This is a genomic window from Salegentibacter sediminis, from assembly GCF_002078605.1.
Taxonomy (GTDB): domain Bacteria; phylum Bacteroidota; class Bacteroidia; order Flavobacteriales; family Flavobacteriaceae; genus Salegentibacter; species Salegentibacter sediminis.
This window is the reverse complement of sequence record NZ_MSJR01000004.1, coordinates 1-57671: the sequence shown is the minus strand read 5'-3', so window position 1 is coordinate 57671 and position 57671 is coordinate 1. Positions and strand designations below refer to the sequence as shown.

53 protein-coding genes (1 of these 53 running past the window's edge) are annotated in these 57671 nt (G+C 40.8%); 29 read left to right on the top strand and 24 right to left on the bottom strand.

Going from position 1 to position 57671, the window contains the following annotated elements:
* On the bottom strand, window positions 1-916 hold the 5' portion of the coding sequence (locus BUW93_RS07930) for an HD domain-containing protein (RefSeq protein WP_081210889.1). The gene continues 314 nt to the left of window position 1, outside the view; only the first 916 of its 1230 coding nucleotides appear in the window; its start codon is at window positions 914-916; the stop codon falls past the left edge of the window.
* A gap of 36 nt (window positions 917-952) precedes the next feature.
* Here BUW93_RS07930 and porX point away from each other — a divergent pair, with 36 nt between their 5' ends.
* The 5 genes from porX to BUW93_RS07905 all read left to right on the top strand — a co-directional run bounded on the left by porX (window position 953) and on the right by BUW93_RS07905 (window position 5647).
* Window positions 953-2503 carry a T9SS response regulator signal transducer PorX gene (porX, locus tag BUW93_RS07925; RefSeq protein WP_081210887.1) on the top strand — a complete coding sequence of 517 codons (1551 nt, stop codon included), beginning with the start codon at window positions 953-955 and terminating at the stop codon, window positions 2501-2503.
* An 83-nt stretch (window positions 2504-2586) separates the two neighbouring features.
* Window positions 2587-2991, top strand: coding sequence for a tRNA (adenosine(37)-N6)-threonylcarbamoyltransferase complex ATPase subunit type 1 TsaE (gene tsaE / locus BUW93_RS07920; RefSeq protein WP_081210885.1), 405 nt, complete (start codon window positions 2587-2589; stop codon window positions 2989-2991).
* A 370-nt stretch (window positions 2992-3361) separates the two neighbouring features.
* A complete protein-coding gene (locus BUW93_RS07915) occupies window positions 3362-3952 on the top strand; it encodes a hypothetical protein (RefSeq protein WP_081210883.1) in 591 nt (196 codons plus the stop codon).
* Window positions 3953-4011: 59 nt separating this feature from the next.
* Entirely contained in the window at window positions 4012-5211 is a 1200-nt protein-coding gene (locus tag BUW93_RS07910) for an alanine dehydrogenase (protein ID WP_081210881.1), read from the top strand.
* 58 nt (window positions 5212-5269) lie between these two features.
* On the top strand, window positions 5270-5647 hold the full coding sequence (locus BUW93_RS07905) for a DUF4258 domain-containing protein (RefSeq protein ID WP_081210879.1): 378 nt from the start codon (window positions 5270-5272) through the stop codon (window positions 5645-5647).
* A 60-nt stretch (window positions 5648-5707) separates the two neighbouring features.
* Here BUW93_RS07905 and bcp read toward each other — a convergent pair whose 3' ends face one another.
* Window positions 5708-6157 (bottom strand): thioredoxin-dependent thiol peroxidase, encoded by a 450-nt coding sequence (bcp, locus tag BUW93_RS07900; protein ID WP_081210877.1) that lies wholly within the window; start codon window positions 6155-6157, stop codon window positions 5708-5710.
* A gap of 30 nt (window positions 6158-6187) precedes the next feature.
* On the opposite strand from bcp, the gene BUW93_RS07895 reads away from it, so the two are divergent.
* Window positions 6188-6844: an endonuclease III domain-containing protein gene (locus tag BUW93_RS07895; RefSeq protein ID WP_081210875.1), complete on the top strand. Its 657-nt coding sequence runs from the start codon at window positions 6188-6190 to the stop codon at window positions 6842-6844.
* Window positions 6845-7118: 274 nt separating this feature from the next.
* On the opposite strand, the gene BUW93_RS07890 is transcribed toward BUW93_RS07895, so the two are convergent.
* Window positions 7119-7703: an RNA polymerase sigma factor gene (locus BUW93_RS07890; RefSeq protein WP_081210873.1), complete on the bottom strand. Its 585-nt coding sequence runs from the start codon at window positions 7701-7703 to the stop codon at window positions 7119-7121.
* Between the two features lie 240 nt (window positions 7704-7943).
* On the opposite strand from BUW93_RS07890, the gene uvrA reads away from it, so the two are divergent.
* Together uvrA and BUW93_RS07880 are read left to right on the top strand one after the other, a co-directional pair.
* Window positions 7944-10730: an excinuclease ABC subunit UvrA gene (uvrA, locus tag BUW93_RS07885; protein ID WP_081210871.1), complete on the top strand. Its 2787-nt coding sequence runs from the start codon at window positions 7944-7946 to the stop codon at window positions 10728-10730.
* Between the two features lie 164 nt (window positions 10731-10894).
* Window positions 10895-12145 (top strand): hypothetical protein, encoded by a 1251-nt coding sequence (locus BUW93_RS07880; RefSeq protein WP_081210869.1) that lies wholly within the window; start codon window positions 10895-10897, stop codon window positions 12143-12145.
* A gap of 78 nt (window positions 12146-12223) precedes the next feature.
* On the opposite strand, the gene BUW93_RS15150 is transcribed toward BUW93_RS07880, so the two are convergent.
* The 5 genes from BUW93_RS15150 to BUW93_RS07860 are packed head-to-tail and all read right to left on the bottom strand — an operon-like array spanning window position 12224 to window position 17700.
* Entirely contained in the window at window positions 12224-13108 is an 885-nt protein-coding gene (locus tag BUW93_RS15150; protein ID WP_317042190.1) for a polysaccharide biosynthesis C-terminal domain-containing protein, read from the bottom strand.
* Window positions 13109-13164: 56 nt separating this feature from the next.
* Window positions 13165-13686, bottom strand: coding sequence for a polysaccharide biosynthesis protein (locus tag BUW93_RS15145; protein ID WP_317042189.1), 522 nt, complete (start codon window positions 13684-13686; stop codon window positions 13165-13167).
* A 9-nt stretch (window positions 13687-13695) separates the two neighbouring features.
* Window positions 13696-14976 carry a glycosyltransferase family 4 protein gene (locus BUW93_RS07870; protein ID WP_081210867.1) on the bottom strand — a complete coding sequence of 427 codons (1281 nt, stop codon included), beginning with the start codon at window positions 14974-14976 and terminating at the stop codon, window positions 13696-13698.
* 4 nt (window positions 14977-14980) lie between these two features.
* A complete protein-coding gene (locus BUW93_RS07865; protein WP_081210865.1) occupies window positions 14981-17398 on the bottom strand; it encodes a YfhO family protein in 2418 nt (805 codons plus the stop codon).
* Window positions 17399-17424: 26 nt separating this feature from the next.
* Window positions 17425-17700, bottom strand: a complete 276-nt coding sequence (locus BUW93_RS07860) for a DUF4834 family protein (RefSeq protein WP_081210863.1) — start codon at window positions 17698-17700, stop codon at window positions 17425-17427.
* 106 nt (window positions 17701-17806) lie between these two features.
* On the opposite strand from BUW93_RS07860, the gene BUW93_RS07855 reads away from it, so the two are divergent.
* Window positions 17807-18760 carry a transporter gene (locus BUW93_RS07855; RefSeq protein WP_081210861.1) on the top strand — a complete coding sequence of 318 codons (954 nt, stop codon included), beginning with the start codon at window positions 17807-17809 and terminating at the stop codon, window positions 18758-18760.
* Window positions 18761-18833: 73 nt separating this feature from the next.
* Here BUW93_RS07855 and BUW93_RS07850 read toward each other — a convergent pair whose 3' ends face one another.
* The 3 genes from BUW93_RS07850 to BUW93_RS07840 form a co-directional block, all read right to left on the bottom strand.
* Window positions 18834-20096 carry an aminotransferase class I/II-fold pyridoxal phosphate-dependent enzyme gene (locus tag BUW93_RS07850; protein ID WP_081210859.1) on the bottom strand — a complete coding sequence of 421 codons (1263 nt, stop codon included), beginning with the start codon at window positions 20094-20096 and terminating at the stop codon, window positions 18834-18836.
* A 143-nt stretch (window positions 20097-20239) separates the two neighbouring features.
* On the bottom strand, window positions 20240-21280 hold the full coding sequence (locus tag BUW93_RS07845; RefSeq protein WP_081210857.1) for a PLP-dependent cysteine synthase family protein: 1041 nt from the start codon (window positions 21278-21280) through the stop codon (window positions 20240-20242).
* Window positions 21281-21372: 92 nt separating this feature from the next.
* The gene (locus BUW93_RS07840; protein WP_081210855.1) at window positions 21373-23499 is read right to left on the bottom strand and encodes a S9 family peptidase; all 2127 of its coding nucleotides are present in this window, start codon (window positions 23497-23499) and stop codon (window positions 21373-21375) included.
* A gap of 61 nt (window positions 23500-23560) precedes the next feature.
* Here BUW93_RS07840 and BUW93_RS07835 point away from each other — a divergent pair, with 61 nt between their 5' ends.
* Window positions 23561-23884, top strand: a complete 324-nt coding sequence (locus BUW93_RS07835; RefSeq protein WP_081210853.1) for a YbaB/EbfC family nucleoid-associated protein — start codon at window positions 23561-23563, stop codon at window positions 23882-23884.
* A gap of 54 nt (window positions 23885-23938) precedes the next feature.
* Here the strand turns inward: BUW93_RS07835 and BUW93_RS07830 are convergent, their stop codons facing one another.
* Both BUW93_RS07830 and BUW93_RS07825 read right to left on the bottom strand, forming a co-directional pair.
* Complete coding sequence (locus tag BUW93_RS07830; RefSeq protein ID WP_081210851.1) at window positions 23939-24967, bottom strand: threonine aldolase family protein; 1029 nt, start codon at window positions 24965-24967, stop codon at window positions 23939-23941.
* Window positions 24968-25041: 74 nt separating this feature from the next.
* A complete protein-coding gene (locus BUW93_RS07825) occupies window positions 25042-27432 on the bottom strand; it encodes a zinc-dependent metalloprotease (RefSeq protein WP_081210849.1) in 2391 nt (796 codons plus the stop codon).
* Window positions 27433-27530: 98 nt separating this feature from the next.
* On the opposite strand from BUW93_RS07825, the gene prfB reads away from it, so the two are divergent.
* The 4 genes from prfB (at window position 27531) to BUW93_RS07805 (ending at window position 32066) form a co-directional block, all read left to right on the top strand.
* Window positions 27531-28629 (top strand): peptide chain release factor 2 gene (prfB, locus tag BUW93_RS07820; protein WP_110688282.1). Its coding sequence is split into 2 segments (ribosomal slippage): window positions 27531-27593 and window positions 27595-28629, totalling 1098 coding nucleotides; the frame shifts between segments, so codons are not numbered across the junction.
* Between the two features lie 68 nt (window positions 28630-28697).
* Window positions 28698-29039, top strand: a complete 342-nt coding sequence (arsC, locus tag BUW93_RS07815) for an arsenate reductase (glutaredoxin) (RefSeq protein WP_081210845.1) — start codon at window positions 28698-28700, stop codon at window positions 29037-29039.
* Window positions 29040-29069: 30 nt separating this feature from the next.
* The gene (locus BUW93_RS07810) at window positions 29070-29438 is read left to right on the top strand and encodes a hypothetical protein (RefSeq protein ID WP_081210843.1); all 369 of its coding nucleotides are present in this window, start codon (window positions 29070-29072) and stop codon (window positions 29436-29438) included.
* Between the two features lie 129 nt (window positions 29439-29567).
* A complete protein-coding gene (locus BUW93_RS07805) occupies window positions 29568-32066 on the top strand; it encodes a TonB-dependent receptor domain-containing protein (protein ID WP_081210841.1) in 2499 nt (832 codons plus the stop codon).
* 48 nt (window positions 32067-32114) lie between these two features.
* Here BUW93_RS07805 and BUW93_RS15030 read toward each other — a convergent pair whose 3' ends face one another.
* Entirely contained in the window at window positions 32115-32291 is a 177-nt protein-coding gene (locus BUW93_RS15030) for a hypothetical protein (RefSeq protein ID WP_198536999.1), read from the bottom strand.
* A gap of 183 nt (window positions 32292-32474) precedes the next feature.
* Between BUW93_RS15030 and fumC the strand changes: the two genes are divergently transcribed.
* Window positions 32475-33872, top strand: coding sequence for a class II fumarate hydratase (gene fumC / locus BUW93_RS07800; protein ID WP_081210839.1), 1398 nt, complete (start codon window positions 32475-32477; stop codon window positions 33870-33872).
* A gap of 66 nt (window positions 33873-33938) precedes the next feature.
* Here fumC and ccsA read toward each other — a convergent pair whose 3' ends face one another.
* On the bottom strand, window positions 33939-37106 hold the full coding sequence (ccsA, locus tag BUW93_RS07795) for a cytochrome c biogenesis protein (RefSeq protein ID WP_081210837.1): 3168 nt from the start codon (window positions 37104-37106) through the stop codon (window positions 33939-33941).
* Window positions 37107-37219: 113 nt separating this feature from the next.
* On the opposite strand from ccsA, the gene BUW93_RS07790 reads away from it, so the two are divergent.
* From BUW93_RS07790 to BUW93_RS07750, 9 genes are all read left to right on the top strand, one after another.
* Complete coding sequence (locus BUW93_RS07790) at window positions 37220-37981, top strand: Rossmann-like and DUF2520 domain-containing protein (protein WP_081210835.1); 762 nt, start codon at window positions 37220-37222, stop codon at window positions 37979-37981.
* Window positions 37965-38474: a KdsC family phosphatase gene (locus tag BUW93_RS07785; RefSeq protein ID WP_081210833.1), complete on the top strand. Its 510-nt coding sequence runs from the start codon at window positions 37965-37967 to the stop codon at window positions 38472-38474. The genes BUW93_RS07790 and BUW93_RS07785 overlap by 17 nt, the downstream gene beginning before the upstream one ends.
* Complete coding sequence (locus tag BUW93_RS07780) at window positions 38475-38801, top strand: DMT family transporter (protein WP_081210831.1); 327 nt, start codon at window positions 38475-38477, stop codon at window positions 38799-38801. It abuts the gene before it with no gap.
* Window positions 38801-39721: a geranylgeranylglycerol-phosphate geranylgeranyltransferase gene (locus tag BUW93_RS07775; RefSeq protein WP_081210829.1), complete on the top strand. Its 921-nt coding sequence runs from the start codon at window positions 38801-38803 to the stop codon at window positions 39719-39721. Before BUW93_RS07780 ends, BUW93_RS07775 begins: the two co-directional genes overlap by 1 nt.
* A gap of 3 nt (window positions 39722-39724) precedes the next feature.
* A complete protein-coding gene (locus tag BUW93_RS07770; protein ID WP_081210827.1) occupies window positions 39725-40318 on the top strand; it encodes a Maf-like protein in 594 nt (197 codons plus the stop codon).
* Window positions 40319-40378: 60 nt separating this feature from the next.
* Complete coding sequence (locus BUW93_RS07765; protein ID WP_081210825.1) at window positions 40379-40918, top strand: mechanosensitive ion channel domain-containing protein; 540 nt, start codon at window positions 40379-40381, stop codon at window positions 40916-40918.
* Between the two features lie 75 nt (window positions 40919-40993).
* Entirely contained in the window at window positions 40994-43480 is a 2487-nt protein-coding gene (locus tag BUW93_RS07760) for a PIG-L family deacetylase (protein WP_081210823.1), read from the top strand.
* Window positions 43481-43585: 105 nt separating this feature from the next.
* On the top strand, window positions 43586-45292 hold the full coding sequence (locus BUW93_RS07755; protein ID WP_081210821.1) for a sodium:solute symporter: 1707 nt from the start codon (window positions 43586-43588) through the stop codon (window positions 45290-45292).
* Window positions 45285-46253: a Gfo/Idh/MocA family protein gene (locus tag BUW93_RS07750; protein WP_198536998.1), complete on the top strand. Its 969-nt coding sequence runs from the start codon at window positions 45285-45287 to the stop codon at window positions 46251-46253. Before BUW93_RS07755 ends, BUW93_RS07750 begins: the two co-directional genes overlap by 8 nt.
* A gap of 70 nt (window positions 46254-46323) precedes the next feature.
* Here the strand turns inward: BUW93_RS07750 and trxB are convergent, their stop codons facing one another.
* Window positions 46324-47316 (bottom strand): thioredoxin-disulfide reductase, encoded by a 993-nt coding sequence (trxB, locus tag BUW93_RS07745; protein ID WP_081210817.1) that lies wholly within the window; start codon window positions 47314-47316, stop codon window positions 46324-46326.
* A 172-nt stretch (window positions 47317-47488) separates the two neighbouring features.
* Here trxB and BUW93_RS07740 point away from each other — a divergent pair, with 172 nt between their 5' ends.
* Window positions 47489-48112, top strand: coding sequence for a trimeric intracellular cation channel family protein (locus BUW93_RS07740; protein ID WP_081210815.1), 624 nt, complete (start codon window positions 47489-47491; stop codon window positions 48110-48112).
* Between the two features lie 58 nt (window positions 48113-48170).
* On the opposite strand, the gene BUW93_RS07735 is transcribed toward BUW93_RS07740, so the two are convergent.
* The 6 genes from BUW93_RS07735 to BUW93_RS07715 all read right to left on the bottom strand — a co-directional run bounded on the left by BUW93_RS07735 (window position 48171) and on the right by BUW93_RS07715 (window position 53205).
* The gene (locus BUW93_RS07735) at window positions 48171-48584 is read right to left on the bottom strand and encodes a YeeE/YedE family protein (protein ID WP_081210813.1); all 414 of its coding nucleotides are present in this window, start codon (window positions 48582-48584) and stop codon (window positions 48171-48173) included.
* Window positions 48585-48593: 9 nt separating this feature from the next.
* Window positions 48594-49151, bottom strand: coding sequence for a YeeE/YedE family protein (locus tag BUW93_RS07730; RefSeq protein ID WP_081210811.1), 558 nt, complete (start codon window positions 49149-49151; stop codon window positions 48594-48596).
* Between the two features lie 116 nt (window positions 49152-49267).
* Window positions 49268-50167, bottom strand: a complete 900-nt coding sequence (locus BUW93_RS07725) for an NAD(P)-dependent oxidoreductase (protein WP_081210809.1) — start codon at window positions 50165-50167, stop codon at window positions 49268-49270.
* 11 nt (window positions 50168-50178) lie between these two features.
* On the bottom strand, window positions 50179-50322 hold the full coding sequence (locus BUW93_RS14910; protein WP_157893298.1) for a hypothetical protein: 144 nt from the start codon (window positions 50320-50322) through the stop codon (window positions 50179-50181).
* A 34-nt stretch (window positions 50323-50356) separates the two neighbouring features.
* Window positions 50357-51898, bottom strand: coding sequence for an acyl-CoA carboxylase subunit beta (locus tag BUW93_RS07720; protein ID WP_081210807.1), 1542 nt, complete (start codon window positions 51896-51898; stop codon window positions 50357-50359).
* 158 nt (window positions 51899-52056) lie between these two features.
* A complete protein-coding gene (locus tag BUW93_RS07715; RefSeq protein ID WP_081210805.1) occupies window positions 52057-53205 on the bottom strand; it encodes a cysteine desulfurase family protein in 1149 nt (382 codons plus the stop codon).
* A gap of 90 nt (window positions 53206-53295) precedes the next feature.
* Here BUW93_RS07715 and BUW93_RS07710 point away from each other — a divergent pair, with 90 nt between their 5' ends.
* Complete coding sequence (locus tag BUW93_RS07710; protein WP_081210803.1) at window positions 53296-54276, top strand: hypothetical protein; 981 nt, start codon at window positions 53296-53298, stop codon at window positions 54274-54276.
* 9 nt (window positions 54277-54285) lie between these two features.
* Here BUW93_RS07710 and BUW93_RS07705 read toward each other — a convergent pair whose 3' ends face one another.
* Window positions 54286-54831, bottom strand: a complete 546-nt coding sequence (locus BUW93_RS07705) for a Smr/MutS family protein (protein ID WP_081210801.1) — start codon at window positions 54829-54831, stop codon at window positions 54286-54288.
* Complete coding sequence (locus BUW93_RS07700; protein ID WP_081210799.1) at window positions 54831-55034, bottom strand: hypothetical protein; 204 nt, start codon at window positions 55032-55034, stop codon at window positions 54831-54833. Before BUW93_RS07700 ends, BUW93_RS07705 begins: the two co-directional genes overlap by 1 nt.
* A gap of 83 nt (window positions 55035-55117) precedes the next feature.
* Here BUW93_RS07700 and BUW93_RS07695 point away from each other — a divergent pair, with 83 nt between their 5' ends.
* The 3 genes from BUW93_RS07695 to BUW93_RS07685 are packed head-to-tail and all read left to right on the top strand — an operon-like array spanning window position 55118 to window position 57490.
* On the top strand, window positions 55118-56860 hold the full coding sequence (locus BUW93_RS07695) for a hypothetical protein (protein WP_157893297.1): 1743 nt from the start codon (window positions 55118-55120) through the stop codon (window positions 56858-56860).
* Window positions 56861-57157, top strand: coding sequence for a DUF2752 domain-containing protein (locus tag BUW93_RS07690; protein ID WP_317042188.1), 297 nt, complete (start codon window positions 56861-56863; stop codon window positions 57155-57157). It abuts the gene before it with no gap.
* A gap of 9 nt (window positions 57158-57166) precedes the next feature.
* Window positions 57167-57490, top strand: coding sequence for a CCC motif membrane protein (locus BUW93_RS07685; RefSeq protein WP_081210795.1), 324 nt, complete (start codon window positions 57167-57169; stop codon window positions 57488-57490).
* The last annotated feature ends 181 nt before the right edge of the window (window positions 57491-57671 follow it).

Below are 57671 nucleotides of genomic sequence, written 5' to 3'. Positions count from 1 at the left end.
GGTTACTTAAAACAAAGTCATCACATTCTATCCATGCTTTCATGGCCATTACAATATCATAATCATCAAGGCGGGAGAAAATATCCAGGGTAGCTTTATCAAAATTATCCCGGGTTACTTTATTATTAAGAAAAAACATCAGGGCCTTACTGGCATGTAACTCGGCTCCTTCTTCAATGAGCTCCTTAGCTCTCTTTAAAACCCTAATAAGCAATTGCTCGGCAACCAGGCTGGTTTTATGCAAATAAACCTGCCAGTACATCAGCCGGCGGGCTACCAGAAATTTTTCTACTGAATATATCCCTTTCTCTTCCACTACCAGCTCCCCGTCCACAACATTCAGCATGGTAATAAGACGCTCACTGTTTATATTCCCCTCGGCGGCACCTGTATAGAAACTATCTCTTTTAAGGTAGTCCAGGCGATCCATATCCAGCTGACTCGATACCAACTGGTTCAAAAATTTCCTTTCATAGTCGCCCTTAAAAATCTGAATAGCCAGCGTTAAACTTTGGTTAAATTCCCGGTTGATTTCCTCCATAAAAAGCAATGATATACTTTCGTGATCAATGCCCTCTACGATACTATGCTCCATAGCATGAGAAAATGGACCGTGGCCAATATCATGCAAAAGAATAGCAATTTGCAAGGCTTCCTCTTCGGCTTCGGAAATCACAACTCCCTTATACCGAAGAATTCTCACTGCTTTCTGCATGAGGTGTACACAACCAAGGGCATGATGAAACCTGGTATGATGCGCCCCGGGATAGACCAGATAAGAAAGCCCCATTTGAGAAATACGGCGCAATCTTTGAAAATATGGATGCTCGATAAGGTTAAAGATCTGCTGACTGGGGATGGTAATAAATCCGTAAATTGGGTCGTTTAATATTTTAAGTTTGTGTTGAGATGCCAAGCCTTATTTTCTTTAATTTAAAACAAATATACATATATGAATAATATCAAGATATTGTGGGTAGATGATGAGATCGATTTACTAAAGCCGCACATCCTTTTTTTGGAAAATAAAAATTATGAGGTTACTACCAGCAAGAGTGGTACAGAAGCTTTAGAGCAAATTGAACAGAAGAATTTTGATATTGTTTTTCTTGACGAAAATATGCCCGGGCTCACCGGCCTGGAAACCTTGGCCGAAATCAAGGAGAAAAGGGAGAACCTACCCATCGTGATGATCACTAAGAGTGAAGAGGAATATATTATGGAAGAAGCCATAGGTTCCAAGATCGCCGATTATCTAATAAAACCCGTAAATCCGAACCAGATCCTGCTTAGCATAAAGAAGAATCTGGATCACTCCAGGCTTATTTCAGAAAAGACCACTTCAAATTACCAGCAGGAGTTCAGGAAGATCGCGATGGATATGGCCCAGGTAAATTCTTACGAGGAATGGGCCGAATTATACCAACGCCTGATCTACTGGGAGCTTCAGCTGGAAACTATTGAAGACAGTGGGATGTTCGAGATCCTGGAATCTCAAAAGCAGGAAGCCAACACGCAGTTCTGTAAATTTATAGATAAGAATTACCCGGGCTGGTTCGAGAAAAACGCGGATGCTCCGGTAATGTCCCACACCATTTTCAAGGAAAAGATAGTTCCTGAAATCTCCAAAGACCAACCTACACTTTTAGTAGTAGTAGACAACCTGAGGTATGACCAATGGAAAGCTTTTGAACCTGTAGTAAGCACCTATTATAAAAAGACAGAAGAGTCTCCTTTCTATAGTATACTGCCCACGGCTACACAATATGCCAGAAATGCGATGTTTTCGGGGCTCATGCCCAGTGAAATGGAGAAACTGTTTCCGCAGTATTGGAAAAACGATACCGATGAAGGCGGTAAAAACAATCATGAAGCCGAATTCCTAAGCGAACAGTTAAAACGTCTTGGCTTAAACATTAAGCACGAATATCACAAGATCACCAGCCTAAAGGCCGGGAAGAAACTTGTTGAAAATTTCAAAACTCAAAAGGATAACGATCTCACCGTGGTGGTTTACAATTTTGTAGATATGCTATCCCATTCCAAAACCGAAATGGAAGTGATAAAGGAGTTGGCCTCAAACGATAAATCCTATCGCTCTCTTACTCACAGTTGGTTTAAGAACTCCCCATTACTGGAAATTATCCAACAGGCACAACAATTAGGATTTAAACTTATCCTTACCACTGATCATGGTACTATAAATGTAAAACATCCTTCTAAGGTAATAGGAGACAAAAACACCAGCCTTAATTTAAGGTATAAAACCGGTAAAAGTCTTACCTATGAAGAAAAGGACGTGCTGGCGGCGCCAAACCCCAAGAGCATTCATTTACCTACCTTAAATATGAGTAGTTCCTTTATTTTCGCTAAAGGGGACCTGTTCTTTGCTTACCCAAACAATTTCAATCATTATGTAAGTTATTACCGCAACACCTACCAGCACGGGGGAGTATCCCTGGAAGAAATGGTGATCCCTTTTGTGGTCATGACCCCAAAATAAATCATCAAAACCCTTGTTTATCAGCTGCTTGTATGGCTTTATAAGTTTTTACTTATCTTTGTAAACATAAATGTGCAGGTTTTATGCCCCTAAGCTATAATTTAAATGAAATTGACCAGGCGGTTGATTATATTCTGAAGAATGCTAAAAACAAAACTCTTTTATTTTATGGAGAAATGGGAGCGGGCAAAACTACCCTGATCAGGGCTTTGGTAAAAGCCCTGGGAAGTGAAGATCTGGCGGCGAGCCCTACTTTTTCATTGGTAAATGAGTATAGCAGTACCGAAGGCCCTATTTATCATTTCGATTTTTATCGGATAGAAGATGAAAATGAAGCTCTGGATATGGGAATTGAGGAATATTTTGAAAGTCCAGGTTGGAAATTGATAGAATGGCCTCAAAAAATTGAAAATTTACTGGAGCCTGAATGGCAAAAAATCAAGATGGAAATAAAAGATGAAAATTTAAGAATGTTAAATATTTGTTAATGAATTCTTAAAGCTTCGAATTTTATGCCCGAAAGACGTTGTAAGATTATTATTACAAATCCAAGGGGAATTAAAAGCTGAAATACTTTTTTATTATCCTAAACCGATAAAACAAGGGCTTTCGACTTACTTCTAAAAAATAATTTTTATTCAAAAATACTAGATTTTTCTTCCGAAAAAGGCGGCAAAAGTACAATTAATGTATTAATTTTTAGTGTTTTATAATGTTATAGGTTTGTTTCAGAAATCAAAACGAAATAACAAATACTAAATCTATACATTATGAAACTTAAAGCATTATTATTCGGAGCAGCTATCTTTGGAGCCAGTTTTTTTGTAACTTCCACAACTGATAACGATAACACAGGTAATGAAATTCAAAAACAAGCTGTCGACAAAAGAACAATCAAAATTCCTGCTGCTGGGTAGTTTCATAGCTATTTCTATAGCATTTTCACCCTATTTATTTTATCTCTATGAAATTTTCCCAAGTGGTCGTACTTGGGAAACTTCTTTATTTACCTACGAGAGTTTATATTACGAAAATGTAATGACCGCAGCCTGGACTTATTTAGGTAAGCTTACTCCTTTATTTCTTCTACTTATTTGGTTTTTCACCTGTAAACATTGGTGGTATCATATAATATTGATACCAATGGCCATGTACACCTATCAAATCGTTGTTACATTTTATCAGGATGTCTATTTAGAAACTGCCTATATAATGGATACAGATGGTTTAATATACCTTGCCCCCTTTTTTATTGCTATTCTTTCTATAGTTTACCTTATCAGAATAAAAATTTTCGATAGGGTATACGGTATTGATCTAAGCGAAATTGAGGAAACCGACGTATCTGTGATGTCTCCACTTTCAGAACGGGATCGCAGGGATCTGTATGAATTTCGGAGTGACGGCTACGAAGAAGAACTCCAGGAAGATTACTACCAGAAACTTTAATTGTAGCTATTCTCCAAAATAGTTGTATTTTAATTCTTTAAAGTTTCACAAGTCTTAATATGGGAAAACAGGTCTCCCCTTTTACCAAAGAACAACTCATTCCTCAGGAAGAAACCCTGGAAATTTTCAAGAACAAGGGCAAACTCTTTATTGGGCTACCCAAAGAAACTTCCTACCAGGAAAAACGAATATGTTTAAGCCCCGATGCGGTAGCAGCTATTACAGCCCACGGCCACCGGGTGATGATCGAATCGGGTGCAGGACAATGGGCTCGTTTTAGTGACAAAGATTATTCAGAGGCCGGGGCCGAGATCACCAAAGACACCAGGAAGGTCTTTTCCTGTCCCACTATATTAAAAGTGGAACCACCTTCCATGGACGAATTGGAACTCATCAACCCTCAAACGATATTAATTTCAGCACTTCAGCTAAAGACCCAATCCAAGCAATACTTTCAGAAACTGGCAGAAAAGCGTATCACTGCGCTCGCTTTTGAATTCATACGGGATGACGATGGGAGTTATCCAATAGTAAGAGCCATGAGTGAAATTGCCGGAACAGCCTCGGTCCTGATCGCTTCAGAAATAATGAGCAATCACGTAAAAGGTAATGGCTTGATGTTTGGTAATATTAGCGGGGTGCCCCCTATCGAGGTTGTGGTCCTGGGTGCAGGCACCGTAGGCGAATTTGCCACCCGTTCTTCTTTAGGCCTGGGAGCCAGGGTAAAGGTTTTTGACAGCTCGCTTACAAAACTTAGAAATATTCAGTCTAATCTTGGAAACACCTTTTACACCTCCACCATACAGCCCAAAAATTTAAGCAAGGCCATAAAACGCTGTGATGTTTTAATTGGGGCGGTGAGAGGAAAAAACCGCTCCCCCGTACTTATTACCGACGATATGGTGCAAACGATGAAACGTGGAGCCGTAATTATAGATGTGAGCATAGATATGGGCGGTTGTGTAGAAACCAGCGAAATTACCTCCCATGATCAACCTATTTTCACCAAACACAACATTATACATTATTGCGTGCCCAATATTCCTTCTCGTTACGCCAGAACTTCGTCACTTTCCATAAGCAATATCTTCACCCCGTACCTGTTACATATAGCAGAAGAAGGCGGACTGGAAAACACCCTGAGATTTGACAAAGGTTTAAGAAATGGTTTGTACTTTTACCACGGAATTTTGACCAATAAATCTATAGCAGATTGGTTTGATCTTTCTTACAGAGACATCAATTTGCTCATTTTTTAAGCTGAAGTTCCAAAAATATAAATCATCTTATTATAAGATTTTCAAGCAGACATCTTAAATGAAATTAATTCATCGTATAGCTTACTTCTCGGTAGGATTGTTTTTCGGAATTGTGCTTTTGATATTTTTCCTTGGCGGAAAAAGAGCCTCCTGTGATTACACCCCCACCGACAGAGTCCTGAAAAATATCCGCACAAAATCCAGGGCGTTTTCTCCTGAAGTTTTAAACTATTTTGAAGCTAATAAACTTGATACCGCAAGGGTTTCACAAATGCTGGAAACAGGAGATGTAGATTTTAATAGAAGTAATACCAAAGGAGATCCCTGCAATGTATACCTCGTTTTTGAAGAAATTGACTCCGAAATTCTCGAGCTTCAAATTGAAAATTGCGACAGCCTGGCAACCCTTAAAACCGCTAAACTTATCAAAAAATAAGAAAAGCTGCCTGAAAGGAATTCAGAATAATTCATAACCCTTCAAACAGCCTTTTTTAATTTATAGGATCTGGGCGGTGTGCTCTTTGGTTTTCACTTTTTTGATCACATCTTCAATCTTACCCTCCTCGTCAATAATGAAGGTGGTTCGGTGAATGCCATCATATTCTTTTCCCATAAATTTTTTAGGGCCCCAAACACCATAGGCGTTAATAACCTCTTTATCCTCATCGGCAAGCAGCGGAAAAGGGAAGTCATATTTATTTTTAAAATTTGATTGCCTCTTTTTTGAATCGGCACTCACTCCAAGCACCGCATAGCCCTTTTCCTGAAACTGTTCCCAGTTGTCTCTAAGGTTACAGGCTTCGGCAGTACAGCCGGGAGTGCTGGCCTTTGGATAGAAAAAAAGCACGAGTTTCCTTCCTTTAAAATCTGAAAGTTGCACCGTATTCCCATCCTGATCTTCAGCTTTAAAATCGGGGGCTTTATCGCCCGCTTCCAATGTTGTCATAATTATTACTTTTGTGTAAAATTAAGCAATATGAACAAACAAGAAAAGGTACAGTTTGTTATAGATACCTTAAATGATATTTATCCTGAAGTCCCAATTCCCTTAGATCATAAAGATCCTTACACTTTATTGATTGCAGTTTTGCTATCAGCCCAAAGCACCGATGTCAAGGTAAATCAAATCACTCCCGAACTTTTTAAAATTGCCGACAACCCTTACGATATGATAAAACTTAGCGTAGAAGAAATCAGGGAGATCATTAAACCCGTGGGGCTTTCTCCAATGAAATCCAAAGGAATTCACGGTCTTTCAGAAATACTTATCGAGAAACATAAAGGGCAGGTTCCTGCCGATTTTGACGCCCTGGAAGAACTGCCTGCCGTGGGCCATAAAACGGCCAGTGTGGTAATATCTCAAGCCTTTAATATCCCGGCCTTCCCGGTAGACACGCATATTCAAAGGCTTATGTACCGATGGAATTTAAGCAATGGTAAAAATGTGACCCAAACTGAAAAAGATGCCAAAAGGCTATTCCCAAAAGATCTTTGGAATAAACTTCATCTTCAAATCATATGGTATGGGCGGCAATATTCCCCGGCCCGGGGCTGGAATTTAGAAAAAGATATAATCACCAGGACTATAGGTAGAAAAAGCCTGATAAAGGAGTATTTAAAAAATAAAGGATAAAAAAAAGACCTGCAGGCTAAAAAAGCAGGTCTTTAGTAATCACTTCTTAATACAACATACTACTTAATTAAGAAAAGTCTCGAACTTCATACTTTGATATGTAGTGACATTCAAAGCTCGTGAATAGTTTAAAAGAAAATTTATCGTTTCTCTTTTAGGTTTTAATTCATTCAATTTTTCCTCTTTAGAGGTGTTTTTTGTGTAAAAGTTCCCCATTTTATAATTTTTGCATTGGTTTAAATAGATAACGCAATGAATGGGGGGATAGTATAGATTAGTTTGTTAAAATTAAGTTATGCTTATCGATTATTTTTCTAAGATTTATTAAAGCATAGCGCATTCTTCCCAGAGCAGTGTTTATACTAACCCCGGTACGTTCCGATATTTCTTTGAAACTCATATCCTTATAGATGCGCATAGTTAAAACCTCCAGCTGATCTTCGGGAAGTTCTTTGATGAGCTCCTGCACATCAAATTCTATTTGTTCTTTGATCAACTGCGTTTCTGCATTTAGGTTGGAGTCAGAAAGAACAGAAAAAATATTAAAATCGCCTTTATTTTCAAATTTTGGCATACGCTTATTTTTCCTGAAATGATCGATCACCAGATTATGGGCAATTCGCATAACCCAGGGTAAAAATTTACCTTCTTCGTTATACTTTCCTCTTTTAAGAGTATTGATCACTTTAATAAAGGTGTCCTGAAAAACGTCTTCAGCAACATCTTTATCAAATACTTTAGAATAGATAAAACTGTAAATGCGGTGTTGATGCCTTGAGATTAATTGAGAGAGTGCGTTTTCACTTCCGTCCAGATATTCGCGCACGAGAGAAGCATCGCTTACTTTAAGGTTTTCCATATCAGTTACTTTTGTTCAGGATGGTAGGGGCAACCTGAGGTTTAGGTTATTTAGTTTTAAAAGTAACTTTATGCAATAGGCAAGTTGATTTTTTGGTTAAATCCTGGCTTCAAATATAGCAAGATAAATTTGACAATAACAAATAAAAGCTTAATATTTTAACATTACTATAAGAAATAAGGGGCTTTTTCCCTTGCTGCTTATTGAGTACATTTGCATTTCAAGACCATATAACATAGCATGAATATTGACGTAGAGAAGGTTGATCCCAAAAAAAATATCATCATTAAAGGTGCAAAACTGCACAATCTCAAAAATATAAATGTAGTAATTCCCCGAAATAAACTGGTTGTAGTAACCGGTCTTTCCGGTTCAGGGAAATCCAGTCTTGCCTTCGACACCTTGTATGCCGAAGGTCAGCGGCGATACGTGGAGAGCCTTTCGTCATATGCCCGGCAATTCCTGGGGAGGCTTAATAAACCCAAAGTAGATTATATAAAAGGAATAGCCCCGGCCATTGCGATAGAGCAAAAGGTGAATTCTACCAACCCAAGGTCTACCGTAGGTACTTCCACCGAGATTTATGATTATCTAAAACTTCTTTATGCCCGCATCGGGAAGACCTATTCTCCTGTTTCAGGAAATGAAGTTAAAAAAGATACGGTTACCGATGTGGTAAACTATGTAAAGTCTTTTGCCCAGGGTGAAAAGCTACTCCTACTCTCCCCTATTCATCTGGAAAATGGAAGAAGCCTGGAGGAAAAAATTAAGGTTCTCGCCCAGCAGGGATATAGCAGAATAAAAATTAAAGACCAGGTGAAGCGCATTGATGAAGCTGATTTAACGCATGCCGATGCATCTGAAACTTTTCTGGTAGTAGACCGAATTATAACCAAAGACGAAGAAGATTTTTACAACCGTCTGGCAGATGCTACTGATGCGGCCTTCTTTGAAGGAAAAGGCGAACTTTACATTCAGAAATTAAGTGACAATGAATTGCGACATTTCAGCAATAAGTTTGAACTGGATGGAATAAGCTTCCCGGAACCCAATGTTCATCTTTTCAGCTTTAATAATCCCTATGGGGCTTGTTCCAAATGTGAAGGTTATGGAGATGTAATCGGGATAGATGCCGACCTGGTTATTCCAAACACAGGACTATCTGTATATGAGAATGCAATTTTTCCCTGGCGGGGCGATAGTATGAGCTGGTATCGCGATCAACTCGTAAACAACTCACATAAATTTGATTTTCCTATACATAAACCCTGGTTTGAACTTTCAGAAGAACAAAAAGAACTGGTTTGGACGGGAAACGAATATTTTGAAGGTATTAATGAGTTTTTCGAATTCCTGGAAAGCAAGGCTTATAAAATCCAGAACAGGGTAATGCTTAGCCGTTACCGGGGCAAGACCAAGTGCAGCGCCTGTAAAGGTAAACGACTAAGACCTGAAGCTCAAAATGTGAAAATTGGGGGACATAGCATCACCGATCTTGTAGAAAAACCATTACATAAGGTAAGAGCTTTTTTCAACGATCTGGAATTAAATGAATATGATGCCCAAATCGCTAAAAGATTATTAACCGAAATAAGAAATCGTCTGGATTTTCTCTCCCAGGTTGGTTTAGATTATCTTACCCTGAATCGAAAATCCAATACCTTATCGGGAGGTGAGTCCCAGCGGATAAACCTGGCCACATCCCTTGGGAGTAGCTTGGTGGGATCTATGTATATATTGGATGAACCTTCAATAGGTTTGCATCCTAAAGACACTGAAAGACTAATTGGAGTTCTAAAACACCTTCGGGATTTAGGCAATACCGTAATTGTGGTAGAACACGATGAGGATATCATGAACGCCGCCGATGAAATTATAGATATTGGGCCCGAAGCTGGTACCAATGGCGGGAAAGTAGTCGCAGTAGGTAAAATGAAGGATATCTTGAAGTCCAATTCTCTTACCGCACAATATCTTAACGGCACCGAAAAGATTGAATTACCGAAAGAAAGACGTAAAACCAAAAGAAACATAAAGATCACCGGGGCCAGGGAAAATAATCTAAAAAATATAGATGTTAGCTTCCCCCTGGGTGTTTTTACTGCAATAACCGGGGTTTCCGGAAGCGGAAAAAGTACTCTTGTTAAGAAAATTCTTTATCCTGCTTCCCAAAAAGAAATTGGAGGTTATGGAGAGAAGGCAGGTCAATTTACGGCGATAGAAGGAAATTTTGATAACCTGGGCAGCATTGAATTTGTAGACCAAAATCCAATTGGAAGAAGCTCACGTTCTAACCCCGTTACTTATATAAAAGCTTACGACGACATTAGAAATTTATTTTCGAGTCAGAAACTGTCTAAGATAAGGGATTATACTCCAAAATATTTTTCATTTAATGTAGATGGCGGGCGCTGTGAAGTTTGTAAAGGAGAAGGTGAAGTTACCATCGAAATGCAGTTTATGGCTGATGTACACCTGGAATGTGAAGCCTGCAACGGGAAACGCTTTAAAAAAGAAGTTCTGGAAGTGACATTTGCCGGTAAGAATATAGATGATGTTTTAAAGATGACCATCGATGATGCCACCGAATTCTTCCACGAGCATAAGCAGGAAAAAATAGTCAGGAAATTAAAACCCTTACAGGATGTGGGACTAGGCTATGTTCAATTGGGCCAGAGCTCTTCTACTCTCTCGGGAGGGGAAGCACAGCGCATCAAACTGGCTTCTTTTCTGGTAAAAGGAAGCACCAAAGAAAAAGCCCTGTTTATTTTTGATGAACCTACCACCGGCTTACATTTTCACGATATAAAAAAGTTGCTAAAGTCATTTAATGCCCTGATTAAAAAGGGGCATTCTGTTATAGTAATTGAACACAATATGGACCTGGTTAAATGTGCCGATCACGTGATCGATCTTGGCCCTGAAGGAGGAGAAAACGGAGGTTATCTTGTAGCCTTCGGCACCCCCGAAGAGGTTGCTGAAAATAAGAAATCCTATACAGCAAAATACCTAAAAGAAAAATTATAGGCCTACTAAATAAATGTATATCAATATCTTACATTTTTAAAACCGGCTATAATAGGTTCATAAAGGGCTCCCCGGCTTAAATTCCTGATTTTGGCACGTAGTTTGTAAGTTTTAGGTTGTAACCCACTTCTTTCAAATGGGCTTCAGAACTTAAAACCTTACAAATGAAAAATATTGTCCTTATCTTCAGTCTGCTTTTCTTCGGAATTTCAGCTTCCGCCTCGGAAGCTATAGAACTTCCCAGAAATGCTTATACAGATTCGTTTATCTTCATCGAAGACGGCGTTGAATTTGCTATATATCCTAATGGAGAATTCGATTTCTACTTTAACCCTAATTTCAGAAGAACGAATGTGGTTAATATCTCCACCCCCCATGTAAATATCAGTTATAATTCTGGTTATAATTATGATCCCTATGTTCAGTATGATGATTATGGGGCGGTTATCCAGGTGGAAAATGTCCCGATCTATTATGATTATTACGGAAGAATAATTCAGGCAGGAAATGTATTAATCGATTATAACCGCAACGGCCGGGTAGCCCGCGTTGGAAATCTATATGTTAGATACAACCGGTTTAACCAGTTTGCACATTTTTCCGGCTACATTAATTCCTATAACAGACATTATGTTTACAGACCATGGCACAGGTATTACACCAGGCCACACAGCCATGTAAGTATCGTATTCAACAGGCCTTACAGGGCTTATTATCAGCCAAACCGCCTAAGCTATGTGCAGCACAACACCTATTATACAAACAATTATAATACCTACGTAAATAAGAATTTCTATCGTCCTGATCAGAAAGTAGTTTCTTATAATAACGGAAGAAGAACTGCTGAAAAAAGGGATTTACAAAAAATAAATACCCGTAGGTCCAGCCAGGTTGTTTCTAAAAATAATACCCGAAGGAGTGCGCAAAGCTCTTCCAGATCCAGTGCTTCTGATAATCAAAAAGCGATAATTTCCAGGAGACAATCAAGCAGTAATTCTGCAGGCAAGGCAATCCGTTCAGGCAATACCAGAAATTCTGATGCGAGAGTTACTAATGAACGAACAAGAACAAGGGTGAATACCCAAACTACAGGTAACAGAACCCAGGCCAGAAAAGCACAGGTTAGAGAATCCAGGAATTCAAGGATTCAGAATAATAGCCAAAGAAGTTCTGCTGTTAAAAAACAGGCAACTCAACAAAGAAGAAGTAATGTAACCAGATCTACCCCGACTAACAGAAACACCACAGCGAGATCATCTTCAAGAAGATCTAACACAAAGGTCCAGAGCAGGACTCCTGCTTCAAGAAAGCCAGCAGCGGTTAAGGCTCAAAGGAATACACGATCAGGTGCTGTGATAGGAAAAAGTTCTACCCGAAATAACACTTCGGCACGAAAAGTGAGAGGTAGAGGATAAAAGTTCATAATTTAATTTTTTTGGTTGGTTAGTTGGAAACCCCTTTGGACATCACAAATGTTCTGGGGGTTTCTCTTTTTATAGACTTTTCCTACGGATACCCCTTTCAATTAAATTTCGTATTTCAGAAGAAAAATTCAACTTATAGGCAATTAACACAAACAATCCTGTAATAAGAATAGACTTTAGGGCTATGCTTAATAAAGGGTGAAAAGGAAACTCCCAAAAATAGAAACTCAAACTAAATGTAAGGGTGAGGCCCAGTACCAGCCATGTTTTTGAAACAAAAGGAAGAAGCTTAAATTTGGTATAAACCAGGTAAATTTTTGAGGTATTATAAATTCCAAAGGCCAGGAAACTTGCAATGGCTGCGCCTTCAATACCATATAGTGGAATAAATACAATATTAAAGATAAAGGCCAAAACTGCAAGGAAAACCCCAATTGCAAGCACAATGCGGTAATAATCTGAGTTGAATAAAATACTGTTATTATTCCCTAGAAAATTATCATAAAGCTTAACCAGAGAAATAAGCAGCACTACCAGGATACTGAGTTCATATTCTTCAGGAATTAGTTCATAGAGTTGTCGCACATTGCTAATTATCAGAATAAAGATCAAACCACTTATTATTAGAAGATTTATCGAACTTCTCTTATACAAATTCCCCAGGCCTTCTTTATCCTTTAAATTCAGCATTTTTGCAGTCATTGGGTGAGTGATCTGGTGCATTGCCTTTTGTGGCACCGAAATCACCGTGGCGATATAGACCATGATTCCGTAAATGGCTACATTTTCTATGGGCAGATAATATTCAATCATCACCTTATCCAGATCCAGCATTACCATAGCCACAGAGGCTGCAATAAGAATAAGCGAAGTATACTTTAATACACTGGAAAGATTTTCAGGGAACAGGAAATTTATCTTTGGCCGGTACAGCCTAAAGGAATATATGGCCATTACCAGGCTTCTAATCACAAAAACAAAGGCAAGCCCATAAATAAACCATTCTATGCTTAGAATTTTAAAATATACTGCGAAAAGAAGCAGGCTAATACAGGTTCTGTGAAAACTTCCTTCATCACATTTCCAAAAACACTCCGAAAATGCACCTTAGACCAGGCAAAGAAAACCTCAAAATAGGCTGTCGCCACGGCAATGAGAAATATAAGCCAGATATAGGGTTTTACCAGGGTATTATCATCAGAAAAATAATTCAGCAAAAGATCGTAGCCCATTACCCCAAGAACTCCTATAAAAACCGAGACCAGCAAAGGGAGAAATAAGACCAGGTTTAGCAGCCGGTCTTTCTCCTCCCTTGTTCTATAAAAACTAAAGAATTTCACTAAGGTACTATGAACCCCAAAAGCCATAAATGGCCAGATCAAATTAGCAGCCGAAAGCAGAAAACTTACCAGGCCATAATATTCCTGTTCTATAAAATAAGTAAAAAGAAAAAGAGTATTGATGGCTCCAATTCCAAAACCAACATACGTGGTAACCAGATTTTTAAAAGACTGATTTAAGATTACACCCATAGCGTGATTTTACCTTAACAAGTTAGCCAATTTACCGGTAAGCATTTTTCGGCTATATTGGGCTATATGCTGCGGTTCTGAATTTAAGTTCGCCGTCTTAAAAGCTGAAAAAAGTTTTTTAAGCTTAATTTTCATCGCTTCCTTATCTGAATATTCGAAGCATTCCCCTGCTCCTGTTTCTTCTAAAATTTTTTGAACATCCCACTTTTCAGGCCCAATAGCCAGGATAGGGCGTTTAGCGTTCAGGTATTCGAATAATTTTCCAGGAATGATGCCCCGGGTTTCTATACTATCTATCTCCAAAAGCAGTAAAACCTGGCTCTTACGCTGATATATCAAAGCCTCCCGGTGGCTCACATAGGGTATCAGTTCCAGGTGTTCCTCCAGCCGATTTTCTTTTATACTTTTAATCACTTCAGGGCTCACTCTGCCTACAAGACGAAGCCGAAAGGATTCTTTAAAATCGGCATCTTCCTCGATCAATTCCCGAAAACTTTCCCAGAGGAATTTCGGGTTTCTTCCCGAAAGCAGTGAACCAATATGAGAAAAACTGAATTTTTTATCGGAGAGAATAGGTTCTGAAAATTTCACTTCATCATATCCGTTGGTGATTAGGAAGACCGGTTTTTTGGTCTTGCTTTCAAATTCGGCTTTGGTGGTATGACTTGTTACAATAATTTTATCGGCTGTATTTAATACTTCTCCCTCTAATAATTCATGCTTTTTCTGCGCCTTTTTAGTCAGCTTTAATTTTGAATGATAACCAATTTGGGTCCAGGGATCTCTAAAATCGGCGATCCATTGTATTGGTAGTTCCTCTTTTAAATTCATCCCGATAAGATGAATGCTATGTGGTGGACCGGTGGTTATCACGGTATCGATATCTTCTTTTTGTAGAAAATCCTTCAGGAATTTAACTGAAGGTTTTATCCAGAATTTTCTTGCATCGGGAATAAAGAAATTCCCTCTAATGTAGAGCATCAGGCTTTGTAACCAGGTCTGGTTTTGTTCATCGGCAATTATGCCGGAACTTATAGTCTCTGTTTCCTCTTTTGAAAACAAACCTGCGAGACTATAAGGCTCAAATATTTTTCTTTTTATAATTTGAAGGTTATCGGGAACCTCGCTTTCCAGTTTTTTATCGGTTATAGGATAAGAGGGATTTTCCGGAATAAAAAGTACAGGCTCAATCTCGAACTCCCTGAGATATTTCACGAATTTCAACCAGCGTTGTACCCCGGGCCCACCAGCCGGAGGCCAGTAATATGCTATGATAAGGACCTTTTTCATACGCTTATTCCTTACGGCGAAACCCGTAAAATAAACCTCCAAGAATTGCCAAAACAAGAATTATAGAACTCGCAAGGGCGATACGACTACCTGTATTTACAACTTCCGGTTCAAACCTGAAGGTAATTTCGTGCTTTCCGGCAGGAATTTCCAAAGCCCGCAACACATAATTTACCCTGAAGTGTTCTACCGGCTGTCCATCTATATAGGCTTGCCAACCAGGAGCATAATACATCTCTGAAAAAACGGCCAGTTGTTCGCTATCCGATTCAAATTCATAGATCATTTCATTAGGTGCCGCATTTAGCAAACTTAATTCTCCCTTAGCATTCCATTGGGTTTTACCGGAAACTATATCGCTAAACTTTTTATCTGCAATGGCCGAATTTTGAAGGTCTGTATTCTCTAGTTCCAGGATTTCTTCATTTGTATCAGCAACATATTCCAGTTCATTAACCAACCACGCATTTCCATAAGCTCGGGGGTTTTGCTGAGCCTGGGGGGCTCCATCTTCAGCAGGAACGATGAAGTATTTCACATTGAGCATATTCAAAATATCCATATTATTTTGAGAAATATAGAAATCAAAAAGTTCCTGCATACGCCCTGGTTTTGCTGCATGGTACCCACCTATACTTTTATGGAAATATGAAGTTCTTCCAGTGTTAAACGGGCTCCCACTAACATCAAACACCCGGTAATGCGATTGGTCCTGCAGGATTTGTTCATCGGCCTGGGTTGGCTGAAATGGCTGTTCCATCTGCCTGGCATTAACAAAATCATCATTATTTACATAGCGACGATCTACACCAACCAGATCGAATAAGATTAAGATTGCAAAACCACCAATAAGCAGATTCTTCCTTAGTTTTCCTTTAAGGTAAAACCAAATAAGAGAAACACATAAAAGAACAAGGATAAGGCTTCTAAGGGCATCGGTAGTAAATATAGCTTTTCGGTCTTCTTTAAGTGCCCGCACAAAATCCATCCCGAGTTGTTGCCTTAATGCAGCATCAGAACCTCCGCTAAAATCAAAAAGCACCGATTTAAACAGAAGAAAAACAAGAGCCAAACCTCCTGTTATAATACCTGCCCATTTAAGTGCATATTCCTTTTTATCGATGGAGATCTCTTTAGAAAATAACCTGGAAAGTCCGACTATAGCAAGAGCAGGCGCGCATAATTCTATGATCACCTGAATGGAGGATACCGCCCTGAATTTATTATAGAGAGGGACATAATCGATAAAGAATTCGGTTAAAAATCCGAAATTTTTTCCCCAGGATAATAACAATGCCAGAATACTTCCCCCTACTATCCACCATTTAAGGCGACCTCTTATCAGAAAAAGGGCAAAGACAAAGAAGAATAAGACTGTAGCGCCAATATAGGCCGGTGCTCCCACAAAGGGTTGATCTCCCCAGTAAGTAGGCGCATTTTTAGCAAAATCGGCAGCCTGGGCCGGTGAGGCCCCAAGTTCCAGAATGGCTTGATAAATATTGGAATCTTTATCGAGTTTTTCAGCATTAGAACCTCCCATAAACCGGGGAATAAACAAGTTGAAAGATTCAACTATCCCGTAACTGTATTCGGTTATATAAGAATAATCCAGGCCACTCGCGGTTTTTTCAGAACCATCAGGTTCAATGCTTAGCCCGGTATCCCCTCTTGTACTAAATTGGGTGTATTCCTGTGTAGCAAGAAGATTAGTGGCATTTGCACCTATGGCGACAATCACCGCGATCACCATCACCCCAAGTGCCTTAAAATACTGGGGAATCAATCCCTTTCTGAAAGCATCCACCAGGTATGCAATCCCGAGTACGATAACCAGTAGCAGCAGATAAAAAGTCATCTGAAAATGGTTTGCACCTATCTCCAGGGCCATCGCGATAGCCAGTAAAATTCCTCCAAGCCAGAATTTCTGTCTGAAAGTTAAAATTATTCCACCCAGAACCATTGGCATATAGGCAATAGCGTGAGCTTTGGCATTATGCCCTACTCCAAGTATAATTATCAGGTAAGTTGAAAATCCGAATGCCAGAGCTCCTAAAAAAGCAAGTTTATAATCAATTTTCAAGCAAAGTAAAAGGATATAAAAACCGAGAAAATAAAGGAAAAGGTAATCTGCCGGTCTGGGAAGAAACCGAAGGACAGAATCCAGTTTTTTCACATAATTATGCGGATAATTAGCTCCGAGTTGATAGGTAGGCATTCCGCCGAAAGCGGCATTGGTCCAGTAGGGTTCCTGGCCTGTTTGAGCTCTGAAATCATTCTGCTCTTTAGCCATTCCCGTATATTGAACGATATCGCTCTGAAAGATCATTTTACCCTGAAGAACAGGGCTAAAATATAAGAGCGAAATTACTATGAAACCAAATAAAACAAGAATATGAGGAAGATACCGCTTGTACTGAGCCATCAAAAAATAATTTAGTAGGCTCGAAATTAATCAATTTCTTCGTAATCGATGTATTCTCCTACTTTTTTGTTAGATCTGCGATTGCCTTTAGATTTTTTATCTACACTAACCTTAGGTTCTTTTTTTTGAGAATTATAAGGTTGTTGCTGGTTAAATTGTTGCTGAAATTGTTTGCCCACTTTTCTCATAAAGTATTTAAGGATCAATGGACCAAACCAACGAATTAATAATTTAAACCCGAAGTATACTAACAGGATTATTAAAATCGTTTTCAGAACAGCTGTAAAAGAAGCTTCAAACATTTAATGGCTTTTTGCAAAAATAAAAATTAGGCTTCACAAACGCGAGCTTTTCAATCCTAAATTAATAATAAATTCTCCTATATTTGGTTTAACAAAGACATTTGCTATGCTAAAAACAACGGTCTCTTTTCTTTTTATTTTTACTATAATTTTTCAAACCAGGGCTCAGTATACCGAGACCATAAATTCCAACAGACCGGGGGAATCCCAGGGTGCCTTTGCCGTGGGTAAAAATGTCCTTCAACTGGAGGCCGGGGCTTTTATGGGAAACGATAATCATTCGCTTTACTATACCGATACAGACATCCTGGGAGCAAGCTACGGCCTGAGATTCGGTTTCCTGACCGAGATCCTCGAACTTAATTTTTTCGGATCCTTTCAGCAGGAAAAAACTTTACTTTCCAGGGGAGCAGTGGAAGAAGAATATGAGAGAGCTAATTTCAAAGAAAACACCATCGGTGCCAAGTTCCTGCTTTTTGATCCACACCGAAGCTTAGAAGAAGATAAGCCCAATTTATACAGCTGGAAAGCAAATCAGGGATTTAAATGGAAAACCCTAATTCCCGCCGTTTCGGTCTATGCCGGGGCAAATTTTTCCTGGTGGGACAACCCTTATATGTTCGAGGGAGAATCGGTTATTAGCCCAAAGGCAGCTATCATCACGCAAAATAACTGGGGGCGCTGGGTTTTGGTGCTTAATTTTATAGGAGATAAATTTACAGAAGAATATCCTACTTACGCGGGTATAGCTACCCTAACTCACGCTATCACTCCAAAATTTGCCGTCTTTGGGGAATACCAGGGGATAATTAGCGACCTCTACGCCGATGATCTGTTTAGAGGTGGCGCCGCCTTTCTCTTCGGAAAAGATTTCCAGTTAGATATTTCGGGATTAATTAATGTTAAAGACACTCCTTCCCGATGGCAGGTTGCCGCCGGAGTATCCTATAGGATTGATATGCATAAAGATGAGGAATATGTCGAAGAGGAAGAAGAAAGCAGGTGGAGATATGAAGAAGGTGAATTCATCGAAAAAGAGAAAAGTGATGAAGTTAATTAGCTGAGAAAATTAACGGAAATAAAAAGGGTGGCTGAGATCAGCCACCTTTTTTATTAGAATATTTAAAGGCTCCTTATTTTCTGGCCATAGCTGCTTCAACTGAAGCTGATAATCTTTTGTAAGTTCCGTTTTCCAGCCGTTCCCTTATCGCGGTAAAAGCCTCTAAGGTCTCTTCCACATCCTGTAGGGTATGACTTGCTGTTGGGATCATTCTAAGAAGAATCATTCCTTTAGGAATTACCGGGTATACCACAATGGAACAAAATACGCCGTGATTTTCCCTAAGATCTTTTACCAGGGCCATAGCCTCAGGAATACTTCCTTCGAGATAAACAGGAGTAACACAACTTTGTGTTGTTCCTATGTCAAATCCGCGGTCTTTTAAGCCGTTTTGCAAGGCATTAACGTTTTCCCAAAGCTTTTCTTTAAGTTCGGGCATGGTACGTAGCATTTCCAAACGTTTCAAGGCACCTACCACGAGTTGCATTTGTAAAGATTTGGCGAACATTTGCGAACGCAGGTTATATTTTAAATAATCTATAATTTCTTTATCGGCAGCAATAAAGGCACCGGTACTGGCCATTGCTTTGGCGAAAGTAGCGAAGTATACATCAATTTCATCCTGTACACCTTGTTCTTCTCCGGCTCCTGCCCCTGTTTTTCCCAGGGTTCCAAAACCGTGGGCGTCATCAACGAACAAGCGGAAATTATATTTTTTCTTCAGCTCTACAATTTCCTTAAGTTTCCCCTGTTCCCCACGCATTCCGAAAACACCTTCAGAAATAAGCAAAATTCCGCCTCCGGTTTGTTCCGCTATTTTTGTAGCACGTTGCAGGTTTTTTTCGATACTTTCCATATCGTTATGTTTGTAGGTGAAACGCTGTCCCAAATGGAGCCTTACCCCATCTATGATACAGGCGTGTGCATCTACATCATACACAATAACATCGGCTTTAGAAACAAGGGCATCAATGGTAGAAACCATCCCCTGATAACCAAAATTAAGAAGGTAAGCCGATTGTTTATGCACAAAGGAGGCCAGCTCATCCTGCAGGCGCTCATGCATGCTGGTGTGCCCACTCATCATTCTGGCACCCATTGGATATGCAGAACCGTATTCGGCGGCAGCTTCAGCATCAACCTTTCTAACTTCCGGGTGATTAGATAGCCCTAAATAATCGTTTATACTCCAGGTAATAACATCTTTTCCTCTAAACTTCATTCTATTGGAAATTGGGCCCTCCAGCTTAGGGAATACAAAATAGCCTTCGGCCTGCTCTGCCCACTTTCCTAATGGTCCTTTATCTTTATAAATTTTATCAAATAAGTCTTTCATCGATGTTTTTTTAACTAGCCGCAAAAATACTTAAAATAGAATCAACTGTACAAAGTTATTTTTTAGCCTTTATTTCACATAAAAACAAAGGCATCCCGTGCCTGGGAATGCCTTTATTATTTATACTATATGTAATCAAAGTTTTACTTTATGAATTCGATCTCCTGGGCAGCGGCTTTATTTTGAGTATCAAAAAAGCCTTGCTCATCCATCCACTTATCGCTGTAAATCTTACTCATATACCTTGAACCGTGGTCAGGAAAAATAAGCACTACATTGCTATTCTCATCAAACTCCCCTTCCCGGGCAAGTTGCTTTAGCCCCTGCATTGCAGCACCACTGGTATAGCCTACGAACAAACCTTCGGTTTTCGCAAGTTCACGCGCTGTGTGTGCACTCTCCTCATCAGAAACCTTCACAAATTTATCGATAGCATCAAAATCTGTAGCGGTTGGAATAAGGTTTTTACCAAGACCTTCAATACGGTAGGGGTAAATCTCCTTAGCATCAAATTCCCTGGTTTCGTGATATTTTTTAAGAACAGAACCATAGGCATCAATTCCTATCACTTTTATCCCGGGGTTTTGCTCCTTAAGGTAACGGGCGGTTCCTGAGATTGTTCCTCCTGTACCGCTACAAGCTATGAGATGTGTGATCTTCCCTTCTGTCTGTTTCCAGATTTCCGGACCGGTACTATTAAAGTGAGCATCCATATTAAGCTCATTGAAATACTGATTGATATAAACCGATCCTTTTATTTCCTGATGCAGCCTCTTGGCCACCTCATAATAAGATCTGGGATCATCTGCTGCTACGTGAGCCGGGCAAACATATACCTTGGCTCCCATAGTTTTGAGCATATCAATTTTATCGTTAGAAGATTTTGAGCTAACTGCCAAAATACATTCATATCCTTTAATAATACTCACCATTGCAATGCTGAAACCGGTATTTCCAGAGGTGGTTTCAATAATAGTATCACCCGGTTTTAAAATACCTTTTCTTTCGGCTTCCTCGATAATGTATAACGCGATACGGTCTTTGGTGGAATGTCCCGGATTAAAGGCTTCTACTTTTGCGAAAAAATCGCCTTTAATTCCTTTAGTAATTTTTTTAAGTTGAATGAGGGGCGTATTACCTATTAATTGCAATACGTTATCATAAACTTGCAATTCTTCTTTCATAAATGAAGTTCTTTACAAAATTAATTTACTGATTTTTCTAAATTGAAAAAGTTCAGATTGCAAACCGGCCAAAGTTAAGGCAAATTTTTTAATTATTCGGTTATTCCTTCTAAATCCAACAGAAAAGCATACTCTTCGGCGACTTCTTTTAATGCTTCAAACCTTCCGGAAGCACCCCCATGACCTGCTTCCATATTGGTATGGAATAACAACTTATTATTATCGGTCTTCATATCCCGTAATTTAGCTACCCATTTTGCCGGCTCCCAATATTGTACCTGAGAATCGTGAAGCCCGGTTGTAACCAGCATATTAGGATAGTCCTGTGCCGTCACATTGTCGTATGGAGAATAAGACTTCATATACTCGTAATATTCTAAGTCGTTAGGATTTCCCCATTCATCATATTCTCCGGTAGTAAGCGGAATACTGTCATCCAGCATTGTGGTCACCACATCTACAAAGGGTACTGCAGCAATCACTCCGTTATAGAGCTCAGGAGCCATATTCACAACTGCACCCATCAATAGTCCCCCGGCAGAACCACCCATAGCATATAAATGCTCCTCAGAGGTATATTTCTCTTCAATTAAATGTTTAGACACATCAATAAAATCGGTGAAAGTGTTCTTTTTTCTAAAGAGTTTCCCTTCTTCATACCAATTTCGGCCCAGGTACTCTCCTCCTCTTATGTGAGCGATAGCATAAATAAAACCTCTATCAAGCAGGCTTAAACGCACAGAAGAAAAGTAAGGATCTATAGTAGAACCATAAGAGCCATAGGCATATTGAAGCACGGGATTCTTAGAGTTTTTTTCCAGACCTTTCCGGTATACCAAAGAAACAGGCACTTTTGTTCCGTCTTCAGCGGTAGCCCATATCCTTTCTGAAGTATAGTTGTCTTTATCAAATTTTCCGCCTAAAACCTCCTGCTCTTTCAGAACGGTTTTTTCCCCGGTCTTCATATTAAAGTCTATTACCGAGGTAGGAGTAGTAAGCGAATTATAAGTATACCTTAAAATATCGGTATCAAATGATGGATTTATAGAAGTATATGCCGTATAGGTTTCATTATCAAAAGGAATATAATATTCTTTGTCTCCATCCCATCTGATGATCCTTATTTTATTAAGCCCGTTATTGCGTTCACTCACAACCAGATATTCCTTGAAAATATCGATATCTTCCAGAAGAAAATCTTCCCGGTGCGGGATGACATCGGTCCAATTTTCCTGCGAGGTAGCATCTACCGGAGTTTTCATCAATTTGAAATTGGTGGCATCATCTTTATTGGTAAGGATATAAAAATGATCTCCAAAATGAGAGATACTGTACTCCAACCCACGTTCCCGGTCCTGGATTACTTTAAATTCGCCATTAGGATTATCGGCTTTCAGTACCCGATATTCGGTAGTTAAGGTACTCCCAGAACCAATAATTATATATTCCCTTGATTTCGATTTATAGACGTAAGTATTAAAGGTTTCGTCTTCTTCTTCGTATACCAGTTCATCTTCAGAAGCATCGGTTCCTAAAACGTGTTTATAGATTCTGAATGACCTAAGCGTCTGCACGTCTTTTTTGGTGTAAAAAAGTGTTTTGTTATCGCTGGCCCAGGTAGAACCCCCGGTGGTATTGTCTATTTTATCTGATAAGATCTCACCGGTTTCCAAATTTTTAACCTGAATGGTATATTTTCTTCGGCTAACCGTGTCTACGCCAAAGGCAACAAGTTTATTGTCCTCGCTCACGTTCAGGCCACCAAGGCTGTAGTAATCATGAGCTTCGGCCATATCGTTTACATTAAACATAACCTCTTCAGAAGCATCCAGGCTATCTTTCTTGCGCGAATAAATAGGGTAATCATAACCTTTTTCAAAACGGGTTAAATACCAATAGCCGTTTAATTTATATGGCACCGATTTATCATCTTCCTTTATTCTGGATTTCATCTCCTCAAAGAGTTCCTCCTGAAACTCTTTGGTATGTGCCGTCATCTTCTCGTTATATTCATTTTCACGTTTGAGATATTCAATCACATCAGGATTTTCTCTATCGTTCATCCAATAATAATCATCTATCCGTACATCTCCATGAAATTCCAGTTTCTCGGCTATTTTCTGAGCTTTGGGAGGTAAAATTTCCTGTTTCAATTCATTATTGTTTTGGGCGGTGGCAAATGTAAGGCTTCCAAGTAAAATAAATAATAATGTTTTCATATTAAGATGTTAAGAAGGTAATTTAGTAAATTTGTCAATAAAAAAATTAAAAACAGAAACTATGTTTGGAGATATGATGGGTATGATGAATAAGATTAAGGAAACCCAGGAGAAAGTTGAAGCCACCAAAGAGCGACTTAAAACCGTAAGCTTTGAGGAGAAATCCAGCGATGGTTTATTACAGGTTACCATTACTGCGGCAAGGGAAATTAAAAACATCAGCATTGCCGATGAATTATTGGAAGATAAAGAGCAACTGGAAGATTACCTTGTGCTCACCTTAAACAAGGCTATTGAGCGTGCTTCTGAAATGAATGAAGCCGAACTTGCTGCCGTCGCGAAAGATGGTATGCCCGACATTCCCGGGTTGGATATGTTTAAATAGAAAGGATTTAAGATTATAAAATAGTAGCCCCCGCTCTTTGCGGGGGCTTCTTTATTAAAGATCAATCTGCTCGAGTACTCCAAGAAACTTCCTGTGCATTTCTTCTGAATAGTCAAGGTGGGTGACAATTCTAAGTTTTCCCTGTCCCATATTGCTAATCCGGATATTCTCCTTTTGAAGTTCCTTCATGAAATCTTCCTCCCTGGAAGCATCCCGAAGATAAAAAATCACGATATTGGTTTCTACCTCTTCCACCAACTTCACATAATTTTGTCTATCCAGAGTCTCTCCAATTTCAGAAGCTCTTTTATGGTCAATGGCCAGCCGGTCTATATGATGATCTAAAGCATAAATTCCTGCTGCAGCCATAAAGCCTACCTGCCGCATTCCTCCCCCAAGCACTTTTCTCACCCGCATAGCGCCTTTCATTAATTTTTTATTGCCAATAAGTACCGACCCCATTGGAGTTCCCAACCCCTTTGACAAACAAACCGAAATGGTATCAAATAACTTCCCGTAATCTTTAGGATCTTCATTTTTTGCTACCAATGCATTAAAAAGCCGGGCACCATCCAAATGTAGTCCTAAGCCATGCTTATTGCAAAGCTTACGAATTTCTTTGATCTCATCCAGGTCATAACAGGCTCCACCCCCTTTATTCGTAGTATTTTCCAAACAAACAAGGCTGGTAAGCGGACTATGGTAAAAATCGGGCGGGTTTATATTTTCTTCTACCTGTGCCGCGGTAATCATTCCGCGGTCCCCATCAACAAGTTTACAGGAGACACCACTGTTAAAAGACGCGCCCCCGCCTTCATAGTTAAAAACATGTGCCCATTTATCGCAAATTAGCTGCTCTGCCGGCTGGGTATGTAATTTTATCGCGGCCTGATTAGCCATACTTCCGGTAGGAAAAAACAAGGCCTCATCCATTCCGAACATTTTTGCCAGCTTCTCCTCCAGGGCATTCACCGTTGGATCTTCCTTATAAACATCATCCCCAACTTCGGCACTCATGATTGCCTTCAGCATCCCGCTGGTTGGTCTTGTAACTGTATCGCTTCTTAAATCAATTTCTTTCATAAATTTCTCTTTGTCAATTCCGTGAAGACGGAAACCTACTTATTAATCAATTATCTTATCATTTATACCCTTCACTAAAATCCTCCAATGGGACTTCCATCCGGAATTTTAGGGCTTGTTGTTTTAATTTTAAAATCTTCAGGATTTTCTCTGAATTGTTTAATCTCCCGGAGCATTTGTTTGTGCAAAGCTGAATCGCGTCCGGAAAGCCAATTTTCCAGATTATCTATTGCTGAATTTGTGATCGCCTTAACCTGGGGTGTAGCCTTATTATTCACCGCTAATGAGAGCAAATGCTGAAAGACAGTGAAATTTACAGCTTCCTGTACGGTTTCCAGGTAACCATCCCGATATGATGATTTTATGGTTGCGTCAATAAGTTCTTCCAAAACATCTGGTAATCCCAGTTGGTCCTTATCCAATGCTTTTTGCTGAACAAGCCTGGCTGCTCTTTCGGGGTGTAACAAAAGATCAAGGCTCATTTCTGCGGCCGTAACCGGTGCCCCCAAGACATCGAAAGCCACCCCGGTATTACTTTTAAAAGATTCCCTGCTTCGATTAAAACCAAAAGCACGTGGCGGGAAAAGTTCTGCTTTTGATTTAGGGATGCTTATAGTTTCGGCATCCAGGGTTTTTAGAATTCCATCAAGCGCCCGTTTCTGGGTTTTAGGATCCAGGCTTTCCCAAACCTTCTCTTTTCCGCCTTTAACAGCATAATTATAATCCATCCCGCCAATCAACTTCACGGCAGCTTCTGTTTGATACCTATGAAAGAAATAAAGTGGCACGAAAACATCTTCCAGGACAGAGTAAGGCTCATCGGTACGGATATTATCTTCAGAAAAATTTTCAATCGCTTTTTTCCGAATAGCTAAAACTTTCTCAAGCTCTTCGACGGCATCTTCCCCGTTATCCCATAAATGTGCTTTTTCATGCGCACCACCCTGAGGTCGGGCATCGGCATCAGAAATAAACTGAATGCCTTTAGAATGGGCTTCCGCAATAACCGAATTCAGAAACTCTCTTTCCGAAGTACCTTCAGGAATATCGGCATAGGAATATTTTACCGTAATCAAATCCCACTCCCCCATTCCGCTTGCATAAGCATTGCTAAAGTCAATTTCCCCGTTTTTTAAACCGAATTGCGGATGCGGGTAGTCCATCACCGAACTTCTTCCCGATGGGCTGGCGGCAAAATTATGAGCAAAACCCAGGGTATGTCCTATTTCATGGGCAGAAAGCTGTCGAATCCTGGCCAGCGCCATTTCCATCATCTCCTGGTGGTTCTTATCGTTTTCGGCATAAGGTTTGTTCATAAGAGCCTGGGCGATCATAAAATCCTGACGAATTCTGAGGCTCCCCAGGCTAACGTGGCCTTTAATAACCTCTCCCGTCCTGGGGTCTACCACACTGGCACCATAGCTCCAGCCGCGGGTTGAACGATGTACCCATTGAATTACATTATATCGCACATCCAGGGGATCGGCATCTTTGGGTAGCATTTTTACTTGAAAAGCATTTTTATAGCCTATTTTTTCAAAAGCCTCATTCCACCATTGGGCACCATCCAGCAAAGCCGATCTTACCGGCTCTGGAGTTCCGGGATCGAGGTAATAGACAATGGGTTCTTCAGCCTCACTGATTTCTGCCTGAGGGTTTTTCTTTTTTAGGCGATGTCTTATTGCAAAACGCTTTTCAATGCGCTCATAAACCGGGCTGGCATAATCCAGATAGGAAATGTGTATAGCACCGCTTCTGGGGTCAAAAATCCTTTTTTGGTAAGCTTCATCGGGCAGTTTTACAAAAGAGTGATGCTGCACCACACTTATGTTTTTTGTATCAGGAACCACCGTTTGCAAGGTTCTTCCTTTGGGTTCCCCTTCAAAAGTTAGCAGGGCTTCAAATTCCACATTTTCAGGAAAAGCTTTGGTGTGTTCCATAGAAAGCGCGCTTTTGCTTTTTTCCAGTTTATAGGTACCATATTCCCCCTTTTTTAACCGCTCTGTCACACCGTGAGCATCACGCATTAAAAATGGGGTGAAATCGATAATATAAACCTCATCTTTTTCCTCTTTGATCTCAAAGCCGAAGATCACCGATTGGGCAAAGGCCTGCTCTACACTGTTTCTTTCAGCAGAATTTTCTGTTTCCGCACGGTATTTTTGATTGGGTTGAATAAGCAGTAGTTTATTCCCCGCCTTCACAAATTTAACCACCACTCCTTCCCCCAGTTTTCCGCGGTCCAGGCCAACATCATTAGAACCTATCCCACTGGTAAGAAAATGGGTGTATAAAAATTCGGTATCGAGCTTATCAACTTCAAGATAAATCTCATCTTCTTGCTCATTATAATGAAAGTCAAAATAGCCATCATAAGATTTTAAATTTTCTTTCCCCGATAAAAACTGAGCGATGCTAAATTGTGAAATACTGAGAAACAACAAAGTAATGAGAAGTCGATGCATAGGCCTGATTTTTTTGGAAATCTAAAACTATAAAATTATCGTTAAATACTTTCCTGTAGCTGCCTTTAATTCTATTTTTACACTAAAATTATTACTACATGATCTCAACAGAACAGGTTAAAGATCTTAGAGAGCGCCTTGGTGCGTTAAGGAGGTATCTTTGACATTGATGCCAAGCAAATAGAAATCACTAATCTTGAAGAAAAAACTTTTGCCCCCGATTTTTGGAATGATCCAAAGAAGGCAGAACTTCTCATGCAGGAACTTAACGCCGAAAAAAATTGGGTAAAGGACTATAAGAAAGCTGAAACTCTTGTTGATGATCTTGAGGTACTCTATGAGTTCTATCAGGAAGACGAAGCATCTGCTGAAGATGTAGAGGAAAAGAATTCCCAGGCACTCGAGCTTATTGAGGATCTGGAGTTTAAAAATATGCTCTCTGAAGAGGGGGACAAAATGAGCGCGGTACTCCAAATCACAGCCGGAGCAGGAGGTACTGAGAGCTGTGACTGGGCAGAGATGCTTATGCGTATGTACCTTATGTGGGCCGAAAAACGCGGCTATAAGATAAAGGAACTAAATTACCAGGCAGGAGACGTAGCAGGAATAAAAACAGTCACTTTAGAGATTGAAGGCGAATTCGCCTTTGGTTGGTTAAAAGGAGAGAATGGTGTCCACAGGTTGGTGCGGATATCCCCATTTGATAGTAATGCAAAACGTCACACTTCTTTTGCCTCAGTCTATGTTTACCCGCTTGCTGATGAAAGTATTGAAATAGAAATCAACCCGGCCGACATATCCTGGGAAACAATGCGATCATCAGGGGCCGGAGGACAAAATGTAAACAAAGTCGAGACGGCAGTAAGACTGCGTCATGCTCCCACCGGAATTGTGGTAGAAAACTCTGAAACCCGTTCACAGCTGGAAAATAAAACCAAAGCTATGCAGCTTTTAAAGAGTCAGTTATATGAAATTGAACTTCAGAAGCAACAAGAACAAAGACGGGAAATTGAAGACTCCAAGATGAAGATCGAATGGGGCTCCCAAATAAGGAATTATGTAATGCACCCCTATAAATTGGTAAAGGATGTTAGAACCGGGGAAGAAACCGGCAATGTAGACGATGTTATGAATGGAGGAATAAACGCTTTTCTAAAAGCTTACCTAATGATGATGGGACAACGGAACGAAGATTGATGGAAATGTGCCAGCTATTTTAATTTTAAATTTAATTGTTTATTTTAAGATCATAAAAATAAGTAATAATGATTACCATTTATCACAACACAAGGTGTAAAAAGTCCCGTGAAGGCCTGCAAAAAGTGGAAGCTTCGGGAAAAGAATATAAAATAAGAGAATATTTAAAAGATGAACTTTCAGAAGAGGAGCTTAAGGCTCTTCTGGCAAAGATGAACATCGCTCCCATACAGCTGGTGCGGAAAAACGAAAAAGTTTGGAAAGAAAACTATAAAAATAAAGACCTAAGTGACAAGGAGTTAATCACCGTAATGGCGAAAAACCCCAAACTTATTGAAAGACCTATTGTAGAGACTGAAAAAGAGGCGGTCATTGGCCGGCCTGCCGAGGAGATCGACAAGTTGCTTTAGCTCCTAATATTAAGTATAAATTGACCTGAAATGAAACCACAAGAAAGAATTGCAATTATTGGTGTTGCCGGATTACTGGTAGCCGGTTTTGTATATTCCCAAATCTATATTCATAAAAGAAACCGGGAGGAATTAGAGGAGATAGCCCGGGAACTGGCCTATACCTGGAAACAGGAACTAGACCTGGACCACGAGCAAACCTTGCTAATGGAGGATGTAATCATCGCTTATACCATCAGGAAAAATGAGGTGCTTAACTCGGGGGTAAACGAAGATTCTTTAATTAGAAGACTCCAGGCAATTCAGCGCAACGAACACAAGAAGTTAAAGAAGTTTTTAACAGAGGCCCAGTTCGAAAAATATATCAAGGTAAATAAAAATTTAACCCGGAAAGCTTAAAAACTGATTTCCAGGTTTTAACTTTATAGTTCATTAAGATTAAAGGTCAAAAAAACTGGTTTAACGCAAGTTTAACCAGTGTTTCATTAAACCTTTTGGAAAATTAAAGGTCATAGAAAAAAAAATTATATGACCTCCAAAAATCTAATGTCGCTAACAGCGCTTTTATTATTTTTAAGCCTGGGTATCCAGGGCTATTCTCAACGTAATTCTCAACATACTATTTCCGGGACTGTTATTGATGACGAGCTTGAAGTTCCTTTGGAATATGCAACCATCTCCATTGTTAACACAAGTGACCCTTCAGACATCAATGGCGGGGTGACCGATGCCGATGGTAATTTCTCTATCGAAGTTGCAGAAGGCACTTATAATATTCTCGTGGAATTCATTTCCTATGAACCTCAACGTTACAATAATCGCACAATAAACTCAGATCTCAACCTGGGTACAATACAATTAGGAGTCTCCTCTTCCAGTCTGGACGAAGTTGTAGTTCGCGCTGAAACTACCCAGGTAGATGTTAGGCTGGATAAGAAAATATATAATATTGGTAAGGACCTCACCACAGCCGGAGGTACTGTAAGCGATGCCCTCAACAATGTGCCTTCGGTAACCGTGGATATCGACGGCGGCATAAGTCTAAGAGGTAATGAGAACGTAAGAATCCTCATTAATGGTAAACCTTCTGCCATGGCTGGTTTTGGAGATACAAACGTGCTGAACCAGTTACCGGCCGATGCCATAGAGCGGGTAGAAGTGATTACTTCCCCTTCGGCCCGGTATGATGCAGAAGGAACTGCAGGTATCCTGAATATTATACTAAGACAAAAGGAGACCTTAGGATTTAACGGGTCCCTAAGCTTAAATGCAGGAACTCCAGCAAATGCTGGTATATCAGCAAATGTTAACTATCGTACAGAAAAATTCAACCTTTTTACCACCACTGGTTTCAGGTATTTTGATGCTCCGGGAGGAGGTTTTTTCGACACCAAATATAATGAGAACAGCGGGGTAGAATTTGACAGAATTGTGGAAGATCGGGACATAGATCGTCTAAACAGAAACTTCAACACCAATGTGGGAATCGAGTATTTCCTTACAGAAAAATCCTCTCTTACAGGTACGGTTTTTTATCGTTACGGTGAGGATGAAGATCTTACCACCAATGTAACCGATAATTATATTAACGGTAACCAGGTTTTAGGGACAACCCGGGAGGAAAAACAAACCGAAAATGATGACAGCTGGCAATTATCTCTTAATTATATCAATAATTTTGATGATAAGGGCCATAAACTTACTGCCGATTTTCAATTTGAAACCGATAAAGAAACTCAGTTTACCACCATCGGCGAAAAGGAAGATTATAATACTGAAAATCGGGAACTCCAATTAATTGGTGAAAATATCAACACCACAGAAGACCAGAAAGAATACTTAATTCAGGCAGATTATGTTCGTCCATTTGGCGAGGACTCACAATTCGAAGCAGGATACCGCGGAAACTTTGAAAATGAGATCACCGATTACAGGCTTTTCCAGGAAAACTCTGAAACAGGAAATTTAGAACTCAATGAAAACCTTACCAATGTATTCGACTATACTGAGAATGTAAATGCACTATATACCCAATACGGATCAAAATTCGGTCAGTTTTCTTTCCTTCTTGGATTGAGATTAGAAAACACTCAGCTAAAAGGGAAAATTGATAGCGAACTTACCGATGCTGAGTTGGAAGAAGTATTTGGTTTCCCTATCGATACGAATTTTGATAATAATTACTTAGGCCTGTTCCCTACCGTAAATTTCATTTATGAATTAGCCGAAGAAGAAAATATCACCTTAGGCTATAACAGGAGGATTAACCGCCCACGAGGTTGGTTTATCAACCCTTTTCCCTCCCGTAGCAGTAATAACAATGTATTTCAGGGAAACCCCAATTTAGAACCAGCCTATTCCAATGCTTTCGACCTCGGTTACCTGAAAAGATGGGAAAAACTAACGCTAACATCTTCTGTCTATTACCAGCATGAAACCGAGTCTTTTGAAAGGATAGAAGAAAATATCGCTGGCACGAACGTGATCAGGACAATTCCGGTGAACCTGGCCAGTAATAAAAGAACAGGTGCCGAATTAGGATTGCTGTATAATCCTGCCCGCTGGTTAAGATTAAATGGTAGTTTTAACTTTTTTAAGTTTGAGACAGAGGGTGAATTTAATGGTAGAGATTACGGTGCCGAAAATACCAGTTGGTTTGCACGCTTCAGTTCTAAGGTAACTTTACCGGCCAAAATTGATTGGCAAACCAATGCGTTTTATCGCGGTGCTTCTGAAGGTATACAAGGAAGAAGAGAAGGTCTCCTGTCTATAGACCTTGCGGTGAGTAAAGATATTTTTAATGAAAACGCCACCCTCTCCTTAAATGTTCGGGACCTTCTAAATTCACGCAAACGTGAATCTTATACTTCTACCGACACTTATGACAGGTACAGTGAATTTCAATGGAGACAGGGCCAGAATTTCACCATATCTCTTATTTACAGATTTAATCAGCAAAAGAGGGAGCAGGAAAGAAGAAGAAATGAAAATAACGGAGAAATGGATGAGGGAGATTTTGAAGGATAATCCCTGAAGAGCAGGTACAAAAAAAGGGACTAAAATTAGTCCCTTTTTTTATGCTTTTTCTTCTTTAGCTTTTCTCCTGGCCTCTTTTTTCTCTTTAAGTAATTCCATTACCGAACCACCTATCCAGTAGGGCACAATAGCCGTTAAAAAGATCATTAACCAGAATCCAATCGTTAAAATAACAAGGAAAGCCAAGAAACCGAGGTACTGATCGAATTCGAACATAATTTTCAAAAATTTTTGCGTCGGGTTCAAAGATATGAACTCTTGGGACTAATTCATAAATAAAATTCAAATTTTAGGGCACCTCAGGCATTTTGAATGATTTTACGGCTTAAATTTTCCAATAAATTAAGCTAAAGAAAGCGCTTAACTTGTAAATTTGTAAGTGAACTAATTTTACAAATTATGGAATACAGAATAGAAAAAGATACCATAGGGGAAGTCAAAGTTCCTGCCGATAAATTGTGGGGGGCTCAAACCGAACGTTCCCGAAACAATTTCAAAATAGGTCCGGCGGCCAGTATGCCCCTGGAAATTATTTATGGATTTGCCTACCTTAAAAAAGCCGCGGCATACACCAACTGCGAATTAGGGGCACTCCCCGTAGAAAAGCGGGATTATATCGCACAGGTATGCGATGAGATTCTTGCAGGGAAACATGACGACCAATTCCCGCTGGTAATATGGCAAACCGGGAGTGGTACCCAAAGCAACATGAACCTTAACGAGATGATTGCTCACCGCGCCCACCAGTTAGCAGGTAAAACAATTGGAGAAGGAGAGAAAACCCTTTCCCCAAATGATGATGTGAATAAATCACAATCTTCTAACGATACCTTCCCTACCGGAATGCACATTGCTGCATACAAAAAGATAACTCAAACCACTCTTCCGGGTGTGAAGAAATTAAGAGACACCCTAAAAAAGAAATCTGAAGAATTTAAAGAGGTAGTTAAGATTGGACGCACCCATTTTATGGATGCCACTCCCCTTACTCTCGGGCAGGAATTTAGTGGATATGCAGCTCAACTGGATTATGGAATAAAAGCCCTTGAAAACACTTTACCACACCTTTCTGAGTTGGCACTTGGAGGTACCGCGGTGGGAACCGGACTTAATACCCCTAAGGGGTATTCTAAAAGAGTGGCAGAATTCATCGCTAAATTCACCGAGCTTCCATTTACTTCTGCTCCAAATAAGTTTGAAGCCCTGGCAGCTCACGATGCTTTTGTAGAAACGCACGGAGCCTTAAAGCAACTCGCGGTATCCCTTAACAAAATTGGTAACGATATTAGAATGTTAGCCTCAGGCCCGCGAAGCGGCATTGGTGAAATCACCATTCCGGCTAACGAACCGGGTTCATCCATTATGCCCGGAAAAGTTAATCCTACCCAGGTGGAAGCCTTAACTATGGTTTGTGCCCAGGTGATGGGAAATGATGTTACCTTAAGCGTGGGAGGAATGCAGGGCCAGTTTGAGCTGAATGTATTTAAGCCTGTTATGGCTGCCAATCTTCTTCAAAGCGCACAACTCCTGGGAGATGCCTGTGTTTCTTTTAATGAGAATTGTGCGATTGGTATTGAGGCGAATACTCCCCGTATCAATGAGCACTTGAATAACTCCCTGATGCTGGTTACAGCCCTAAATACTAAAATAGGTTATTACAAAGCGGCAGAGATCGCTAACGAGGCTCATAAAAACGGCACTACCTTAAAAGAAGAAGCCGTAAAATTAGGTCACGTTACCGCCGAGCAATTTGATGAGTGGGTACAGCCAAAAGATATGGTTGGAGGTTTAAAATAAAACCTTCCTCACTAAAACAAAAAATCCTGCCGGCCGGCAGGATTTTTTTATTTTCAGTTTTATAAACTATTTCTTCTTCGAATAAAACTTCTTAAATCTCCAGTAAGAAACTGCACCTAAGAGGGCTACCACTGCAACAGAATAGTATACAAAGGAAGGCGTGATCACCTTATCTCCGCTGGCGTATGAGTGTAAACCTGCAAGATAAAAGTTAACCCCAAAGTAAGTCATCAAAATACTGGCAAAGGCCACTATCGCCATAAAGTTAAAGAACCATCGGCTTCTAAGCCCAGGAATCAATCGCATATGGATAACAAAAGCATACACCATAATACTGATAAGCGCCCAGGTTTCTTTGGGATCCCAGCCCCAGTAACGACCCCAGCTCTCGTTGGCCCATTGGCCACCCAAAAAGTTCCCAATAGTTAACATCACCAAACCTACCGTTAAGGCCATTTCGGTAATAATCGTGATTTCCCTTATGGTAAGGTCCATCTTCTTTTTATTTTTGGAGGTGGTCATTATCATAAGAAGTAAGGCTACAATTCCCAGGATCATCCCAAGAGTAAAAGGTCCATAACTTCCCACAATAACAGATACGTGAATCATTAGCCAGTAAGAGTCTAAAACAGGCTCCAGGTTAGCAATTGCAGGATCCATCCAATTCCAATGTGCAATCATCAGGATCATAGAGGTAACAAAGGCGGTAGAGGCAATAGTTAGATCGCTATTCCGCCCGAAGGCAAGGCCGAAGAACATCGTGGCCCATGCCACATAGATCATAGATTCATAAGCATCACTCCAGGGGGCGTGACCAGAAATATACCACCGGGCAGCGAGCCCTAAGGTATGGGCCAGAAACAATAAACTTATAATTACAATACTCGATTTTATGAGAATCCTTATAGGTTTATTATCTGAAAAGATCTGTACAATCACCACCACCAACATAAAAAGCCCGGCTAGCATATACATCCAGAACAGGTTTCTGAAGACATCATATTTATTATAGGTGATTTCGGCATTAATCCTTTTTTCTGAAGGCATCACCTCTGATCCGAATTTCTTCTGAAAACCTTTCATACTGCTCAAAAACTCCTCTGCCCGGGTATAATCCCCGGTTTTTCTAGCGTCCTGCAAGGCATTCATATAAAGGGGCAGGATTTGTTGGGTATAGACCGAATCCATTCCTTTAAATTCGGCTTCCTCTACCTCAGGATAAGAAACCCATTTATTATTTTCGTGTTCGGGGATGGGAAAAATCTTTAATACTTTACCCTGAAGCGCCTGGTACATCAAGTTTACCTTTTTATCGGTTTCGATAAAATCCTTCTGAAACTGGTTAGGCACGGCAGCCTGGTAGGCTTCTTCCAGGTAAGGTGAAAGCTTGTAGGAACCATTGTTATCAAAAAAATCGGTTAAGGCCAGGTATTTTTGATCTTCCTTCACCCCGGCAATATGCCGAATACTGTCATTATTTGGTTTAACATAAATAAGGGGTACCGTATACCAAATCGTTGGATTCTCGGTGATAGAGACCAATACCTGATCTGCACTCAGGCCTTTATAAGAATCTTTCTTGCTGAGTTTCCTTAATAATTCTGAAGAATAGGTATTGGCGGGTTTCATCCTACCTCCCGCATCCTGAATTACGAGTCTTCCAAATTCTGCCGCGTGTTCCTCACTAACAGCATTTTTCTGTAAAATAGAATCTATTTGCTGTTGCTGAGCTTCAATATGGGCGTGATCGGGTTCTTCCTGGGCCTGTGCAAAACCTCCCAAGGGGAGCAATAAGAAAGCGAAGATCCCAGCCAGATTTTTCTTTTTATTTTTCACTTTTTCCAACATCACTTTCAGGTTTCCAAAACGCGATCCCGGTGCAAAAAGAATCCACATCAACCCTATATAAAGCAAGGTATATCCAATGTAGGTGATCCAGGTTCCCCAGTAATCATGATTCACCGAGAGTACTGTTCCTTTCTCATCGGGATGAAAGCTGGCCTGGAAAAAACGATAACCTTTATAATCAAGCACGTGGTTCATATAAATCTCATAAGGGAAATTCCCATCTTTTTCATCTATAACCTCAATCTTACTTTTGAAGGCAGAATAACTCTTTTCGGTGCCGGGGTATTTATCGGCAATGAAATCATTAAGCTTAATACTAAAAGGCAGTTCTATTTCTTTACTTCCGTAGTTCAAAAAGATATCAAGTCCTGCCAGCTCTACTTTTTTCGGTTCATTAACAATTCCCTTACCCCCAAGAACTTTAACGATTTGAGATTCACCCTGGGAAGACACTTTCAGGATTACTCCATCGGTTTGGCCTTCGGTTTTTTGTTTGGTTTGAACCACATCATATTTCCCTTTCACTACCGGATCAGGGATTACAAACTGCATATTCCCAATATTATATAAAGAGCGCAGCATAAGAGTTTGGGTAGAATCTTTTACCAAAACCCCTTCTAGTTGATCGGCCATCCGCATATAATCCCCTTCAAAAGGCGAGTTAATAAGATATTCGCCACTGGCCTCATCATATTCAATATTTATCGCGCCTTCTGTAGGTTCATTCAGGGAAAACAGGACATTATGAATATTCTCCACCTCCCCTTCCTTAAGATAATGATCATGACGATCGCCGGCACCGGCTTCCACAATTTTTAGATAATTTTCTCCATCTTCTGCAGGCACCAGGGCTTCTTCAGCACCGTGAATAAATTCCAAAACTTCCACCCTAACCGGTTGCCCTTTAAAATCGGTATTAAGTTCATAGTTATTTTCGGTCTCCGGAGCAAAAAGCACTTCTTCCTGTAGCACCCGTCTTCTGGGTTCTCCATCTATCTCTCCATCGATAAAAGTGGTAAGAAATGTTTTTTCTGAAAGGAATACGTTGGTGGTTTCCCCTTCCCTAATAGGCATTACCCCTTCGTAGCTAATGTATCTGGTAACAAAAGCTCCAACCAGAATTAATATAAAAGATAAATGAAGTAACAATGACGACCATTTTTCGCGTTTATAAAGCTGATATCTCTTTATATTCCCCAAAAAATTAACAACAAAAAGAACCATGATACCCTCAAACCACCAGGTGTTATAAATCATTACACGGGCGGTTTCTATAGTGTACCAGCTTTCTATAAAAGTCCCCAGCGCAAGGGATACAGCGAAAACGATAAATAAAACTGCTAAGATTCGGGTTGAAAAAAGGACAGAGGCTATTTTATTCTGCATCAATATAGGAGTTTAAACGGCCGCAAATTTAAGGAAATTTAAACAGTTTCCAGATTAAAATCAAATCAATCTCCCCCGTTTAAAAGCAGGGAAATTTTTAATAATTTAGCAAAATGATAAACCTGGTAATTTTAGGGGCCGGTAATGTAGCTACGCATCTGGCAAGAGCTTTTTCTCATGCTGAAGATATTAAGCTAAAACAGGTTTATAATCACAAGCCCGAGAGCCTTATTCCCTTTAAGCACATTACTGCTACCACTACAGATTTAAACCAATTGGAAAAAGCAGATGTCTACCTTATCGTGCTCAAGGATGATGTTATCTCTGAAGTTGCCGGTCTCCTTGAGAATAATGATGCTCTTATTTTACACACCTCCGGGAGTGTGCCCTTAAAAGCGCTGAATAAGTTTAAGAATCATGGCGTTTTTTATCCGGTACAAACTTTCTCTAAAAAGAAACCAGTCAATTTCAGGGAAATTCCAATTTGTTTGGAAGCCAATACGGCAGAAAACCTTGAATTTTTAAAAGGTCTTGCCGAAAAGATCTCCAATAAAACCTACGAAATAGATTCGGAACAGCGAAAAGCCCTTCACCTGGCAGCAGTATTCGTCAATAATTTCACGAATCATCTCTACAGGCTGGGCGCCGAAATTTGTAAAAATAATGAAATCCCTTTTGAGATACTAAAACCGCTCATAAGAGAAACCGTAGATAAACTGGAGAGCTTAACTCCCCGGGAGGCCCAGACCGGCCCTGCTCTTAGGGATGACAAGCAAACAATTTCAAGACATCTGGCGATGCTGGAACCCAAACACCAGGAACTATACAAAATACTAACTCAATCTATCCAGGAACTCAATGGAAAAAAACTATAAAGAACACCTTAACGACATCACCACCTTCGTTTTTGATGTAGACGGCGTCCTTACCGACGGAACTATACAAATAAGTACTCAAGGCGAACTTCTTCGCAGCATGAATATGAAAGATGGCTATGCGCTTAAGGCAGCTCACCAGGCCGGATATACCGTTTGTATTATTTCCGGGGGAAAAAATGAAGGCGTAAGAAGCAGGCTGCGGGGGCTCGGGCTAACCGATATTTACCTTGGAATTCAGGACAAAGTAGAACAGATGGACGAATTCTTTGATATCTACAACATTAAATCTGAAGAGGTCTTGTATATGGGCGACGATCTCCCCGATTACTATGCGATGCAAAGGATAGGGCTTCCCTGCTGTCCCCAGGATGCAGTAGCTGAGATCAAGAATATTTCAAAATATGTATCTCATAAAAAGGGCGGCAAAGGCTGTGTTCGTGATGTTATAGAACAGGTGATGAAGGTTCAGGGAAAATGGATAGAAGAATAAATGAATTGGTTTATACTATTCATCGCCGGTTTATTTGAAGTGGGATTCGCTTTTTGCCTGGGAAAGGCTAAATTTAGCAGTGGCACAACCGCCACCTGGTGGATGATTGGCTTTCTGGTATGTTTATTTTTAAGCATGTTCTTGCTTTACAAAGCCACCTTAAGCCTACCCATTGGAACCGCCTACGCGGTATGGACGGGAATCGGAGCTGTAGGTACCGTAGTTTTGGGGATTCTCGTTTTTAAAGAACCTATACATTTCTGGCGTATTTTCTTTTTAAGTACCCTAATCATTTCTTTGGTAGGCCTAAAACTCGTGACTAAGTAATGAGACTACTTAAATTTTTAAAACTCATTCGTTTTGGAAACCTGGTATTTGTGGCTGTTTGTTTGTTGCTTATCAGGTATGCTTTCTTCGAAAGCACTTCGGCAGCAGTTTCTCTTAGCGATTTTGGGTATGCTCTATTAATTATCGCCAATCTTTCCCTGGCTGCAGCCGGGTATATCATCAATGACATTTATGATGTAAGCTCAGATAGGATTAACAAGCCCAAAAAGCTTTATATCGGCAACGGCATAGCTGAAAAAACCGGTTTTAACTGGTTTATCAGCTTAAATATAATTGGGGTGGGGATTGGGTTTTACCTGGCCAATGTAATTGGTTTACCTGCCTTCTCGGCACTTTTTATTTTTAGCTCTGCCCTACTTTATATTTATTCCTCTTATTTAAAAAATGTGCCCCTGGCGGGTAATATCGCAGTAAGTTTTCTGGTGGCCGGGGTCGCAGCCCTACCGGGGATCTTTGATCTACTTCCGGCGATTAATGAAGTAAACCGGGAACAACAGGCAATGTATTTCTCCATTTTACTGGATTATTCCTTTTTCGGGTTTTTCATCAACTTGTTAAGAGAGATGGTTAAGGATCAGGAAGATCTAAAAGGGGATTATAATTCTGGCGGAAACACCCTGCCCATAATACTGGGAACGGCACGCACCAATAAAGTGATCTTTGCGATAGGCCTTATTCCCTTAGGGGCTATAGTTTATTACGTTTACTCCTATCTATTCGAAAATACCACTGCTGTGCTGTATGTTCTGTTCCTCATCCTTGGTCCTATGTTGTTTTTTATGGTGCAGATCTGGACGGCTTCAGAAAAAAAAGACTTCACGAGGCTAAGCCTAATCCTCAAAATAATCTTATTTTTCGGGTTGATATCTATTGGTTTTCACCAAATATTATTGAGATAAATTATGCTGAAAGATTTTTTAAAAGATAAAGAAATCATCCTGGCTTCAGGATCACCGAGAAGACAACAGTTTTTCAGGGAACTGGAAATTCCGTTCACCTCCGATGTTCGCCCGGTAAAAGAAGTTTACCCTCCCTCTCTTGAAAATGAAGAGATTACCGATTTTCTGGCCGAGCTAAAAGCAGAAGCCTTTCAGAAGGAAATAAAGCCAAACCAGGTACTAATTACCAGTGATACTATTGTTTGTCATAAAGGAAAAGCGCTGGGAAAACCCGAAACCCCAGAAGAGGCCAAAGCTATGCTTAGGGCCCTTTCAGGTCATTCCCACGATGTAATCACCTCGGTTTGTTTTACTACTTCCAGCCTGCAACGTACCCTAAATGCCAAAACCAGGGTGACCTTTAAAGAGCTTAGCCCAGACGAGATTGATTATTATGTAGACAATTTCAAACCCTTCGATAAAGCCGGAGGTTACGCCATCCAGGAATGGATAGGACTTATTGGAATAACAAATATTGAAGGAAGCTATTTCAATGTTGTTGGTCTTCCCACCCATCTTGTTTACGACGCACTTTTAGATATCGGAAGGCTTTTATAATATAAAAATCTGATTTTAAGAGATTTATCGATCTCTATTTAATCTAAATAATTAAGGTAAATGTACGAGATTCTCAGTTCAAACCGCAACGAAATCGCTTACACGATCATTACCGTGATCGTATTGCTTATAATTCAGTTTATACTTCGAAAGGCGGCACACCGGGTGGGTCAGAAGGGAGAAATACATATTACCCGTACCCGCCTGATGTTTCAGTACATAAACATCCTTATTCTACTTATCGCGGCTTTTCTGCTTTCACTCGCCTGGGGTGTCGGTTTAGCTGAGCTTTCTCTGGTATTTTCTTCTGTATTTGCTGTATTAGGAGTAGCCTTGTTTGCTATATGGTCTATCCTTAGTAATATCACCTCGGGAATTATTTTGTTTTTTAGCTTTCCCTATAAGATTGGTGATAAAATAAAAATTCATGACAAAGACCTCCCTATTGAAGCTATTATTGAAGACATAAAGGCTTTTCATCTGCATTTAAGGACCTTAGAAGGAGAGTTAATCACCTATCCCAACAACCTGATCCTTCAAAAAGCAGTTTCCCTGGTTGAAAAAGATGTTCATAATGATGAGGGAAAAGAAACACTTTAAAAGTTAAACCAGATGCCTCCCGGGTAATAGTCACTAAAGTTATTATATTTGAAGAAGACCATAATTTTACATTCCATGCCAAAAATCTTAAGCCTTCTTCTTTTTTTCGTTCTGGGTTATACACAGGCACAAACTCCCCAAAAACTCAATGCATCAGAAATTCATCAGGAAATAAAAAAATTAAACTTTCTGGGGTCGGTCTTATATGTTGGTGCGCATCCCGATGATGAAAATACCAGGCTCATCTCCTATTTTGCCAATAAGCAAAATGCACGGGTAGGCTACCTCTCATTAACACGGGGAGATGGCGGGCAGAATCTTATAGGCCCTGAACTACGTGAACAACTCGGCCTAATACGCACCCAGGAATTGCTGGCTGCGCGAAATATTGATGGCGGCGAACAATTCTTCACCCGTGCCAACGATTTTGGATATTCTAAAAATCCGGAAGAAACCTTGCAAATATGGAATAAGGATAAGGTTTTAAGCGATGTGGTGCTAAGTATAAGAAAGTTTAAACCCGATGTGATCATTAACCGTTTTGATCACCGTTCTCCCGGGAGCACTCACGGTCACCACACCGCTTCGGCGATGTTAAGCCTGGAAGCTTTTGAGCTTGCCGCCAGGCCCACAGCCTATCCAGATCAGTTAAAATACACCTCTGTGTTTCAACCAAAAAGAGTATTTTTTAATACCTCCCACTGGTTCTACGGAAGCAGGGAAGCCTTTGAGGAAGCCGATAAATCGGCAATGCTTTCACTGGATGTGGGTGTTTACTTTCCAGAGCTCGGACTTTCAAATTCTGAAATCGCTGCATTAAGCCGCAGCCAGCATCAATCTCAAGGTTTTGGAAGCACAGGAACCCGTGGCCAGGCCAAAGAATACCTGGAGCTAATTAAAGGAGATATGCCCCAGGCAGATGTTTTTGAAGGCATCAACACCAGCTGGAGCAGACTTGAAGGAGGAAAGGAGATCGGGGAAATTCTCGGGCAGGTTGAATCTCAATTTAATTTCAGAGATCCTTCCCAGAGCCTTCCGCAGCTCATCGAAGCCTATAAACTCATACAAGAGCTTAAAAATGATCACTGGAAAGAGGTGAAATCTGAACACATCAGGGAGATTATAGTCGCCTGTTCAGGACTTTTCCTGGAAGCTGTAGCCACAAAACCTTCGGCTACACGGGGAGAACAGGTTCCGTTGGAACTGGAAGCCATAAATCGCAGTAGTTTTCCCATCAGTCTAAACTCTGTTGAGTTAAGTCCGAATAATTCCAGAATCCCGGTTAATCAAAGCCTGGCCAACAACCAAAGCTGGACAGAGGAACTTATGTTCCGTCTTCCTGAATCGGTAGAAAACACCAGTCCGTATTGGCTAAAGAGTGAATCTACAAACGGTATGTACAAAGTAGCAGAACCCGGGTTGATAGGACTTCCGGAGACACCTGTTCAAAGCCTGGCCAGTTTCATTTTAAATTTTAACGGAACTGAAATAAAAATCAAGAGACCGGTAATTCATAAATTTAATGATCCGGTACTTGGGGAAACCTATCGTCCATTTTTGATCATTCCTGAACTATCTGTTTCTTTTGAAAAAGATGTGGAAATATTTGAGAAAGCTGAGCCACGTTCAATTTCGGTAATACTAAGAGCCGGGAAAGATAGCCTGAAGGGCTCTCTGAGATTGGAAGCCGGGAAGAACTGGAAGATCCTTCCCGAAGAGGCTTCCTTTAAAATAAATCAAAAAGGAGGCACAGCCATACGTACCTTCGAGATAATTCCGCCCGACAATCAGGATGAAACCTTAATCAAACCTATTGCAAAAGTTGGGGATAGAGAATATTCAGATAAATTAATACAAATCGATTATAAACATATTCCCCTTCAGAATCTCGTTATTCCGGCTAAAGTAAAAGCCGTGCGCATTGAGATTGAGAAGAAAGGCGAATATATTGGATATATTGATGGGGCTGGAGATGCAGTACCTCAAAGCCTGGAACAGATCGGGTACCGGGTGGAGCATCTGGAACCGGGGGAAATTTCCAGTCAATCCCTTAAAAAATTTGATGCCGTGGTTACAGGAATACGCGCTTATAATGTTGTAGAAGAGCTCAGGTACAAACAGAAAGACCTTCTGGAATACGTAAAGAACGGTGGAAACCTAATCGTACAGTATAATACTAGCCGGGGGTTGATAGTAGATAACCCCGCCCCCTACCCGCTTCAGATTTCACGCGATCGAGTAACCGATGAAAAAGCAGCGGTTAATTTTGTAACCAGAGACCATCCGGTTTTAAATAAACCCAATAGAATCACCAAAAAGGACTTTAAAAACTGGGTACAGGAACGAGGATTATATTTCCCTGACCAGTGGAGTAAGGAATTCACGCCTGTTCTTTCCATGAACGATGAAGGCGAGGAAGCAACCCAGGGCAGTTTACTGGTAGCAAAATATGGGAAGGGTTATTTTATTTATACGGGATTAAGTTTTTTCAGGCAATTTCCAGAAGGTGTGCCCGGGGCTTATCGCCTGTTTGCTAATATGGTTTCAATAGGAAAAGAATGAATAAACCGGAAAAATACATCTGGAAAAAGTCCTATACCTTAGTATTGCTGGTCAATATTATTTACATCATTCTGTTTTATTTTATAATGAAGACCTTCTCCTGATATGGAAATTATAGATTGGATAGTTCTTTCCGGCACGCTTGCTTTTATAGTTATTTATGGGGTTTATAAATCGCGCGGCAGTAAAAATGTTCATGATTATATTCGTGGAGGGAACGAGGCGCAATGGTGGACTGTCGGGCTGTCGGTAATGGCGACCCAGGCCAGTGCCATCACCTTTCTTTCTACGCCCGGGCAAGCCTTCCATGACGGGATGGGTTTTGTACAATTTTACTTTGGTTTACCTATAGCGATGGTAATCATATGCCTGGTATTTATCCCTATTTATCACCGGTTAAAAGTATTTACGGCCTATGAATACCTGGAAACTCGTTTCGACCGGAAAACCAGGACCCTTACAGCCCTCCTCTTTTTAATCCAGCGTGGACTGGCTGCAGGGATTACCATCTTTGCCCCGGCTATTATTCTTTCGGCGGTTTTGGGTTGGAACCTAAACGGACTAACGGTTCTAATTGGTGTCCTGGTGATTATTTATACGGTTTCGGGAGGTACCAAGGCTGTAAACGTTACTCAAAAACAACAAATGGCGGTAATCTTTTTTGGGATGGTTGTCACTTTTCTTTTAATCCTATATTACCTACCGGAGGATATAAATTTCAGCAATGCGCTGGAGATCGCGGGGGCCAGCGGAAAAATGGATGTTCTTGATTTCTCCTTCGATTTGGAGAACCGGTATACGGTTTGGACAGGGGTTATTGGTGGGACCTTCCTGGCTCTCTCCTACTTTGGGACAGATCAAAGCCAGGTACAGCGATATTTAAGCGGGAGATCACTAAGGGAAAGCCAGATGGGGATGATCATGAATGGTTTTTTGAAGGTGCCTATGCAGTTCTTCATCCTTTTGGTGGGCGTTATGGTTTTTGTATTCTACCAATTCAATACAGCGCCTTTAAATTTTAATCCGGCAGCTACGCAAAGTGTTTTAGAGTCTGAATATTCTGAAGAGTATAAAGAGCTGGAGGCCAATTACAACGCGATTCAGCAGGAGAAACAACAACTCAGTCTTCAATTCGGGGAATCCCAGGAGCTCTCTTCCGCAGAAAAAACAAGGCTGAAAGAAGCAATAATCAATTTAAATCTCGCTGAAGAGAACGCCCGGGATCTGGGTAGAGAATTTATAAGTTCGGCTGATGAGGCTGCAGAAACCAATGATAAAGATTACGTATTCATACATTTTATCCTTAACAATCTACCGCGAGGCTTGATTGGGTTATTGCTGGCGGTGATTCTTTCGGCGGCGATGTCTTCTACCGCCTCTGAACTTAATGCCCTGGCTTCAACCACAGCCATCGACCTCTACCGCAGGGGCATAAAGGCCGACCGTTCAGAAATGCATTTTCTCAATGCTTCTAAATGGTTTACTTTGCTCTGGGGGCTTATCGCCATAACTTTCGCGAGCCTGGCCAGCCTTTTTGATAACCTGATACAACTGGTAAATATTATAGGCTCCATTTTCTACGGAAATGTGCTCGGTATTTTCCTGCTCGCTTTTTTTGTAAAGATCGTGAGGAGCAATTCTGTATTTATCGCCGCCATTATCACACAAATTGTTATAATAGGTCTTTATTTCCTGGAGGTTATGCCCTATTTATGGTTAAACCTGGTGGGCTGTCTCCTGGTTATGGGAATCGCGCTAATTCTTGAAACATTTATCAAAACACCTTTTGAAAAACACGACAGCAATGAATAAAACAAAATGGGGAATAATTGGCCTCGGGAAGATCGCAGGAAAATTCTGTACCGGATTAAAAGCCGTGAAAGATGCCGAACTCTATGCTGTAGCCAGCAGAAGTGCCAGTAAAGCTGAAGAATTTGCTAAAGAGCACGGGGCCAAACTGGCCTACAGCTCTTATGAGGAAATGCTAAAGGATAAAGACGTTGATGTAGTCTATATCGCCACACCACACGTTTTTCACCACGAACATACTTTATTATCTCTTAGGTATAAAAAAGCGGTACTCTGCGAAAAGCCATTCGCGATAAACAAAAGTCAGGTGCAGGAGATGATCGCTGCTGCTAAAAAGGAGAAAATCTTCCTGATGGAAGCGATGTGGACACAGTTTCTCCCTCACTTCGAAGCTTTAATGGAGATCGTAAAATCTAAAAAATACGGGCAGGTAAAAGGTCTTAAAGCTGATTTTGGGTTTACAGCAGAATTTAATGAAAGTGGCAGGTTGTTCAATAAGGCTCTTGGTGGCGGAAGTCTGCTCGATATAGGAATTTACCCTATTTTTCTGGCCCTAAGTATCCTGGGAGCACCCCAGAAAATATCGGCTAAAGCGAGTATTGGCAAAACCGGAATAGACGAAGACTGCGATATCAACTTTGAATATCCTAAGAACGTACAGGCCCGCTTACACAGCAGCGTAATAAATAATACGCCCACCATTGCTGAAATTGAGTTAGAAAAAGCCAGGATTATTGTGAATACCCGTTTCCACGAACCTTCCAGTCTTAAGATAATCACCAACGACAGGGAAATCACCAAAGAATTCGAGGTAGTGACCAACGGTTACAATTTTGAAGCGGCCCACGTGCAGGAAATGCTGAAACAAGGGCGCATTGAAAGTGACGAAATGAGCTTCGAGAAAAGTCTTCTTTTAATAGACCTGCTTGATAAAGTGAGAGCAGAAATCAAATTGGAGTATTAGTTCCGGTTTGTCAAACAAAAAGCTTCGGATTTGAATCTCCGAAGCTTTTTATTTTCTGAATTATTACTTGTTAAGCTTCCACCTTTTTCGTGGTTTTCACTTCCTCTCCTTCTTCACTTTCCACTTCGGCCAGGTAGCGTTCAGCATCCAGGGCAGCCATACAACCGGTACCGGCTGCGGTTACCGCCTGACGATAGATCTTATCCTGAACATCTCCTGAAGCATAAACTCCCGGGATATTGGTTTTGGTAGATTTGGCTTTGGTTATTAAATAGCCGGTTTCATCCATATCCAGTTTTCCTTTAAAGATATCGGTATTTGGTTTATGACCAATAGCAATAAACATTCCGGTGATCTTGATCTCTTCCTTTTCACCGGTTTGGTTATTCACCATTCTAAGTCCTTCTACCACCTGCTCTCCCAGGACTTCATCAACTTCAGTGTGATAACGAAGATCTATATTATTAGTACTGGTTACACGGTGTTGCATTGCTTTTGAAGCCCGCATCTGGTCCCCTCTTACCAGCATAGTTACCTTATTACAGATATTGGCAAGGTAGGTTGCTTCTTCAGCTGCTGTATCTCCACCTCCCACTATAGCCACGTCCTGACCCTTATAAAAGAATCCGTCGCAAACGGCACAGGCAGAAACCCCACCTCCACGCAATCTTTGCTCGCTGGGTAGACCAAGATATTTAGCTGTGGCACCGGTAGAAATAATAATAGTTTCAGCTTCCACCCAGGTAGAATTATCTACGCAGGCACGATGAATCCCGCCAACTTTATCACTAAATTCCACTTCGGTAACCATTCCTACCCTCACCTGCGTTCCAAAACGTTCGGCTTGTTTCTGAAGGTCAACCATCATTTGAGGTCCATCAATCCCATCGGGATATCCGGGAAAGTTATCCACTTCAGTGGTAGTAGTTAATTGCCCTCCGGGTTCCATCCCGGTGTACATTACGGGTTTTAAATCGGCACGGGAGGCATAGATTGCTGCAGTATATCCTGCAGGGCCCGAACCTATGATAAGACATTTTATTCTTTCTATTTTATCGCTCATTTTATTACTATTTATTGATATTATAAAGGTAGTAACTTTAATTAAAACCTTACTTTATTATTGATTAAGTTTAACTATTGACTTATAATTACAGGACATTAAAAATCTGAAAAAATAACTGCTTCTCAAAATTAATTGTCTTAGCTTCCTTTAAAAACATAACTTTGTTCAAATGGAGCTAAGCATTTTTAACATTCTGGACATCCTGGGAACCATCGCCTTCGCGATTTCAGGAGCATTAGCCGCGATGGACCGCCGTTTAGATCTCTTCGGAATTTTTATCGTTGCCTTTGTTACCGCCAGTGGCGGGGGAACCTTAAGAGATATTTTAATTGGTGACACCCCGGTGAACTGGATGCAAAACACAGTCTATATATACGTTATTGGCGTAGTAACTGTCCTGGCTATTGTCTTTAGAAACAAGATCAATTACCTTAAAAAATCTCTTTTTCTTTTCGATACCATCGGGTTGGGGGTTTTCACCATTACCGGGGTAGAAATAGGAATCAGAAACGGGCTCGATCCCATTATTTCTATTGCCCTTGGTGCGATGACGGGTACCTTTGGTGGGGTGCTTCGGGATATTCTTTGTAACGAGATCCCCGTAATCTTCAGAAAAGAGATTTATGCCACCGCCTGCATTGTTGGCGGATTGGTATTTGTAGTCATGCATTCCCTGGGAGCAAATTTGGATGTGATCTACATCAGCACCTCAATTATTGTCATCGGAATCAGGCTTATAGTGGTAAAATTCCACATTTCCCTTCCCTATTATTATATTTCTGAAAAATCTTAAGCGCCAAAAACAAAAAATCCCACCGAAACCGGCGGGATGTTCTTTATAACAATAATTTTTAGTGAGGCAATTTGTTTCTCAACAGGCCATAAATATAGGTTCCGATAAGGGCTCCCACAAAAACTACCAAAATAGGAAGGTATCCTGCACCAATAAGCGTGAAAACCGGCCCGGGACAGGCACCAGCAAGCGCCCAACCAAGTCCGAAAGAAAGGCCACCGAAAGCATAACGGCTAAAGCTTACATCTTTATCGTTAAACACGATAGGTTTACCATCTATAGATTTTAATTTCTTTCTTTTAATAACCTGTACGCCAATAATACCCAGGATTAAAGCTGAACCGATTATTCCATACATATGGAAAGACTGGAACTGGAACATCTCGTAGATCCTAAACCAGGAAGCGGCTTCAGACTTAAACATTACAATTCCGAAAAATATTCCTACAAATAAATATATAAGAGATCTCATATTCTATGTTTAAAAGATTAATGGAAATAATAGGTGAATCATAATCAGGCCACCTACAAAGAAACCGATAACGGCGATAAGCGACGGCAACTGCAGGTTACTTAGACCCGAGATAGCGTGGCCTGAGGTACAACCTCCCCCGTAACGGGCACCAAAACCAATTAGAATTCCGCCAATAAGTAAAATCACCAGGGCCTTAATTCCCCCAATCGCTTCCCAGCTATAAAGCTCAGTAGGCAGGTAAGCCTCCCCGGCACTGTTAAATCCGAGATCTTCAAGAATGGCAATGGTATCAGGATTAATTGCTACCGAAGGATCTTCAGTAAGTACGTTGGCGCCAATAAAACCTCCGATAATTGCACCAAGTACAACCATAAGATTCCAGCGTTGAGATTTCCAATCGAACTTGAAAAACTCAATATTTTTGCCCGCTCCACACATAGAACACATCGTTCTTAGGTTAGAGGACATCCCAAAATCTTTACCTGCAAAAATCAGGATAAACATAATTAGCGCGATAAGCGGACCCGCAACGTACCAGGGCCATGGTTCAAAAATCCATTCCATACTGTGTATTTTAAATTGCTTGCAAATTAAGTGTATTTTAAGAAAGTTATCAGTAACAAAGGTTACAGGAATTATCAAGTTCCCCTCTCACGATTTTTTTAAAAAAACATAAAGTTTTAAATGCCAGTGAACTCCCTGATATTCTTCAGAACTTTTTCTGAAAGTCGTTGCCGGGTTTCTTTACTCCAACCGGCACTTTTTTCTGAAAAGATCAGGTTCTTTTCCGCCAGGCTTTTTTCCGAAAGTGCTTCCCCGGCATCTCCATCAAAGATACCGAAATTCCCTTCATTCTTAAGCCATTTCTGAAAGGCTTTTTCTTCAAAAGGAAGCCCCAGCGAAGTACTGATTAATATTTTTCCCTGGCCGAAAATTTCAAACTCTCTACTTCCAAGCAATGTGGTATTCTTCGGAAGATGGAGGGAAATAATTTCTGTTTTGTCCAGAAGTTTTTCCAGGGGAAGGTATGTAAGGCCTTTTTCCTCCCATTCCTTTTTCCTGGTTCTGCTGAAGTAATAAAGCTCGGCTCCAAAAGGCAGGAGACATTCAGCGAGCATCTGGCCGGTTGTTCCCAGGCCAATGATCCCGATCTTGCGTTTGGTAAGTTCCACGGGCATTTCCCGCCACTGCTTATCTCCAAAACCGTGCAGCAACCTTATCAATTCTGATACGATAAACTCCACCACTCCGGGATCGCCATAATCAAAAATACCTTTTACGCTTATGCCGCGTTCCCTGGCAAAATTAACCGCCACATTCGCCGACTCATCATCATAAAGGCTGCAGGCCATCCCAATATATTTCAGCTTAGGACATTGCTCAATGATGGCTTCAGGGACTTGTGTTTTCCAGGAAACCAATACAGCTTCAGCATCTCCTATACGCTTTATAATTTCAGCTTGAGAATCGGGATAGTCATTATAGTTCTCTACCCCCCCTTCACTGAATTGCTGCAATTCTTCAATGGCCTGGTCGGTAAGTTTGGTGTTATCTACACAAACTATTTTATTGAATTTCATCAGGCTAAAGCTTATTCCCAGTCAGGAAGCTCGGTCTCATCGAAAACGTGATTGAGAAGCAATTCGTCTTCCCTAAGCTTTCTCTGGCTTGCAAATTCGAGTTCCAGATCTTTCCTTTCAAATTTCAGTTTAGCATCCTTGTAATTGTTAGTCATAATTTGAGTTAGTTTAGTAATTATAATTTCATTTTTAAAGCGGAATATTTCCGTGTTTCCTATCTGGTCTAAGCACTTCCTTATTTTCCAGCATACTGAAACCTTTAAGCAGTTTTCTGCGGGTTTCCCGGGGCATTATCACCTCATCTATAAATCCGCGTTGAGCTGCCTCAAAGGGGTTGGCAAATTTTTCGGCATAATCGGCCTCTTTCTCTGCAAGTTTAGCAGCAGGATCATCTGCCTCTTTAATTTCCTTCCTGAAGATAATCTCACTGGCACCTTTTGCTCCCATTACTGCGATCTCGGCTGTGGGCCAGGCAAAGTTAAGATCGGCGCCAATATGCTTAGAATTCATCACATCATAGGCCCCACCGTAGGCCTTACGGGTAATCAGGGTTACTTTTGGCACTGTAGCCTCGCTAAGGGCATAGAGTAATTTAGCACCGTTAAGGATAATCCCGTTCCATTCCTGATCGGTACCCGGCAGGAATCCCGGCACATCCACCAGCACTAATAAAGGAATATTAAAGCAATCGCAAAAACGGGTAAAACGGGCCGCTTTCTTGGAAGAATCTACATCCAGGACCCCGGCCAGGCTCATAGGCTGATTGGCGACAATCCCAATGCTGCGTCCGCCAAGTCTTCCGAAGCCTACAATTATATTATCGGCATAATCCTTATGGATCTCAAAGAAGCTATTTTCATCAATTATTCCGTTTATCACCTCGTGCATATCATAAGGTTTACTGGAACTATCAGGCACAATTCCTTCCAGTTGATCCCTGAATTCGTCTCCGGGAGTAAAAGGAAGTTTTTCCGGGCTTTGCTTATTGCTTTGCGGCATATAACTTATAAGCTGTTTGATATCTTCGAGACAGCCAATGTCGTTCACCGCGGTGCGATGTGTTACGCCCGATTTAGTAGCGTGGGTGCTCGCGCCGCCAAGTTCTTCGGAAGTCACTTCTTCATTGGTGACTGTTTTCACCACGTTAGGTCCTGTCACGAACATATAGCTCGTATCCTGTACCATAAAAGTAAAATCTGTCATAGCCGGAGAATACACGGCGCCCCCGGCACAGGGCCCCATTATGGCCGATATCTGTGGAATAACCCCGGAAGCTTTCACGTTACGATGAAAAATATCGGCATAGCCTCCAAGCGACTTCACGCCTTCCTGGATACGTGCCCCGCCAGAATCATTAAGGCCTATCAGGGGTGCACCTACCTTCATCGCCAGGTCCATCACTTTGCAGATCTTTTCGGCGTGAGTTTCAGAAAGGGAACCTCCAAAGACAGTGAAATCCTGGGCAAAGACATACACAAGCCGGCCATTTATAGTTCCATAGCCGGTAACCACACCATCCCCGTAAAATTTCTGTTTTTCCATCCCGAAATCGGTGGTACGGTGAGTTACCAGGATTCCAATCTCTTCAAAGGAAGACTCATCGAGCAGATAATCTACACGCTCGCGGGCGGTGAGTTTCTTTTTTGAATGCTGACTTTCTATTCGTTTTTTGCCCCCACCCAGGTGGGCTTTTTCTATTTTATCCTTAAGCTTTTCTATATTCTGGCTCATACTTTTCAAATATTGGATTGGGTATCCGCTGCATTTTGGACTATCAATATTATGTAAATTATATTATTTAAAAAAAGCAGGAACAGTCTAATATGGGAATCTTAACAAAAAATCCCGCAAGTGCGGGATTTTCTAATCGTTTATTTCTTAAATCCTGATCAGGATTCGATAAATTCCCTGAGGGTATCAACAACATAATCCAATTCTTCTTTGGTATTATAGTGCGAGAAAGAAAACCTGATAGATGGTTTTTTAAGATCCTCTTCAGAAAGGAATTCGTTAAGTACGTGCGAACCTTTATCGCTACCGCTTTGGCAGGCACTGCCTTTAGAACAGGCAATTCCTTTGAGGTCAAGTTGAAAAAGCAGCATCAGGGCTTTCTGTGGAGGCACCGGCAAACACACGTTCACCAGGGTATAGGTACTACCTTCCGGATCTTCGCAGTTCCCGTTGAATTTAGCTTCGGGAATCTCTTTTTTGATCTTTTCTATGAAATACTGTTTGAGTTCTGTAACATAAGCTTTCTCCTCTTCCAGGTTTTCCAGAGAAAGTTTCAAAGCTTCTTCCAGGCCTACAATATTATGCACGCTTTCAGTCCCGGCACGATGACCGCGTTCCTGTTCGCCTCCAAAGATAAGCGGTTTCAGCCCCGTATTTTTTCTTACAAATGCAAAACCCACTCCTTTGGGTCCGTGAAATTTATGGGCGCTTACGGCCGTAAAATCAACCGGGACCTCGTTGAAATCGAGCTCATAATGTCCTACCGATTGTACGGTATCAGAATGAAAAAGCGCATCATTGGCGTGAGCGATCTCACCGGCTTTTTTTATATCCAGGCGGTTTCCCACTTCATTGTTAATATGCATCAGGCTCACCAGCGTTTTCTTTTCTGAATTTTTCAGAAGTGCCTCGAGTTGATCCAGGTTAGCATTTCCGCAGGAATCCAAATCGAGGTAATCTACCTCAATGTCATAACATTCCTGCAATTGGTTAATAGTATAAAGCACCGCGTGATGCTCTATTTTGGAGGTGATGATGCGTTCCACGCCCAGATCGCGCACGGCCGAATTCAAAGCGAGGTTATCGGCTTCAGTACCCCCGGAGGTAAAGACGATTTCGGCTGGTTTAACATTCAGAGCTTTTGCTACGGTTTTCCTGGCCTGTTCCACAAGGGATTTGGCAGATCTTCCGAAGCTATGGGTAGATGAAGGATTCCCATAAACCTCGTTCATTACGTCGGTCATGCGGGCGATCACTTCCTCACGCATTTGCGTGGTTGCGGCAGAGTCTAAGTATACGTTTTTCATTAAACACAAAATTAAACGAAATAAAAATAATTTTAAGGATGAAGGGGTAAAAAATCCTTATTTCCGCTATTTTTGTTGAAAAGCGCACGAATGAAAAAGTTTTTTTCAATTTTCATCATTTTTCTGGGATTGAGTTCCTGTGATAACGGGGACATTATAGTCACTTCTTTCGATCTTGAAAACAGCAAGCTCAGCCTATGTGGCTTAGGAGACCAGAAAGTGCTTTACGTAATTAATAACGAGGAGGTTTACGAGTCTATGTCGTTGCAATTAAGTTCCCGGCAATTGGATGAAGAGGAATTGCTTTTAAGCCGAAACACCAACCAGCCAATAGAAATTGAGTTAACCGGCGACAACAAAATGATCTATAGGCTTTATGACGGCGAGATCCCAGATGATTACTTCTGCAAGGCAGTGCCCTCGAAAGACCCGGGAGTGATAGACGAATATATTACTACCGAAGGTACCGTGGTGATAAGCACCAGTTTTAATGATATTGGGGTGCAGGATGATGCCGACAAAGATGGGATCAAAAATACAGATGAGGGGATGGATCCGGAGGAGGCGCAAAATCCCGAAAGCGATGCTCATCTTGATACCGACGGGGATGGAATCCCTAATTATCTGGATATAGACGACGATGGAGATAACGTGCGCACCAGCACCGAGATAAGAACCGGCGATGGCGATCCCACCGCCGAAGGTTACAGAGATACCGACGAAGATGGAATTCCCAATTACCTGGATCCTGATGATGACGGCGATGGAGCGCTCAGCAAATATGAGGTAAGCAGCGACGATTTGCTTAACCCGCAGAGCCTGCAGCTTGCCGACAGGCCTAATTACCTCAACCCCGAATTAACCGAACCTTACAACGAGCATAACGAAGTTATAGACCACAACATAAACCGAAATTACCGTTCGGATATTGTGATAAGGAATTTCAATTTCGTGAAGCAGGACGGCAGTGGCGAAGAGATAAGGTTTGACGAATACAATCTTGGTTATTATACTGTTTCCGGGGTTAGCGGTGAAACAACCGGAGAGGAAGAAAATACCGGAGGACAGTAGTTTTCCCGACTAATTATTCTGAAAGAAATAAACTTCTGTGGCTCCCTGCCCGTATTTTTGATAATCGGCATCATAAAATTTGAGGTTGTCGTAGCGACCCAGCAGGTAATCCAGTTCGGCCTTTAGAACGCCTTCCCCTACTCCGTGAATAAAAACAATCTTCTGAATGCGTTTTCTCATCGCGAACTCCAGTTGCCTTTTGGCGGTTTCCATCTGCAGGTTGAGAATGTCAAAATTGTTCATCCCCCGGAAATTATTCACCAGTTTTTCGATATGCAGGTCTACCTCCATTGGCGGCGCATTCCGTTCTTTGGGTTTTATGCGTTTTGATTTAGGTTTTTTAGGAAGTTGTTTTTCTTCCAGCACGCGGTTAAAATCAACGTTTTCAGACAAGTCTTCAATAGGAGTTTCTATCTTCACCAATTCAGCAGGAGAAAAGTCCATTTCAAAGCCATCGGGGGTTTCTATGGTCACCGATGCTGCATCGGCATTCACCACTACTCCTTCCAGGTCGTCATCAAGGGCCGCTACTTTATCTCCGGGATTGAATTTCATTACTGCTTATCTTCTTCGTTATCATTTTTATGGTCATCTTTTGTAACCACCCAAAAATTTGTTGCTCTAAAGAGCCCCAGCATTATAATAATGAGGCCTGCTATCTTGATGTATTGGTTGGCTTCTTCGGCGGCAATTGCATAAAGCAGTAATCCGCCTCCAAGGACGATAAGTATCGTATTTATTAACTGTGCGTTCTTCATTTCAGATCAATTTTACCAGAAACCCCTTATTCTATTTTCCATTTTTTCAGGGGAACTTGTAGGATGACAAAGTTAAAGTAATTATGAGGCTTTTTTACTTCATGTTCCTGTTTTTCTGTTTTCACCCGATTTCAGCGCAATTAAGTGTTTCTCCTTCCAATACGGGAAGCAGCTTTTTATATGTAAAGAATCTGGTCTTATATGTAGAAAAGGATATTCAGCTGGAAAAAAATCCTGATCAGGCCACCGAAGCCAGTATTTACCTGAGAAAAGAAGCGCAGCTCATACAGGCTGATAAAACCAATAATCTGAATTCAGGAACGGGGGTGATCTCTGTTTTCCAGGAGGGTTGGGCCAATGCCTATAACTACAATTACTGGGGCCTACCGGTAAAGGATAATGCAGGAGTTGCAAAAACCGTTGACAGGATCATCTATGAACCTATAGGCAAGACCGAAAGCAAACCGGTTCAACTTACCTCAGCTTTTGACGGGATTGCAAATCCCTTAAGCATAAGTCGAAGATGGCTTTATAAATTTGGTGGTGGCACCTATGCTGACTGGGAATATATAGGTGATGATTTTTCCCTGGAACCAGGCTGGGGTTTCACGATGAAGGGAGTAAAAGGCACCTCTTCATCTACTGTGGAAGGAGTCCCTAACAACCCGGGAAATAGGCAGCGTTATGATTTCAGGGGGCTACCGAATGATGGAAACATCAATATTAACATTCAGAAAGACCAGGTGTTGCTGTTGGGAAACCCTTATCCTTCAGCATTAAATCTCAAAGAATTTCTTATTCAGAACACTGCGACCACGGGAATCGCATATTTCTGGGATCATTCAGATAGTACTTATTCTCATTACTTAAAGGATTACGAGGGTGGTTACGGGGCTTATTCTCCGGGAGCAGGAGCCTATGTACCCGCGGCCTTTCAGTATTATGATGAATCGGCTGATCCCACAGGAAATACTGGTGAGACCGGGAAAACCTATGGGCGGGAATTCAGTCCTATCGCACAGGGTTTTATGCTGATGGGAAAAACCAACGGCCAGGTAAGTTTCAAGAATTCTCACCGGGTTTTTAAGAGGGAAAACAATACTGATTCTAGTTTCAGGACACCACAGGAGGGCATCCCCAGGTTGAGATTAAATATTGATTTTGATAGGCTCTTTGTAAGGCAACTGCTCGTGGCTTTCAGAGATGACGCGAGCCCGGGTGAAGACCACGCGATGGATGCCAGGGCATTTGGTGCCCTACATACCGATGCGGCCTGGATGATAAATTTTGAGCCTTACCTGATAAATGTTTTGCCTTTTGAAGTAGAAGAAAGGATTCCGTTACTTATTACAATAGAAGAAAATACCGTTTTAAAAATAAGCATTGAAAGCCTGGAAAATTTCTCTCCTGAAGCTATTGTACTTTTTGATGCTGAAGAAAAACTTTACCATAACCTCTATAAATCTGATTTTGAGATGGAATTACCTTCCGGAAATTATGAAGACAGGTTTTATTTGGGTTTTAGTGAAGTAGTTCCGGAGGTCCCAGAACTTTCCCTGGAAGATGAAGATGATCCTGCAGTTTTCGAAGCGGCTGAAATTATATACAATAAAGACTTAAGGCAGGTAGAAGTAATAGCCGGGGATATCTTGGAAGAAATTCAGGTATTTGATCTTACGGGGGCTATGATTTTCAGCAAAAAGATTTACGAAAACAAACATTATGACTATTTTTATACTGGAAACCTCCGGGAAGCGGTGTATATCGTTAAGGTTAAAACCCGGGTTAATCAAATTACCAATAAGAAATTACTTTTAAAAAAGTAGATGATGGAAGAATTTATGTTGCCGTGCATGAACAAAAGCCTTTTAGGGGTGGAGTGCTTTGGCTGCGGGGGGCAACGGGCAGTACTTCTTTTTTTTCAGGGTAATTTTACCGAAGCTTTTTATATGTACCCGGCCATCTACCCAATTCTTCTGCTGCTGGCATTTTTAGTATTCAACCTCTTTTTTAAATTCAGGAAGGATTTTCAGGTAAAAATAGGCCTAATCATTTTTGCCGGGATAGTTATGGCGGTCAATTATGGCTATAAAATGTATGAATTCATTCAACTAACCAATTAATACTTTTTTATGGAACGCACACAATTACCCAATTCCACGATCATTCTAATTTTTGGAATCCTGTCTATAATTGGCTGTTGCTGTTATGGGGTTTTAGGAGTCATCTTCGGGATAATCGCCCTGGTAATGGCAAAACGTGCCACCGAGATCTACAATGCCAACCCTGAACTCTACACAGGATTTGAAAATGTAAAAACCGGAAGAATTCTTGCTATTATAGGCTTGGTCCTAAGCGGGCTTAATCTTATCGCTTCAGTGGTAATGTTCTTTGTTTACGGCGGAATTGAAGGTTATCAGCAGGCGATGGAAGAGATCTTAAGGTCTATGGAGTAATAATTTCCTGGATCAGATTTAATGCCGAATGCTTTAAAACTTCTCTCTCACTCACATGAGACCCTGAATCAAGTTCAGGGTGACGATTCTTTTATTAAATTCTGAATCAACTTCAGATGATGCTCCTAAAAACCGTCATACCGGACTTGATCCGGTATCTCATCATATAGTGATGCTCTTT

Excerpts from the sequence above, each read along its gene's own strand:
- porX (WP_081210887.1), top strand. The coding sequence starts at position 953 with ATGAATAATATCAAGATATTGTGGGTAGATGATGAGATCGATTTACTA.
- tsaE (WP_081210885.1), top strand. The coding sequence starts at position 2,587 with ATGCCCCTAAGCTATAATTTAAATGAAATTGACCAGGCGGTTGATTAT.
- BUW93_RS07915 (WP_081210883.1), top strand. The coding sequence starts at position 3,362 with ATGAAATTCAAAAACAAGCTGTCGACAAAAGAACAATCAAAATTCCTG.
- BUW93_RS07910 (WP_081210881.1), top strand. The coding sequence starts at position 4,012 with ATGGGAAAACAGGTCTCCCCTTTTACCAAAGAACAACTCATTCCTCAG.
- BUW93_RS07905 (WP_081210879.1), top strand. The coding sequence starts at position 5,270 with ATGAAATTAATTCATCGTATAGCTTACTTCTCGGTAGGATTGTTTTTC.
- bcp (WP_081210877.1), bottom strand. The coding sequence starts at position 6,157 with ATGACAACATTGGAAGCGGGCGATAAAGCCCCCGATTTTAAAGCTGAA.
- BUW93_RS07895 (WP_081210875.1), top strand. The coding sequence starts at position 6,188 with ATGAACAAACAAGAAAAGGTACAGTTTGTTATAGATACCTTAAATGAT.
- BUW93_RS07890 (WP_081210873.1), bottom strand. The coding sequence starts at position 7,703 with ATGGAAAACCTTAAAGTAAGCGATGCTTCTCTCGTGCGCGAATATCTG.
- uvrA (WP_081210871.1), top strand. The coding sequence starts at position 7,944 with ATGAATATTGACGTAGAGAAGGTTGATCCCAAAAAAAATATCATCATT.
- BUW93_RS07880 (WP_081210869.1), top strand. The coding sequence starts at position 10,895 with ATGAAAAATATTGTCCTTATCTTCAGTCTGCTTTTCTTCGGAATTTCA.
- BUW93_RS15150 (WP_317042190.1), bottom strand. The coding sequence starts at position 13,108 with ATGGCCATATATTCCTTTAGGCTGTACCGGCCAAAGATAAATTTCCTG.
- BUW93_RS15145 (WP_317042189.1), bottom strand. The coding sequence starts at position 13,686 with ATGGGTGTAATCTTAAATCAGTCTTTTAAAAATCTGGTTACCACGTAT.
- BUW93_RS07870 (WP_081210867.1), bottom strand. The coding sequence starts at position 14,976 with ATGAAAAAGGTCCTTATCATAGCATATTACTGGCCTCCGGCTGGTGGG.
- BUW93_RS07865 (WP_081210865.1), bottom strand. The coding sequence starts at position 17,398 with ATGGCTCAGTACAAGCGGTATCTTCCTCATATTCTTGTTTTATTTGGT.
- BUW93_RS07860 (WP_081210863.1), bottom strand. The coding sequence starts at position 17,700 with ATGTTTGAAGCTTCTTTTACAGCTGTTCTGAAAACGATTTTAATAATC.
- BUW93_RS07855 (WP_081210861.1), top strand. The coding sequence starts at position 17,807 with ATGCTAAAAACAACGGTCTCTTTTCTTTTTATTTTTACTATAATTTTT.
- BUW93_RS07850 (WP_081210859.1), bottom strand. The coding sequence starts at position 20,096 with ATGAAAGACTTATTTGATAAAATTTATAAAGATAAAGGACCATTAGGA.
- BUW93_RS07845 (WP_081210857.1), bottom strand. The coding sequence starts at position 21,280 with ATGAAAGAAGAATTGCAAGTTTATGATAACGTATTGCAATTAATAGGT.
- BUW93_RS07840 (WP_081210855.1), bottom strand. The coding sequence starts at position 23,499 with ATGAAAACATTATTATTTATTTTACTTGGAAGCCTTACATTTGCCACC.
- BUW93_RS07835 (WP_081210853.1), top strand. The coding sequence starts at position 23,561 with ATGTTTGGAGATATGATGGGTATGATGAATAAGATTAAGGAAACCCAG.
- BUW93_RS07830 (WP_081210851.1), bottom strand. The coding sequence starts at position 24,967 with ATGAAAGAAATTGATTTAAGAAGCGATACAGTTACAAGACCAACCAGC.
- BUW93_RS07825 (WP_081210849.1), bottom strand. The coding sequence starts at position 27,432 with ATGCATCGACTTCTCATTACTTTGTTGTTTCTCAGTATTTCACAATTT.
- arsC (WP_081210845.1), top strand. The coding sequence starts at position 28,698 with ATGATTACCATTTATCACAACACAAGGTGTAAAAAGTCCCGTGAAGGC.
- BUW93_RS07810 (WP_081210843.1), top strand. The coding sequence starts at position 29,070 with ATGAAACCACAAGAAAGAATTGCAATTATTGGTGTTGCCGGATTACTG.
- BUW93_RS07805 (WP_081210841.1), top strand. The coding sequence starts at position 29,568 with ATGACCTCCAAAAATCTAATGTCGCTAACAGCGCTTTTATTATTTTTA.
- BUW93_RS15030 (WP_198536999.1), bottom strand. The coding sequence starts at position 32,291 with ATGTTCGAATTCGATCAGTACCTCGGTTTCTTGGCTTTCCTTGTTATT.
- fumC (WP_081210839.1), top strand. The coding sequence starts at position 32,475 with ATGGAATACAGAATAGAAAAAGATACCATAGGGGAAGTCAAAGTTCCT.
- ccsA (WP_081210837.1), bottom strand. The coding sequence starts at position 37,106 with ATGCAGAATAAAATAGCCTCTGTCCTTTTTTCAACCCGAATCTTAGCA.
- BUW93_RS07790 (WP_081210835.1), top strand. The coding sequence starts at position 37,220 with ATGATAAACCTGGTAATTTTAGGGGCCGGTAATGTAGCTACGCATCTG.
- BUW93_RS07785 (WP_081210833.1), top strand. The coding sequence starts at position 37,965 with ATGGAAAAAAACTATAAAGAACACCTTAACGACATCACCACCTTCGTT.
- BUW93_RS07780 (WP_081210831.1), top strand. The coding sequence starts at position 38,475 with ATGAATTGGTTTATACTATTCATCGCCGGTTTATTTGAAGTGGGATTC.
- BUW93_RS07775 (WP_081210829.1), top strand. The coding sequence starts at position 38,801 with ATGAGACTACTTAAATTTTTAAAACTCATTCGTTTTGGAAACCTGGTA.
- BUW93_RS07770 (WP_081210827.1), top strand. The coding sequence starts at position 39,725 with ATGCTGAAAGATTTTTTAAAAGATAAAGAAATCATCCTGGCTTCAGGA.
- BUW93_RS07765 (WP_081210825.1), top strand. The coding sequence starts at position 40,379 with ATGTACGAGATTCTCAGTTCAAACCGCAACGAAATCGCTTACACGATC.
- BUW93_RS07760 (WP_081210823.1), top strand. The coding sequence starts at position 40,994 with ATGCCAAAAATCTTAAGCCTTCTTCTTTTTTTCGTTCTGGGTTATACA.
- BUW93_RS07755 (WP_081210821.1), top strand. The coding sequence starts at position 43,586 with ATGGAAATTATAGATTGGATAGTTCTTTCCGGCACGCTTGCTTTTATA.
- BUW93_RS07750 (WP_198536998.1), top strand. The coding sequence starts at position 45,285 with ATGAATAAAACAAAATGGGGAATAATTGGCCTCGGGAAGATCGCAGGA.
- trxB (WP_081210817.1), bottom strand. The coding sequence starts at position 47,316 with ATGAGCGATAAAATAGAAAGAATAAAATGTCTTATCATAGGTTCGGGC.
- BUW93_RS07740 (WP_081210815.1), top strand. The coding sequence starts at position 47,489 with ATGGAGCTAAGCATTTTTAACATTCTGGACATCCTGGGAACCATCGCC.
- BUW93_RS07735 (WP_081210813.1), bottom strand. The coding sequence starts at position 48,584 with ATGAGATCTCTTATATATTTATTTGTAGGAATATTTTTCGGAATTGTA.
- BUW93_RS07730 (WP_081210811.1), bottom strand. The coding sequence starts at position 49,151 with ATGGAATGGATTTTTGAACCATGGCCCTGGTACGTTGCGGGTCCGCTT.
- BUW93_RS07725 (WP_081210809.1), bottom strand. The coding sequence starts at position 50,167 with ATGAAATTCAATAAAATAGTTTGTGTAGATAACACCAAACTTACCGAC.
- BUW93_RS14910 (WP_157893298.1), bottom strand. The coding sequence starts at position 50,322 with ATGACTAACAATTACAAGGATGCTAAACTGAAATTTGAAAGGAAAGAT.
- BUW93_RS07720 (WP_081210807.1), bottom strand. The coding sequence starts at position 51,898 with ATGAGCCAGAATATAGAAAAGCTTAAGGATAAAATAGAAAAAGCCCAC.
- BUW93_RS07715 (WP_081210805.1), bottom strand. The coding sequence starts at position 53,205 with ATGAAAAACGTATACTTAGACTCTGCCGCAACCACGCAAATGCGTGAG.
- BUW93_RS07710 (WP_081210803.1), top strand. The coding sequence starts at position 53,296 with ATGAAAAAGTTTTTTTCAATTTTCATCATTTTTCTGGGATTGAGTTCC.
- BUW93_RS07705 (WP_081210801.1), bottom strand. The coding sequence starts at position 54,831 with ATGAAATTCAATCCCGGAGATAAAGTAGCGGCCCTTGATGACGACCTG.
- BUW93_RS07700 (WP_081210799.1), bottom strand. The coding sequence starts at position 55,034 with ATGAAGAACGCACAGTTAATAAATACGATACTTATCGTCCTTGGAGGC.
- BUW93_RS07695 (WP_157893297.1), top strand. The coding sequence starts at position 55,118 with ATGAGGCTTTTTTACTTCATGTTCCTGTTTTTCTGTTTTCACCCGATT.
- BUW93_RS07690 (WP_317042188.1), top strand. The coding sequence starts at position 56,861 with ATGATGGAAGAATTTATGTTGCCGTGCATGAACAAAAGCCTTTTAGGG.
- BUW93_RS07685 (WP_081210795.1), top strand. The coding sequence starts at position 57,167 with ATGGAACGCACACAATTACCCAATTCCACGATCATTCTAATTTTTGGA.